The organism is Nocardia carnea NBRC 14403 (genome assembly GCF_000308515.1).
GTDB classification, from domain to species: Bacteria; Actinomycetota; Actinomycetes; order Mycobacteriales; family Mycobacteriaceae; genus Nocardia; species Nocardia carnea.
In genome coordinates this window covers 57,672-115,342 of the sequence record NZ_BAFV01000022.1, presented here as the reverse complement: position 1 = coordinate 115,342, position 57,671 = coordinate 57,672, and the positions used below count along the sequence as shown (strand labels likewise).

General features: G+C 67.7%; 51 protein-coding genes and 1 tRNA gene (2 of these 52 cut by a window edge). 22 read left to right on the top strand and 30 right to left on the bottom strand.

All coding sequences use genetic code 11. From position 1 onward, the window contains the following. The 7 genes from ON22_RS37850 to aceE form a co-directional block, all read right to left on the bottom strand. Positions 1 to 1,552 carry the 5' portion of an Eco57I restriction-modification methylase domain-containing protein gene (locus tag ON22_RS37850; protein WP_051157295.1) on the bottom strand. 443 nt of this gene lie to the left of the window's left edge, so only the first 1,552 of its 1,995 coding nucleotides appear in the window; it begins with the start codon at positions 1,550 to 1,552; its stop codon lies off the left edge, out of view. A gap of 69 nt (positions 1,553 to 1,621) precedes the next feature. Beyond that, complete coding sequence (locus tag ON22_RS08055; protein WP_033244935.1) at positions 1,622 to 3,055, bottom strand: acyl-CoA carboxylase subunit beta; 1,434 nt, start codon at positions 3,053 to 3,055, stop codon at positions 1,622 to 1,624. 129 nt (positions 3,056 to 3,184) lie between these two features. Then, a complete protein-coding gene (locus ON22_RS08050) occupies positions 3,185 to 4,435 on the bottom strand; it encodes a KasA/KasB family beta-ketoacyl-ACP synthase (protein WP_033244934.1) in 1,251 nt (416 codons plus the stop codon). Between the two features lie 10 nt (positions 4,436 to 4,445). Beyond that, positions 4,446 to 4,748, bottom strand: coding sequence for a meromycolate extension acyl carrier protein AcpM (gene acpM / locus ON22_RS08045; protein ID WP_033244933.1), 303 nt, complete (start codon positions 4,746 to 4,748; stop codon positions 4,446 to 4,448). Between the two features lie 128 nt (positions 4,749 to 4,876). Further along, positions 4,877 to 5,791, bottom strand: a complete 915-nt coding sequence (locus ON22_RS08040) for an ACP S-malonyltransferase (protein WP_033244932.1) — start codon at positions 5,789 to 5,791, stop codon at positions 4,877 to 4,879. A gap of 128 nt (positions 5,792 to 5,919) precedes the next feature. Further along, complete coding sequence (locus tag ON22_RS08035) at positions 5,920 to 7,254, bottom strand: PucR family transcriptional regulator (RefSeq protein WP_051157333.1); 1,335 nt, start codon at positions 7,252 to 7,254, stop codon at positions 5,920 to 5,922. Between the two features lie 10 nt (positions 7,255 to 7,264). Then, the gene (gene aceE / locus ON22_RS08030) at positions 7,265 to 10,036 is read right to left on the bottom strand and encodes a pyruvate dehydrogenase (acetyl-transferring), homodimeric type (protein WP_231508660.1); all 2,772 of its coding nucleotides are present in this window, start codon (positions 10,034 to 10,036) and stop codon (positions 7,265 to 7,267) included. A 283-nt stretch (positions 10,037 to 10,319) separates the two neighbouring features. On the opposite strand from aceE, the gene ON22_RS08025 reads away from it, so the two are divergent. From ON22_RS08025 to ON22_RS08000, 7 genes are all read left to right on the top strand, one after another. After that, positions 10,320 to 10,874: an Rv2240c family protein gene (locus ON22_RS08025; protein WP_033244930.1), complete on the top strand. Its 555-nt coding sequence runs from the start codon at positions 10,320 to 10,322 to the stop codon at positions 10,872 to 10,874. Positions 10,875 to 11,004: 130 nt separating this feature from the next. Beyond that, positions 11,005 to 11,427: a DUF3052 domain-containing protein gene (locus ON22_RS08020; protein WP_033244929.1), complete on the top strand. Its 423-nt coding sequence runs from the start codon at positions 11,005 to 11,007 to the stop codon at positions 11,425 to 11,427. Positions 11,428 to 11,491: 64 nt separating this feature from the next. Continuing rightward, positions 11,492 to 11,956, top strand: a complete 465-nt coding sequence (locus tag ON22_RS08015; protein WP_033244928.1) for a peroxiredoxin — start codon at positions 11,492 to 11,494, stop codon at positions 11,954 to 11,956. Between the two features lie 31 nt (positions 11,957 to 11,987). Further along, positions 11,988 to 12,059, top strand: a tRNA-Val gene (locus tag ON22_RS08010). A 405-nt stretch (positions 12,060 to 12,464) separates the two neighbouring features. Then, positions 12,465 to 13,235, top strand: a complete 771-nt coding sequence (locus ON22_RS08005; protein WP_218000687.1) for a zinc-binding dehydrogenase — start codon at positions 12,465 to 12,467, stop codon at positions 13,233 to 13,235. Continuing rightward, on the top strand, positions 13,232 to 13,456 hold the full coding sequence (locus ON22_RS37510; protein ID WP_218000686.1) for a zinc-binding dehydrogenase: 225 nt from the start codon (positions 13,232 to 13,234) through the stop codon (positions 13,454 to 13,456). The genes ON22_RS08005 and ON22_RS37510 overlap by 4 nt, the downstream gene beginning before the upstream one ends. A gap of 333 nt (positions 13,457 to 13,789) precedes the next feature. Then, entirely contained in the window at positions 13,790 to 15,259 is a 1,470-nt protein-coding gene (locus tag ON22_RS08000; RefSeq protein WP_033244926.1) for a glyceraldehyde-3-phosphate dehydrogenase, read from the top strand. Between the two features lie 112 nt (positions 15,260 to 15,371). Here the strand turns inward: ON22_RS08000 and ON22_RS07995 are convergent, their stop codons facing one another. From ON22_RS07995 to ON22_RS07985, 3 genes are read right to left on the bottom strand one after another with little or no spacing between them, the layout of a single operon-like run. Beyond that, positions 15,372 to 15,719, bottom strand: a complete 348-nt coding sequence (locus ON22_RS07995) for a Dabb family protein (RefSeq protein ID WP_033244925.1) — start codon at positions 15,717 to 15,719, stop codon at positions 15,372 to 15,374. Next, positions 15,716 to 16,588, bottom strand: coding sequence for an SDR family oxidoreductase (locus ON22_RS07990; protein ID WP_033244924.1), 873 nt, complete (start codon positions 16,586 to 16,588; stop codon positions 15,716 to 15,718). The genes ON22_RS07995 and ON22_RS07990 overlap by 4 nt, the downstream gene beginning before the upstream one ends. Before the next feature lie 23 nt (positions 16,589 to 16,611). Then, positions 16,612 to 18,027, bottom strand: a complete 1,416-nt coding sequence (locus tag ON22_RS07985; protein ID WP_033244923.1) for an MFS transporter — start codon at positions 18,025 to 18,027, stop codon at positions 16,612 to 16,614. Positions 18,028 to 18,130: 103 nt separating this feature from the next. Here ON22_RS07985 and ON22_RS07980 point away from each other — a divergent pair, with 103 nt between their 5' ends. After that, positions 18,131 to 20,818, top strand: a complete 2,688-nt coding sequence (locus ON22_RS07980) for an AAA family ATPase (protein ID WP_033244922.1) — start codon at positions 18,131 to 18,133, stop codon at positions 20,816 to 20,818. Between the two features lie 37 nt (positions 20,819 to 20,855). Here ON22_RS07980 and ON22_RS34480 read toward each other — a convergent pair whose 3' ends face one another. The 3 genes from ON22_RS34480 to ON22_RS07965 form a co-directional block, all read right to left on the bottom strand. Continuing rightward, positions 20,856 to 21,959: a GGDEF domain-containing protein gene (locus tag ON22_RS34480; protein ID WP_157170404.1), complete on the bottom strand. Its 1,104-nt coding sequence runs from the start codon at positions 21,957 to 21,959 to the stop codon at positions 20,856 to 20,858. 516 nt (positions 21,960 to 22,475) lie between these two features. Then, entirely contained in the window at positions 22,476 to 23,726 is a 1,251-nt protein-coding gene (locus ON22_RS07970) for an MFS transporter (protein ID WP_197039679.1), read from the bottom strand. A 317-nt stretch (positions 23,727 to 24,043) separates the two neighbouring features. Continuing rightward, positions 24,044 to 24,661 carry a TetR/AcrR family transcriptional regulator gene (locus tag ON22_RS07965; RefSeq protein WP_033244921.1) on the bottom strand — a complete coding sequence of 206 codons (618 nt, stop codon included), beginning with the start codon at positions 24,659 to 24,661 and terminating at the stop codon, positions 24,044 to 24,046. Between the two features lie 98 nt (positions 24,662 to 24,759). Between ON22_RS07965 and ON22_RS07960 the strand changes: the two genes are divergently transcribed. Further along, positions 24,760 to 25,227, top strand: a complete 468-nt coding sequence (locus ON22_RS07960) for an Rv1443c family protein (RefSeq protein WP_033244920.1) — start codon at positions 24,760 to 24,762, stop codon at positions 25,225 to 25,227. Positions 25,228 to 25,236: 9 nt separating this feature from the next. Here ON22_RS07960 and ON22_RS07955 read toward each other — a convergent pair whose 3' ends face one another. From ON22_RS07955 to ON22_RS07940, 4 genes are all read right to left on the bottom strand, one after another. After that, positions 25,237 to 25,770, bottom strand: coding sequence for a DUF3145 domain-containing protein (locus ON22_RS07955; protein ID WP_033245352.1), 534 nt, complete (start codon positions 25,768 to 25,770; stop codon positions 25,237 to 25,239). Positions 25,771 to 25,865: 95 nt separating this feature from the next. Continuing rightward, positions 25,866 to 26,696 (bottom strand): serine hydrolase domain-containing protein, encoded by an 831-nt coding sequence (locus ON22_RS07950; RefSeq protein WP_033244919.1) that lies wholly within the window; start codon positions 26,694 to 26,696, stop codon positions 25,866 to 25,868. Positions 26,697 to 27,146: 450 nt separating this feature from the next. Beyond that, the gene (locus ON22_RS07945; RefSeq protein WP_033244918.1) at positions 27,147 to 28,277 is read right to left on the bottom strand and encodes an NDMA-dependent alcohol dehydrogenase; all 1,131 of its coding nucleotides are present in this window, start codon (positions 28,275 to 28,277) and stop codon (positions 27,147 to 27,149) included. Positions 28,278 to 28,566: 289 nt separating this feature from the next. Next, the gene (locus ON22_RS07940) at positions 28,567 to 29,631 is read right to left on the bottom strand and encodes a phosphotransferase family protein (RefSeq protein ID WP_033244917.1); all 1,065 of its coding nucleotides are present in this window, start codon (positions 29,629 to 29,631) and stop codon (positions 28,567 to 28,569) included. A gap of 78 nt (positions 29,632 to 29,709) precedes the next feature. Here ON22_RS07940 and pabB point away from each other — a divergent pair, with 78 nt between their 5' ends. Both pabB and ON22_RS07930 read left to right on the top strand, forming a co-directional pair. Then, positions 29,710 to 31,215 (top strand): aminodeoxychorismate synthase component I, encoded by a 1,506-nt coding sequence (gene pabB, locus ON22_RS07935; protein WP_081595410.1) that lies wholly within the window; start codon positions 29,710 to 29,712, stop codon positions 31,213 to 31,215. Between the two features lie 68 nt (positions 31,216 to 31,283). After that, positions 31,284 to 31,667 carry a hypothetical protein gene (locus tag ON22_RS07930; protein WP_033244916.1) on the top strand — a complete coding sequence of 128 codons (384 nt, stop codon included), beginning with the start codon at positions 31,284 to 31,286 and terminating at the stop codon, positions 31,665 to 31,667. Positions 31,668 to 31,701: 34 nt separating this feature from the next. On the opposite strand, the gene ON22_RS07925 is transcribed toward ON22_RS07930, so the two are convergent. Then, a complete protein-coding gene (locus tag ON22_RS07925) occupies positions 31,702 to 32,202 on the bottom strand; it encodes a hypothetical protein (protein WP_051157293.1) in 501 nt (166 codons plus the stop codon). A gap of 88 nt (positions 32,203 to 32,290) precedes the next feature. Between ON22_RS07925 and ON22_RS07920 the strand changes: the two genes are divergently transcribed. Together ON22_RS07920 and ON22_RS34475 are read left to right on the top strand one after the other, a co-directional pair. Then, positions 32,291 to 34,321 (top strand): TerD family protein, encoded by a 2,031-nt coding sequence (locus ON22_RS07920; RefSeq protein WP_033244915.1) that lies wholly within the window; start codon positions 32,291 to 32,293, stop codon positions 34,319 to 34,321. Between the two features lie 59 nt (positions 34,322 to 34,380). Further along, on the top strand, positions 34,381 to 36,408 hold the full coding sequence (locus ON22_RS34475; protein ID WP_051157292.1) for a protein kinase domain-containing protein: 2,028 nt from the start codon (positions 34,381 to 34,383) through the stop codon (positions 36,406 to 36,408). Between the two features lie 16 nt (positions 36,409 to 36,424). Here the strand turns inward: ON22_RS34475 and ON22_RS07910 are convergent, their stop codons facing one another. Further along, positions 36,425 to 37,873: a DUF1254 domain-containing protein gene (locus ON22_RS07910; RefSeq protein ID WP_081595409.1), complete on the bottom strand. Its 1,449-nt coding sequence runs from the start codon at positions 37,871 to 37,873 to the stop codon at positions 36,425 to 36,427. A 97-nt stretch (positions 37,874 to 37,970) separates the two neighbouring features. Then, entirely contained in the window at positions 37,971 to 38,264 is a 294-nt protein-coding gene (locus ON22_RS07905; RefSeq protein WP_033244914.1) for a hypothetical protein, read from the bottom strand. Positions 38,265 to 38,485: 221 nt separating this feature from the next. Between ON22_RS07905 and ON22_RS07900 the strand changes: the two genes are divergently transcribed. Continuing rightward, the gene (locus tag ON22_RS07900; RefSeq protein ID WP_033244913.1) at positions 38,486 to 38,764 is read left to right on the top strand and encodes a hypothetical protein; all 279 of its coding nucleotides are present in this window, start codon (positions 38,486 to 38,488) and stop codon (positions 38,762 to 38,764) included. Between the two features lie 107 nt (positions 38,765 to 38,871). Further along, the gene (locus ON22_RS07895; protein ID WP_033244912.1) at positions 38,872 to 39,111 is read left to right on the top strand and encodes a DUF6374 family protein; all 240 of its coding nucleotides are present in this window, start codon (positions 38,872 to 38,874) and stop codon (positions 39,109 to 39,111) included. Between the two features lie 52 nt (positions 39,112 to 39,163). Here ON22_RS07895 and ON22_RS07890 read toward each other — a convergent pair whose 3' ends face one another. Continuing rightward, positions 39,164 to 40,894 carry a BCCT family transporter gene (locus tag ON22_RS07890; protein ID WP_081595408.1) on the bottom strand — a complete coding sequence of 577 codons (1,731 nt, stop codon included), beginning with the start codon at positions 40,892 to 40,894 and terminating at the stop codon, positions 39,164 to 39,166. 355 nt (positions 40,895 to 41,249) lie between these two features. On the opposite strand from ON22_RS07890, the gene ON22_RS07885 reads away from it, so the two are divergent. Both ON22_RS07885 and ON22_RS07880 read left to right on the top strand, forming a co-directional pair. Further along, positions 41,250 to 42,266, top strand: coding sequence for an NAD-dependent epimerase/dehydratase family protein (locus ON22_RS07885; RefSeq protein WP_033244910.1), 1,017 nt, complete (start codon positions 41,250 to 41,252; stop codon positions 42,264 to 42,266). A gap of 147 nt (positions 42,267 to 42,413) precedes the next feature. Beyond that, the gene (locus tag ON22_RS07880; protein ID WP_033244909.1) at positions 42,414 to 42,881 is read left to right on the top strand and encodes a MarR family winged helix-turn-helix transcriptional regulator; all 468 of its coding nucleotides are present in this window, start codon (positions 42,414 to 42,416) and stop codon (positions 42,879 to 42,881) included. A 5-nt stretch (positions 42,882 to 42,886) separates the two neighbouring features. On the opposite strand, the gene ON22_RS07875 is transcribed toward ON22_RS07880, so the two are convergent. Then, positions 42,887 to 43,699 (bottom strand): acyl-CoA thioesterase domain-containing protein, encoded by an 813-nt coding sequence (locus ON22_RS07875; RefSeq protein WP_231508627.1) that lies wholly within the window; start codon positions 43,697 to 43,699, stop codon positions 42,887 to 42,889. 146 nt (positions 43,700 to 43,845) lie between these two features. Beyond that, positions 43,846 to 44,511 (bottom strand): TetR/AcrR family transcriptional regulator, encoded by a 666-nt coding sequence (locus ON22_RS07870; protein ID WP_033244907.1) that lies wholly within the window; start codon positions 44,509 to 44,511, stop codon positions 43,846 to 43,848. 347 nt (positions 44,512 to 44,858) lie between these two features. Here ON22_RS07870 and ON22_RS07865 point away from each other — a divergent pair, with 347 nt between their 5' ends. From ON22_RS07865 to ON22_RS07850, 4 genes are read left to right on the top strand one after another with little or no spacing between them, the layout of a single operon-like run. After that, positions 44,859 to 46,364, top strand: a complete 1,506-nt coding sequence (locus ON22_RS07865) for a high affinity choline transporter 1 (protein WP_033244906.1) — start codon at positions 44,859 to 44,861, stop codon at positions 46,362 to 46,364. A 35-nt stretch (positions 46,365 to 46,399) separates the two neighbouring features. Further along, on the top strand, positions 46,400 to 47,167 hold the full coding sequence (locus tag ON22_RS07860) for a DUF1989 domain-containing protein (protein ID WP_033244905.1): 768 nt from the start codon (positions 46,400 to 46,402) through the stop codon (positions 47,165 to 47,167). Next, positions 47,164 to 47,781 carry an urea amidolyase associated protein UAAP2 gene (locus ON22_RS07855; protein WP_033245346.1) on the top strand — a complete coding sequence of 206 codons (618 nt, stop codon included), beginning with the start codon at positions 47,164 to 47,166 and terminating at the stop codon, positions 47,779 to 47,781. Before ON22_RS07860 ends, ON22_RS07855 begins: the two co-directional genes overlap by 4 nt. Then, a complete protein-coding gene (locus ON22_RS07850) occupies positions 47,778 to 49,781 on the top strand; it encodes a 5-oxoprolinase/urea amidolyase family protein (protein WP_051157291.1) in 2,004 nt (667 codons plus the stop codon). Before ON22_RS07855 ends, ON22_RS07850 begins: the two co-directional genes overlap by 4 nt. A 44-nt stretch (positions 49,782 to 49,825) precedes the next feature. On the opposite strand, the gene ON22_RS07845 is transcribed toward ON22_RS07850, so the two are convergent. The 3 genes from ON22_RS07845 to ON22_RS07835 form a co-directional block, all read right to left on the bottom strand. Further along, positions 49,826 to 50,479, bottom strand: coding sequence for an isochorismatase family protein (locus ON22_RS07845; RefSeq protein ID WP_033244904.1), 654 nt, complete (start codon positions 50,477 to 50,479; stop codon positions 49,826 to 49,828). A gap of 85 nt (positions 50,480 to 50,564) precedes the next feature. Beyond that, positions 50,565 to 51,713: an isochorismate synthase gene (locus ON22_RS07840; RefSeq protein ID WP_033244903.1), complete on the bottom strand. Its 1,149-nt coding sequence runs from the start codon at positions 51,711 to 51,713 to the stop codon at positions 50,565 to 50,567. Between the two features lie 9 nt (positions 51,714 to 51,722). Beyond that, a complete protein-coding gene (locus ON22_RS07835) occupies positions 51,723 to 52,529 on the bottom strand; it encodes an SDR family oxidoreductase (protein WP_033244902.1) in 807 nt (268 codons plus the stop codon). An 86-nt stretch (positions 52,530 to 52,615) separates the two neighbouring features. Here ON22_RS07835 and ON22_RS07830 point away from each other — a divergent pair, with 86 nt between their 5' ends. After that, positions 52,616 to 54,268 (top strand): (2,3-dihydroxybenzoyl)adenylate synthase, encoded by a 1,653-nt coding sequence (locus tag ON22_RS07830; protein WP_033244901.1) that lies wholly within the window; start codon positions 52,616 to 52,618, stop codon positions 54,266 to 54,268. A gap of 47 nt (positions 54,269 to 54,315) precedes the next feature. Here ON22_RS07830 and ON22_RS07825 read toward each other — a convergent pair whose 3' ends face one another. The 4 genes in view from ON22_RS07825 to ON22_RS07810 are tightly spaced (at most 11 nt apart) and all read right to left on the bottom strand, a layout consistent with a single transcriptional unit that may run on beyond the window. Beyond that, on the bottom strand, positions 54,316 to 54,558 hold the full coding sequence (locus tag ON22_RS07825; protein ID WP_033244900.1) for a phosphopantetheine-binding protein: 243 nt from the start codon (positions 54,556 to 54,558) through the stop codon (positions 54,316 to 54,318). Between the two features lie 11 nt (positions 54,559 to 54,569). Then, positions 54,570 to 55,406, bottom strand: coding sequence for a siderophore-interacting protein (locus ON22_RS07820; RefSeq protein WP_033244899.1), 837 nt, complete (start codon positions 55,404 to 55,406; stop codon positions 54,570 to 54,572). Next, the gene (gene entS, locus ON22_RS07815) at positions 55,406 to 56,710 is read right to left on the bottom strand and encodes an enterobactin transporter EntS (RefSeq protein WP_063820551.1); all 1,305 of its coding nucleotides are present in this window, start codon (positions 56,708 to 56,710) and stop codon (positions 55,406 to 55,408) included. The genes ON22_RS07820 and entS overlap by 1 nt, the downstream gene beginning before the upstream one ends. Then, a protein-coding gene (locus ON22_RS07810) for an ABC transporter substrate-binding protein (RefSeq protein ID WP_033244898.1) crosses the window boundary here: on the bottom strand, positions 56,707 to 57,671 show its 3' portion. 34 nt of this gene lie beyond the right edge of the window; only the last 965 of its 999 coding nucleotides appear in the window; its start codon lies beyond the right edge, outside the window — the gene reads right to left on this strand; its stop codon occupies positions 56,707 to 56,709. Before ON22_RS07810 ends, entS begins: the two co-directional genes overlap by 4 nt.

Genomic DNA, 57,671 nt, shown 5'->3' with positions numbered 1-57,671 from the left:
CGTCGGTGAGATAACTCCGTGCGCTCAGTACTTCCCGATGCTGTTCGAGGTAGGCGGCGGTACGCGGATACCGCGCCAAATCCACTGGTATCCGGCGCGGATGATCCAGGTCGTACGGGTACAGCACCCGGGCCCGGCGACTGCCCTCCACCCGCCACGGACGCAGGTCGTGGTGGGTGATGAGATCGCACAGCAGCTCCGGTTCGGTATCCGGCTCTCCCCAGTGCTCGGCGATGAAGACGCGATCAGCATTGGTTTTGATCCCCACCCGGATACGCGCGAGATCACCGAATGTCCGCCACATCCGCGCCGATATTGCGTCCAGCCAGTCGTCGTGCCCCACCCGCGCCATCCGCCACCCCACCGCGGCAGAACCGGCCGGAATCGCCAACTCCCCGACCGTCACCGCGAACCGCCGGCCCTGCCACCGGATGGTCGCGTCGGTACCGGCACCGAGCACGTCGAACAAGTCCGCCTCCGCCACGAACGGCCCGCAATCCCCCGCGGGCCCGCCATGGTCACGGCCCACGTCAGCCGACGACTCCCGCCCCTCGCATTCGGTGTGCCCACCAGGAAGATACGGCACAGACTCGTCCGGTGCCGGAGTCGCCGGCAGCGGCCACTCCGCACCCACGCCGCGCGCCGGGTCGCCGATAGCACCGCCCGGCAGCGCACCGCCCGGCCTCCGGGGCGCCGAAGCCCGGCCGGCAATATCCGCTGGGCTCGTCGGGGCAGGCACCGGCGTGGCGCCTGCGTCCTCCACGCGGCGTTCCACGTTCGCGTGCGCTGCCCGGTCGGCCGGACTCTCCTGGTAGACCGAGACATACCGGCACCGCTCATCCCCTCGGCCCCGCACAGCTATGGTCACCGCGGGGAGCACCGCTGCCTCGAACAATCGCGTATCACCCAGGTCGTACAGCTCCACGGGCGCCAGTTCCCCCAGCAGCACCGCACGCAGATTCGCGCCCGCCTTCGTGGTCAGGAACCGGTTGGCGCACAACAGACCGAACACCCCGTCCGGCACCAGCAGGCGCGGTACCGCGGCGACGAACGGATGGGTGAGGTCGAACCGGCCGTGCAGCCCGAACTGCCCGCGCAACGCCTGCGCCGCCTCGCCACCCAACTGCTGAGTGCGCACGTAGGGCGGATTCGCGATCACCACATGAAAGGATTGCGCCGGTAGCGCGGCATATTCGGCCAGGAAATCGGCCTGCCGCCAATCGACCACGACACCCGCACGCGCAGCCCGCTCACGCGCCACTGTCAGACCCTCGGGGTCCACGTCATAGCCGACCAGTTCGACAGGTGCCTCAGGCAGTCGCTCGGCGAGGGCGGCGCGGATCGCGAACAGCAATTCCCCGCCCCCGCACGCAGGATCCAGCACCCGCAGTCCCGATCCCGGCGCCACCACCCGCGCCGCCACCCGTCCGGCAAGGAACTCCGCCAACGCGGTAGGTGTGTAGTGCCGACCGTGCCTCTTACGCTCGCGAGCCCCCGCTCCATCGCGTCCCATGCGCGCATTCTTGTCCACACAGGCCGCGAACCAGGTCATTTCCGGAATATGCGCGAGGGCCCCGGAGCAAATCGCTCCGGGGCCCTCCACAAGCCAGCGCCTACCGCATCACAGCGGGATGTTCTTGTGGTGGCTGGGCCGCGAGGGAGCCGAGGCCAGGGCCGCGGCGATCACACTGCGGGTCTCGGCCGGATCGATCACCTTGTCCACGACACCGATGGACAGCGCCCGTTCCACGCCACCGGCGATGGCCTCGTGCTCGGCGGTGAGCCGTTCGTGCAACGCTTCGCGCTCTTCCTCCGGCGCGGCGGCCAGGGCCTTCTTGTGCAGGATGCCGACGGCGGCCTTGGCGCCCATCACCGCGACCTCCGACCCCGGCCAGGCATAGACCGCGGTCGCACCGAGCGAGCGGGCGTTCATCGCGATATAGGCGCCGCCGTAGATCTTGCGAGTGACCAGCGTGACCCGCGGCACCCGGGCTTCGGCGAAGGCATGCAGCAGTTTCGCGCCGCGGCGCACCACGCCGTCCCATTCCTGGCCCACACCGGGCAGGTAGCCGGGGACGTCGGTGATCACGACCAGCGGGATTCCGAACGCATCGCACAGCCGGACGAACCGGGCCGCTTTCTCCGCGCTCTTGGAATCGAGGCAGCCACCGAGCCGCAGCGGGTTGTTCGCCAGCACACCGACGGTGCGCCCGGCGAGCCGGCCGAGGCCGGTGACCATGGAGCGGGCGTAACCGCCCTGAAGTTCTTCGAAGCTGGATTCGCCGTCGACGTTGTCGAGTAGTTCGTGTACGAGCGGCTTCACGTCGTAGGCACGTTTGGCCGATTCCGGCAGCAGCGCCTTCAGATCGACATTGCCGTGTTCGGCGGCGACCTGGTCGAATTCGCCCTGTTCGGCGAACATCGAGACCAGGCGGCGCGCCCGGTGCACGGCGTCGGCTTCGTCGTCGGCGACGATATGGGTGACGCCGGACTTCTTGCCGTGGGTTTCGGGACCACCGAGGGTGGCCATATCGACCTGTTCACCGGTAACACTGCGCACCACATCGGGGCCGGTGACGAAAACACGGCCCTCGGGCGCCATGATCACGATATCGGTGAGGGCGGGGCCGTAGGCGGCGCCGCCGGCGGCGAAACCGAGCACCACAGAGATCTGCGGTACCAGGCCGGATGCCCGGACCATGGCCTCGAAAACCAGGCCGACAGCGTGCAGGGCCTCGACGCCCTCGGCAAGGCGGGCCCCGCCGGAATGCCAGAGGCCGACCACCGGAACACCGGAGTCGATGGCGGTATCGATGGCGCCGACGATGTGCTTGCAGCCCTCGACTCCCATGGCGCCGCCCATAACGGTGGCATCCGAGCAGTAGGCGACGGTCCGTACACCGTCCACCTCACCGATCGCGGCGAGCACACCCGACTTGTCGCGGGGATGCAGAGGTAGCACCGTGCCGGGATCGAAGAAGCGTTGCAGCCGGCCGAGTGGATCGCGCGGATCTGTCGCGGTTTCCTGGTGGCGGGCCGGAGCCATGATTGTCATCGCGTTCTCTCCTCGATGATGTGTGGCCGAGGCACGGGCCACAGGTGCCGAAGCACGAAGCGGGGCCGCCGGTATCGCCGGCGGCCCCGCTTCGGGTCGTCGAACTATTCGATCAGATCCGGAAGGCCGTCAGGCCCGACCGAAGGCGAGCGCGACATTGTGCCCACCGAAACCGAACGAATTGTTGATCGCGTACTCGATCTCCTGGCGGCGGGCTTCTCCGTGCACCACGTCGAGGTCGATCTCCGGATCCTGGTTCTCCAGGTTCAGGGTGGGCGGCACGATACCGTCCCGGATGGCCATCACGGTGAGCACCGATTCCAGCGCACCGACGGCGCCGATCGAATGCCCCAGCGCCGATTTGGGCGCGTAGACCGAGGCGTGGTTGCCGACGGCCTTGTTGATCGCATTGGCCTCGGCGGTATCGCCGATCGGGGTGGCGGTGGCGTGCGCGTTGATATGGGTGATGTCCTGCTTGGACAGACCCGCGGTCTGCATGGCCCGCGTCATGGCGCGGGCGGCACCGGTGCCCTCGGGGTCGGGGGCGACCAGGTGGAAACCGTCGGAGGTGATCCCGGCACCGAGCAGACGGGCGTGGATGGTCGCTCCGCGTGCCTTGGCGTGCTCCTCGGTCTCGATGACCATGAGCGCGCCGGCCTCGCCGAAGACGAACCCGTCGCGATCCTTGTCGAACGGACGCGAGGCCGCCTTCGGATCGTCGTTGCGGGTGCTCATGGCGCGCATCATGGTGAACGCCGCGATCGGCACCGCGTCGATGAAACCCTCGACGCCGCCGGTGACGACCATATCGGCGTCACCCATGACGATCATCCGCCACGCGTTCGCGATGCCCTCCGAACCGGACGAGCATGCCGAGACCGGAGTGACCACTCCTGCCCGGGCCTGCAGCTCGAGACCGACAACGGCGGACGGCCCGTTCGGCATGACCATCTGAACAGCGAGCGGCGAGATCTTGCGATAGCCGCCGTTCTTCAGCTTGTCGACCGAATCGATGAGCGCGTCACCGCCACCTAGTCCAGTGCCGATGGCCACACCCAGCCGGTCCGGATCGACCTCCGGGCTGCCCGCATTGCGCCAGACCTCGCGGCCCAGCACGGTGGCGAGCCGCTCGACGTAGGCCATCCGCCGGATCTCGACCCGGCTCAGCAGGCTGTCCGGCGACACCTTCAGGTGGCCGCCGATACGAACCGGAAGGTCGTATTCCTCGACGAAGGAGTCCTCGAGAACATCGATGCCGCTCTCGCCGTTGAGGAGGCCCTTCCACGTCGCATCGACATCTCCCGCGATGGACGTGGACGCCGCCAGGCTGGTGACGACGACGTTGGGGAAGTTCCCGTTCAGGGTGGAAGGAGTGGTCACGGTGTCGGCCCTACTCGGCGTTGTCGAATTTGGCCTTGAGCTCGGCGGCCATCTCGGAGTTCTCGGCCTCGAGCTTCTGGACGTAGGCGACGGAATCGCCGACGGTCTTCAGGCTGGCGAGATCCTCGTCGGGGATCTTGACGCCGTACTTGTCCTCCATCTGCACCGCGATCTCGACCATCGACAGCGAATCGATGTCCAGGTCATCGACGAAGGACTTCTCCATCGTTACCTCGGAGGGCTCGATACCGGTCACCTCTTCGATGATCTTGCCGAGTTCCTCGACGATTTGTTCCTGGGTCAGAGCGGCCACTTCGTGGCTCCCTTCTAATTTTTCCGTGTAGGGCTTTACTTGGTACTTCGGGCCGGAACGGCGATCGGTTACGCCGCCCGGGTGCCGGGTTCCCGCCGGGAATCGGTGGAAACTCGGCCGCAGGCACGCTATCCGGAGCTCGCGAGCCCGGCCAGCGCGGGGATGTCCTCGGGCGTCTTCAGCGCCAGATTGGGGGTGCCCTTGAGCTCCCGTTTGGCAATGCCGACGAGGGTTCCCGCCGGTGGCAGCTCCGCCACCGCCGAAACGCCGGCCTGCCGGACGGTTTCGGTGCACAGGTCCCACCGGACGGGCCGGGTGACCTGCGCGGCGAGCTTAGCCACCGCGTCGGCGCCGGATTCGACCGGCTTCCCGTCGGCGTTGGACAACAGTGTCCGGGTGGGTTCATGCGGGGTGATCTCGGCGATCGCCGCCGCTACCGCCTGCTGGGCCGGTGCCATGAACTCGGTGTGGAACGCGCCCGCCACCGGCAGTGCCCGCACGCGGGCCTTCTCCGGCGGGTTCGCCGCCAGTTCGGCCAGGGCATCGAGCCGGCCGGCCGCGACGATCTGGCCGGTGGCATTGCGGTTGGCGGGGACCAGCTCCAATTCCTCGAGCCGGGCCAGCACGGCGGCCTCGTCGCCACCGAGCACCGCGGACATACCGGTGGGTTCCAGCGCGCACGCCTTCGCCATTTCGGCACCGCGGATGGCTGCCAGGGTAACCGCTTGGTCGGCGGAGATCACTCCGGCGACCGCGGCGGCGGCGAGTTCACCGACCGAATGGCCGGCCACGATGGTGTCGGCCGGTACCCGGCTCTCGCCGATTTCGGCGAAGGCGAGCAGCGCGGCGGCGACAACCAGCGGCTGGGTCACCGCGGTATCGGTGATCTCTTCGGCGGTCGCTTCGGTTCCGAGCCGGACCAGATCCAGACCCGATTCCTTCGACCACAGTGCGAGGCGGTCATGCGCGCCCGGCAGGTCGAGCCAAGGCGCGAGCATGCCGGGTGTCTGGGAGCCCTGTCCAGGGGCGAACAACGCGATCACGTACCTAAGAAAACACTGTGAAGGCGCTTCCGCGAGATGTCGACGTGAATAGAGCTTGCGGACGGCTTTTGTATGGTCCCCACAAAAGCCCGCGTGGGGTGTCCGGATCGGCGGAAGGATCCCAGCCGTTACAGCCCATCTTTGTCCATTGGGACAAAAGATTCCTCTGAGGCAGGTGTCGACGATCCGTTATGAGTTCGTGTCAACCGACCTACTGTGGCGGCGATTCGCAGCACGTAGGAGTCCCGCGGGTTGAGCGGATCCCGGCCGGTGACCTCACTGATGCGCTTCAGGCGATAGCGCACAGTATTTGGATGAACGTACAGTTGCCGAGCACACATCTCGACCGCACCGCCGCATTCCAGATAGGCGTCCAGGGTGTCCGCCAGAGCGGAACCGGCCGAAGCCAACGGAAGCACAAGGTACTCGACAAGTGCGTCCACCGCAGCACGATCGCCGAGCAGGGCACGTTCGGGCAATAGTTCCATCGCGTGCACGGGTCGTGGTGCGTCCCGCCACCCGATGACGGCCTCCATACCGGCCAGCGCCTCGAGCGCGCTGCTGTGCGCCGTGCCCAGGGTACGGGTGGTCGGCCCGATCACCACGGGACCGTCGGAGAACGCCTCGGTGAGCAGATCGTCCATGAACGGTGAGGAGTGCGGAGCGTCACCGAGATGCCCGCTCACCACCATCACCAGGCGCGATCCCTGCACCACCGCGAGCGCGGCGCGGCCGTGCCGGGCCGCGATGGTGTGCACCGCACCGACCACCGAGATGCCCTGATCCAGCGGCGGTGTGCCCACCAGCACCGTGGCGGGCGCAGTGGCGTCCCAGTTCAACGTGGCGGCCCGGGAAAGCATGTCCGGGCCCGTGTCCCCGCGCACCACCGCGTCGACCACCAGCGCCTCCAGCCGGGTATCCCAGGCCCCCCGGGATTCGGCGGCACTGGCGTACACCGAGGCGGCCGCGAAACCGAGCTCACGCCCGTACCGCAGTACCGCCTCGGTGAGCGCCACCAGCTGGCGATCGTTACGCGCCAGCGCGGGTAGCCACTGTTCGAAGAACTCCATGGCCACCCGCACCATATCCACGGTCTGGCGCAGCGTCAGCCGCCGCGCCAGATCCTGTGGGATCACCTGGAAGGCGTCCAGGCTGAACCGGATATCGCTGTCCGGGTCCTGGAGCCATTCCAGGAAGTTGACCACCGCGGTCTGCACCAGCATCTGCACACCCGCGCGCTGCGCGGCGTCCAGATCGGCGAAGAACGGCAACCGGTCCTGCATCGACCCCACGGCTTCGGTGGACAGCCGTCCGGAGAACTGCTTCACGCGTCGCAGCAGTGTGTCCGGTAAGGGGTCGCGGGTCTGCCGGTTCGGCGACAGGGCGCCGGTCGGCAGATACACCTCGTGCTCGGAGGAGCCTTCGGAGACCCGGCGGGGTCGCGGTGGCCTGCGTTCGATCATCGAGTTGTCGTCACTCCGCATCTCCTGCCCCACCGGCGGTGAACTTCTCCGCGGCGGATACATCGTCGATCCGATACCGGGCCGCGGCCTCGGCGGCCTTGGCCGAATCGAGTTTGCCCATCCGCGCCAGTCCCGCCAGTGCGGCGACGGTGATGGATTCGGCATCCACGTTGAACACCCGGCGCGCGGCCGGACGGGTATCGGAGAACCCGAACCCGTCGGTACCGAGGGTGGTGAAATCGCCCGGCACCCATTTGCGGATCTGGTCCGGTACCGCCCGCATCCAGTCCGAGGCCGCCACGAAGGGCCCCTCGGCGCCGGCCAGCGCACGGGCGATATAGGGCTGTCCCGGATCCTCACCCGGATGGTGCAGTGCCTCGATCTCGAGTTCGAGAGCCTCGCGCCGCAGCTGACCGTAGGAGGTCACCGACCAGACATCGGCGGCCACACCCCAGTGGTCGGCCAGCAGCTGCTGCGCCCGCAGACCGTCGGGCACGGTGACACCGGAGACCAGGATCTGCGCGCGCACATCCCCTGCACCGCCCTTGCGGTACAGGTAGATGCCCTTGAGCAGACCGTCGACGTCCAGGTCCTCGGGCTCGGCCGGCTGCTGGTAGGGCTCGTTGTACAGGGTGAGGTAGTAGAAGATGTTCTCCCCACCGAACCCGTCCACCCCCGGAGTGCCGCCGTACATCCGGCGCAGGCCGTCGCGCACGATATGGGCGATCTCGAAGGAGAACGCCGGATCGTAGGAGACCACGGCGGGATTGCTCGCCGCCAGCAGCAGCGAATGCCCGTCGTTGTGCTGCAGGCCCTCACCGGTGAGCGTGGTCCGCCCGGCGGTCGCGCCGAGCACGAACCCGCGGGCCAGCTGATCGGCCGCGGCCCACAGCCCGTCGCCGGTGCGCTGGAACCCGAACATCGAATAGAAGATGTAGAGCGGGATCATCGGCTCGCCGTGGGTGGCATACGAGGTGCCGACCGCGGTGAACGAGGCGGTGGACCCGGCCTCGTTGATGCCCTCGTGCAGGATCTGCCCGACGGTGCTCTCCTTGTAGGCGAGCATCAGTTCCGCGTCGACCGAGGTGTAGAGCTGGCCGTTACGGTTGTAGATCTTCAGCGAGGGGAACCACGAGTCCATCCCGAAGGTGCGGGCCTCGTCCGGGATGATCGGCACGATCCGCTTGCCGATCTCCTTATCGCGCAGCAGTTCCTTCATCAACCGCACCAGGGCCATGGTGGTGGCCACATTCTGCTTCCCGGACCCCTTGCGCACCGACTTGTACGCCTCGTCGCCCGGCAGTTTCAGCGGTGCCACATTCGTGCGCCGCTCCGGCAGATAACCACCGAGCGACTTGCGGCGATCCAGCATGTACTGGATCTCCTTGGTTTCCGCGCCCGGATGGTAGTACGGGGGCAGATACGGATCCTTCTCCAGCTCGGCATCGCTGATCGGGATCCGCTGCAGATCGCGGAAATCCTTCAGATCCTGCAGCGTCAGCTTCTTCATCTGATGCGTGGCGTTACGGCCCTCGAAATGCTTACCGAGGGTGTAGCCCTTGATCGTCTTCGCCAGGATCACCGTGGGCTGGCCCTTGTGCGCCAGCGCCGCCGCATACGCCGCATACACCTTGCGGTAGTCGTGACCGCCGCGCTTGAGGTTCCAGATCTCCTGATCCGACAGATCCTGCACCAGCGCCTTGGTGCGCGGGTCGCGGCCGAAGAAATGGTCGCGGACATAGGCGCCGTCGTTGGCCTTGTAGGTCTGGTAGTCGCCGTCGGGTGTGGTGTTCATCAGGTTCACCAGCGCGCCGTCGCGGTCCGCGCCGAGCAGCGCATCCCATTCGCGACCCCAGATCACCTTGATCACATTCCAGCCGGCGCCGCGGAAGAACGACTCCAGTTCCTGGATGATCTTGCCGTTACCGCGGACCGGGCCGTCGAGGCGCTGCAGGTTGCAGTTCACCACGAAGGTCAGATTGTCCAGACCCTCCATGGCCGCCACATGGGCCAGGCCACGCGATTCGGGTTCGTCCATCTCGCCGTCGCCCAGGAACGCCCACACATGCTGATCAGAGGTGTCCTTGATGCCGCGATCATGCAGGTAGTGGTTGAACCGCGCCTGGTAGATGGCGTTCATCGGGCCCAAGCCCATCGACACCGTCGGGAATTCCCAGAAATCGCTCAGCAACCGCGGATGCGGATAGGACGGTAGCCCCTTACCGAGACCGCCGTGGCTGTATTCCTGGCGGAAACCGTCGAGCTGATCGGTGGACAACCGGCCCTCGAGGAAGGCTCGGGCATAGATACCGGGCGAGGCATGACCCTGGATGAAGATCGAATCGCCGCCGCCGGGATGGTCCTTACCGCGGAAGAAATGGTTGAACCCGACCTCGTACAGCGCCGCCGACGACGCATAGGTCGAGATATGGCCGCCCACGCCGATACCGGGGCGTTGCGCCCGGTGCACCATGATGGCCGCGTTCCAGCGGATCCAGGCCCGAAAGCGCCGCTCGGTCTCCTCGTCACCGGGGAACCAGGGCTCGTTCTCGGTCGGAATGGTGTTGACGTAATCGGTGGACGTCAGCGAAGGAATCGATACCCGGCGCTCTCCGGCGCGTTCGAGCATCCGGAGCATCAGGTAGCGGGCGCGGCCGGGGCCTTCACGCTCCAGCATCTGATCGAAGGATTCGAGCCATTCGCTGGTCTCCTCCGGGTCGATATCCGGTAGGTAAGAGGCCACTCCTTCACGAATCACACGGACTCGGCCACCGGGCGGCACGCCGTTGGCGTTGCCGGGAGTGGGCGCGGAACCCGGCTCAGCGGATTCCGCCGGGACGCCAGAGTGGATCAGATCGGTCAAAACTGCTCCTCGTACAGGGGGTGGTCGAGCTGATGGCTGCGGTGACCCCGAGTGGCCCGCTGGTGTGCAGGTCACCCGTGACGACTAGTTCCGGGCGCGCCCGCGTCCTTGCGTGGCGCGTCCCACATCATCATGTCAGCCGCCCATCCAGTACCGTTCGACAGGCAGGGCTACGCAGTGGTAACCGAGGAGTCGGAGGACGATGCAAGGGCTGGACCCGCGCCGATTCGGGCTTGTTTGCGCCGCGGCGGCACTGGTCACCGGCGCGACCCTGGCGGGTTGCGCCAACCAGATCGAAGGCGTGGCGACACCCAACGCCGCCGAAGCCACCGCCTACCGCAGTTTCGCCTCCTCCTCGTCCGCGGCCGCCACGTCGTCGCAGATCGCGGCCGCCCGCGACAAGGCCATCGCCGACAACTGCGGCCTGTTCCCCGGCACCACCGGCACCGGCGTCACCAAATACAACGAGTTCGTCGACGCGCACGACAGCAACGCGCCCGACTACGACGCCAAACGTGACGCCGCGGTCACCACGCTCGACGACGCCGCGAATCGAGTCGAAGGCGGAGTGAACGCCGCCGGCACGAACCTGCCCGACGATCTGAAGGCGAAATTCACCGACTACGTCAACGCGGCCCGCGCTCTGTCCCAAGCGACCCGGGAGATGACCTACACGTCCCCTGTCGGACCGCTCAACGATGCGAGCAAGCGCGTGAACGACGCGCGCAACGCGGTACGCGATGCCTGCCCCGGATGATCTCGAACGCCCGTCACCAGGCTTTTGTCGCGACATCAGAAATTCGATCTACCCGATCGGCTTGCGTTAGGGCCGATAACCATGTTCGCTTGCAGATATCTTGTAGTCGGGAGTTGAGGAGGACGCCACCGTGGTCGCCGCGGCGGACGATCAGAATTTCGCTCAGAAGCTTGGCATCACCCACGGAATGGTTGTCCAGGAGCTGGGCTGGGACGAGGACACCAACGACGACCTCCGGGCCGACGTCGAGGAGACCGCCGGCAGTGAACTGCTGGACGAGGATTCCGACGAGGTCATCGATGTCGTCCTGCTGTGGTGGCGGGACGGCGACGGCGACCTGGTCGACGAATTGATGGAGGCGATCGGCCCACTGGCCGACGACGGCTTCATCTGGGTGCTGACCCCGAAAACCGGTAATGACGGGCACGTCGATCCCAGTGAGATCGCCGAATCCGCCCCGACGGCGGGGCTCACCCAGACCTCGGCGATCAAACTCGGTGAATGGTCGGCCAGCCGGCTGGTGCAGCCCAAGGCACCGACCAAACAGCGCTGAGCCGCCCACAGCTGTGCCGCGCATCCGGAACCCGGGTGCGCGGCGGGAGATTCGGAGGATACCCATGCCCCTCGAGGTAGGCGCCCAGGCGCCGGAGTTCACCCTCAAGGACCAGAACAATCAGGAAGTCTCGCTGTCGGATTACCGCGGCAAGAAGAACGTCCTGATCGTGTTCTACCCGCTCGCCTTCACCGGCATCTGCCAGGGCGAGCTGTGCAAGGTCCGCGACGAACTGCCGCGCTTCCAGAACGACAACGCCGAGATCATCGCGATCTCGGTGGGCCCCCCGCCGACCCACAAGATCTGGGCGGCCGAGCAGGGCTACACCTTCCCGCTGCTGTCGGACTTCTGGCCGCACGGAAAGATCGCACAGGACTACGGCGTCTTCAACGACACCACCGGCTTCGCCAACCGCGGCACCTTCGTCGTGGACCGCGAAGGAATCATCCGTTTCGCGGAGATGAACGGCCCCGGAGAGCCCCGTGACCAGGCGGCTTGGGAGAAAGCGCTCGCCGCGCTAGATTCATAGTCCGTTCCCCCGGATACGTTCCGGGGGATCCGGGCGTATAGCTCAGCGGTAGAGCTCTGGTTTTACACACCAGCGGTCGGCGGTTCGAACCCGTCTGCGCCCACTTAGATTACCCGGGTCAGGGCCTGGATTTTTATCCGGACATCTTGCGGGTCACCGGCGAAAAACCGCCGTGGTGTCGAGAGTGTGTCAAGGCGCGGGAACTACGTCCCGGTCGCTACAGACGACGCCCCCGAGTCCAGCAAGATCGTGACCATGGTGTGCCGGGCGTCATGCAACCGGATCACGGGCACGCCGGCCGCCGCCCTCCTACGCTGCGCCGGATTGCGCACGGGAGGCAAATCCCGATTTCGCCGAACTGCTGCTCGGGTTCTTCGCTGATGCGGACTGGATGCGTGCGGCCGCGGCGGTGGTCCTGGCAGGTGTCAGGCGAACTACGTGCAGACCATGGTGAGAGGGGACAGCAAGCCCTCCAAGGAACCGGGGGACCTCAGTTTAGGGTTGTCGCATGTCTACCTCGATGCGGGTGATGGAGCTCGTCCACTTCGGTGGTGCGGACGAGGCGTTCGTGTACCGGGAGCTGCCGCGGCCTGTCCCGGGGCCCGGCCAGGTACTGGTGCGGGTGATGGCCACGTCGGTGAACCCTCTCGATCTGCAAACTCGGCGTGGTGACTACCGTGACGAGGTCGCGTTGCCTGCGGTGATCGGTAACGACGTGTCCGGCGTGGTGGTCGAGACCGGCCCTGGGGCGGATGAGTTCCAGGCGGGTGACGAGATCTGGTATCTGGCGCCGGTGTTCGCCGGGCAGGGGACCTATGCCGAGTTCCATGTGGTCGACCAGGCGCTGGTCGACCGCAAGCCCGCGGGGCTGTCGCATGTCGAGGCCGCCGGTCTCGCGCTCGTGGGCGTGACCGTGTGGGAGGCGCTGGTCGAGCGTGCGGGGCTGCGGGTCGGGGAGCGGGTCCTGGTGCACGGTGGAGCCGGCGGGGTCGGATCGGTCGCCATCCAGCTCGCCAGGGCGCTGGGAGCCGAGGTGGTCACCACCGCGCGGGCCAGGGATCACGAGTTCGTCGCCGAATTGGGTGCCGACACCGCGATCGACTTCTCGACCGGTGACTACGTGCCGCAGGTGCGGGAGATGGGCGGGGTGGACGTCGTCCTGGACACCGTGGGCGGGGACACCCTCTCCCGCAGTCCGGAGGTCCTCGCCGACCGAGGCCGTGTGGTGTCCATCGTGGACACCCCCGAACCCAGAACCTGCTCGCCGCGTGGGGCGTGAACGCGGCCTACCACTTCGTCTTCGTCAGTCCCGGCCGGGCGAAGCTCGAAATCCTAGGCCGACTGGTCGACCAGGGCAAGATCCGGCCGGTGATCGGCGCTGTGCTGACGCTGGCCGATGTCGCGCAGGCGCACACACTGCTGGAAGGCGGCACTACCAGCGATGGTCGCAGGCGTCCTCGCGGCAAGATCGCCATCGCTGTGCATCCTCTGCACCAGTAGCCTGACGGAACAAGGCCCTGACCTGGATTCTAGCGATCCCGGCGAACTGAGTGGATACGGATACGCGGCTCTACACACCAGCGGTCGGCGGTTCGAGCCCGTCTGCGCCCACCAAGTAGAGACAGGCAGTGTCCATACATGCTCAGACCTCACCGTGGCCTACCGGCACCGCCCTGTTGGATGACCCCGGCCCCGACGATTCGGCCCCCTGGCCGGACTGTGCGCGCCGGTGGCGGACCTCTCAACCGGGTGGCGGGGCATTGTGAACTCTTCGACCCCGTTAGCCTGACGAACGATCACGTCCGGAAGTGCGCGGAGTAGGAAGCCGAACCAGTGACTACTGACCACCTCGACCGTTGGAACGCTCACGAGGCTTCCGCGGAGGCAATGATTCCGATCATCGGACGGCTCTACCGGGACAAGGGGGTGACCATCCTCCTGCACAGCCGATCGCTGGTGAACAAATCCGTGATCAGCATCCTGCGCACCCACCGGTTCGCGCGGCAGATCGACGGCGAAGAGCTGTCGATCGAGCAGACCCTGCCGTTCCTCGAAGCGCTCAGCGCGCTGGATCTGGGGCCGTGCAAGATCGACCTCGGCCGGCTGGTCATGACCTACCGCACCGACGCCCGCGGACTGTCGATCCCCGAGTTCACCGCGGCGACGCTCCTCGATATCACCGATGGCAACAAAGCCGAATCGCAGGGCCCCCGTGACGTCGTCCTGTACGGTTTCGGCCGGATCGGCCGACTGGTCGCCCGGCTGCTGATCGAGAAGGCCGGTTCCGGGAACGGATTGAACCTGCGGGCTGTAGTGGTGCGTAAGGGCGGCGAGGGCGACCTGGCCAAGCGTGCATCGCTGCTGCGGCGGGATTCGGTGCACGGCCAGTTCGACGGAACGATCAAGGTCGACACCGGCAACAACACGATCACCGCCAACGGCAGCGTGATCGAGTTCATCTACAGCGACGATCCGGCGACGATCGACTACACCGAGTTCGGGATCGACGAGGCGATCCTGATCGACAACACCGGCCGCTGGCGGGACCGCGCGGGCCTGGCGCAACATCTGCGTCCCGGTATCGCCAAGGTACTGCTCACCGCGCCCGGCAAGGGCGATGTGCCGAATATCGTGCACGGCGTCAACCATCGCGACCTGGACTCCTCGGAGCGGATCGTCTCGTGCGCGTCGTGTACGACCAATGCGATCGTTCCACCGCTCAAGGCGATGGACGACGAATTCGGCATCGTCCGCGGTCACGTGGAAACGGTGCATTCGTTCACCAACGATCAGAACCTGCTGGACAATTTCCACAAGGCCGACCGCCGCGGTCGTTCCGCGCCGTTCAACCTCGTGATCACCGAAACCGGTGCCGCGTCGGCGGTCGCGAAGGCGATGCCGGACTTCAAAGCCAAGATCACCGGAAACTCGATCCGCGTTCCCACCCCCGACGTCTCCATCGCGATCCTGAACCTGCAACTCGAACGCGAGACCACGCGTGCGGAAGTGCTCGAGTACCTGCGCCAGGCCTCGCTCTCCGGACCGTTGAGCCGCAATCTGGACTACACCGCGGCCACCGATGTGGTGTCGAGCGATTTCATCGGCTCCCGTGCGGCATCCATCGTCGACGCCAACGCCACCATCGTCGACGGCGACACCGCAATCCTGTACCTCTGGTACGACAACGAATTCGGCTACTCGTGCCAGGTGGTGCGGACAGTGCAGTACATCTCGGGCATCGAATACCCGACCTACCCACAGATCGGCCATCCCGCCGAAGCCACGCTCACCGCAACCCCGTAGCCGTCGGACTCGTGCCCTGGCGCCGAATACCGATCAGCCGGGGCCCGGGTCGGCTTGCGCTTCGATTGCGTCATCGGCCCCAGGCGTTCCAGCAGTTGCGCGAGCTCGCGGATCAGCTCGGCCTGGACGACTGACCGCGCGCCGGCAGGTTTCCGTGCTTGCCGGGTGCGGCGCTGCCGGTGTACTCGGCGAGACCGGAGACCAGCTCGGCGATATCGGGTGTGCCGTCGAATCGGCGCCGGTGGATCTCGGCGATCTTTTCGCCGACCGCCGGGTCCGGATCGTCGGTGATATCGAACGACACGAACTTGTCGACCAGCGGTAGCCCGATTCGGTCCATTTCGAGGTGCGCCGGATGGTTCATGTACTCCTCGTAGGCCTGGAGGTTCTCGAGGCCGGCCGCTTTGTCTTCCGCCGAGACACCGGGTTTCAGGGTGAAACGAATGCAGTGGTAGATCATCGGGCATCCGCTGTGGTTTCTGCCGGGGCGAACGCGGCGGCGTAATCGCGGGCGAAGTCGGTGATATCGCGGGCGGGGTGGCCGGTGAGGTCGGCGACGGACGTGTGCACGGCGGCGGCTTCGCCGCGGGCGTAGTGGGCGTAGTCCTCGACGAGGCCGTCGCGCTGCCAGGACGGGAACCCGGTGAGGGCGGCGACGAATTGGTCGGCGGATGCGTCGTGGAAGGTGATGCTGCGGCCGGTGGATGTGCTGATCGCGTCGGCGATTTCGGCGTGAGTCACCGCGCGGGGACCGGTCAGCGTATAGGTGCGGCCGGTGTGGCCGGTGGTTGTCAGTACGGCTGCGGCGGTTTCGGCGATATCCCTGATGTCGATGGCGCTGACAGCGGCGTCGCCGATGGGAGCGGCGAACCAGCCTCGGGCGATGGTGCCGGCGAATGCGAGCAACGCTTGCAGGTAGAGATTGGGGCGGAGCACGGTGTGGTCGAGCCCGAGCTGTTGCACATATGCTTCGACTTCGGCGTGCCAGCGCAGGAATCGCACCGGCGAGTCGGTGCGGGCCGCGTACTGGGAGAGCAGTACCAGCCGGTTCACACCCGCGGCGCGGGCGAGGTCGGCGAACCGGATCTGGAGCGCGGCGGCGTCGGGGGCCGAAGGGCTGTTGAGGAATACCGCATCGATGCCTTCCAGTGCCGCGGTCACAGATGCCGGGTCCCGCAGGTCGGCGACGACGGTTTCGGCGCCGGGGATTACCCGGCCGGGGTCGCGGGTCATGGCGCGGACGGTGGCGCCGCGAGCCTGCAGGGCCGGGAGCAGTGCGGAGCCGACGGTTCCGGTCGCGCCCGTGACGAGGATGGTGGGGGTATTCATGGTTGTGCGTCCCTTCGAGGAGGTCAGTGGGTGCCGGCAACCGCAAGGCCGGTCTGCCGGGTCCTGGCAATGGAGATCAGCGACACCGCGAGCGCGATCAGGATGAGTGCGGCCTGACCGAAGAACGCGGTCGTGAACGAGATACCTCCGGCTGTTCCGGCTGCGCCGATGGCGATTCCGGCGAGTGCGGCGACGCCGACCGCGCCGCCCAGCTGCTGCGCGGCGTTGACGAGTCCGCTGAGCAGTCCTGTTTCACTGTCGGCGCTGTTGCGCACCGCCATCGCGATCGCGTTGACGGTGCCGAGCCCGAGACCGGTGCCGATCAGCAGAAATGCGCCCAGTAGGTGAATGGAGAAGCCGCTGGTCGCCGGAGCCGTCGCCAGCCACAGCAGGCCGGCGAGCAGCACGCCGAGGGCGACCGGCAGCGCACCGGCCACCCCGACGCGTTTGGCCAGCAGTGGGGCGGCCACGCTGCCGAGGATGATCATGACGGCGACGGGGATCTGCGCGATCCCGGCTTCGAACGGGCTCATCCCGAGCACATCCTGCTGGTACTGGGGCAGGAAGAAGAACAGGCTCGTCAGTGTGCCGCCGATCAGCAACATCACCAGGTTCGCCGTCACCACCGGCCTCCTGCGGAACACACCGAGCGGGATCAGGGGACGGGCGGAACGCCGCTCGACGATCACGAACGCCACCAGGGAGACGACTCCGACTGCGAGGCCGATGGCCGTGGCGGGCGCGGTCCATCCGGCGTCGGAGGCGGAGACCATGCCCAGCGCGAGGCCGGAGATTCCGGCAGTGACCGTGACGGCGCCGAGTAGGTCGAACTGCCCCGGGCTACCCGGAACCGGCGGCACCGAACGCCATACGATGATCGCCCCGATGATGCCGAAGGGAACCGGAGTCACGAACACTGCCTGCCAGCCCAGCAGCTGTGTCAGCGTTCCGCCGAGGAAGACTCCGACGAGAGAGCCGGCTCCCGCGACGGCGCCCCAGATACCCATCGCCCGAGTGCGTTCCGTGGGAGACGGGTAGAGGGCGAGCACGAGCGAGAGCGCGGCCGGCATCACGACCGCGGCTCCGATCCCCTGCCCGATCCGCCCGGCGATCAACATCTCGCCGCTGGTCGCGAGCCCGCAGAAGGCCGAGGCCGCGAGGTAGACGGCCATGCCGGTCGAGAACATGGCCCGGGCCCCGAGCACGTCGGCCAGGCGTCCGCCGAGTAGCAGCAGACCGGCGAAGGTCACCAGATAGCTGTCCACGACGACTGTGAGTTCAGCGGCCGTGAGCTCGAGCCCTTCGCGGATGGTGGACCCGGCGAGGTTCACCATCGCGGCGTCGAGAATGACCAGGAACACGGCGGTTGCCAGGCCGGTCATCGCCACCCCGCGCGGTAACCGTGAGTGGGCGGGCACTGTGGTTGGTGCGGATGTCATCACGCCTCGATGGTTGCGTGGGCGCGCTCCCACTCGCGTCGGCAAGAAATGCCTATCCGCCCCTTCGAGCCGCCGATATGCCGTAGGTGACAGCATCGGCCCTATGGTTCGGAACACCGCGGCGCCCTACCGCTCGCTCGTCGGCCGGGACAGCGAAAGCGAAGTCCTCCTTTCTCTCGTCCACCGAGCAGAACAGGGCGAGGGCGGTGTCCTCGTCCTACGCGGCGAGGCGGGTATCGGCAAGAGCTCGCTGCTACACCACGTCGAACATGGGGCGCAGCAGCGGTTCCGGATCATTCGTGCGTCCGGATCGGAGTTCGAGGACGAGATGCCGTTCGCAGCATTGCACCAGCTGTGCGTTCCGGTGCTCGCGTATCTCGACACGCTGTCGGCGCCCTACCGGAACTCCCTGCAGGTTGCGTTCGGGTTGGCCGACGGGCCCGCGGACCCGTTCCGGGTGGGTCTTGCGACCCTCGAACTGCTGGCCGCCGCCGCGGCAGAGGGTCCCATACTGTGCGTTATCGACGACGCACACTGGTTGGACGCCGCCTCGGCGAGCGCCTTCACGTTCCTGGCGAGGCGGATCGCGGCGGAGCCGATCGCGATGGTGTTCGCGGCGCGCGATGAGGATCTCACCGGTGGATTGGCGGAGCTGCCGGTATTGCCGGTCGACGGCCTGAGCGACGCTCATGCGCGCGAACTACTGGCAGCGGAGAAAACCGTGACCCTCGATGAGCGGGTACGGGATCGCCTTCTCGCCGAGGCGCGCGGAAACCCGCTGGCCTTGATCGAGCTGCCGAAAGCGGGTGGTTTCGCACTGCCCGCGCCGTCGCCGGTCGCCGGCCGGATCGAGCGCAGTTTCCAGGCCAGGATGGCGGAACTACCTCGGCAAGCACGGCTGCTGCTGATCCTCGCGAGCGCGGACCCCACCGGTGCCCCGGGTCTGCTGTGGGCAGCCGCGCGGCAGCTGGACATCGATGTGCCCACCGCCAGTGCCGCCGTCACGGCGTCGGGGCTGATGGCGTTCGATACGCGTGCACGTTTCTGCCACCCGTTGGCGCGCTCGGCCGCCTACCGTGCTGCCGAACCGGACCAGCGCGGTGCGGCGCACCGGGCACTCGCCGAGGCCACCGATCCGGACACGGCTCCCGACCGGCAGGCCTGGCATCGTGCCCAGGCCACCACCGCGCCGGACGAGCGAACCGCGGCGCAGCTGGAGTCGTCGGCGTCGCGGGCGCAGGCACGAGGCGGTGTGGCGGCGGCCGCCGCGTTTCTCGAACGCGCGGCGGCGCTGTCATTCGACCCCGGCAAGCAGACCGAACGCACGCTCGCGGCCGCGCGGGCGATGTTCGAAGCCGGCCGGGCGAGTGCAGCGGCCGACCTGCTGGCCAGTATCGATACCGAGCGGCTGGACGATCTCCAGCACGCGTCTGTCGACCTGCTGCGTGGCCGGATCGCGTTCGTCCACGGCGCGGAAGGGGTCGCCGAGGGGCCGGAACTCATCCTGCGGGCCGGGCAGCGGCTCGCGGCCATCGATCCCGAACGGTCACGAGAGTGCTTCGTCGCGGCACTGGAAATGGGGCTCGTCGTGGGGCGGGCCGCGGGAGTAATGGACCGGGTGCTCGACGCGGCGCGCTCGGCACCGCCGGCAGTACGACCGCCCGATCTCCTGGACGCACTGGTGCTGTTGAACACCGACGGACACCGCGCCGGAGTGCCGGCGTTGCGCCGGGTACTCACCGGCGACGATGCCGGCTGGACCCGGGTGCCGGCGTTGGCGACTGTACTGGCGGGTGAACTGTGGGATACCGAGTTGCACGCGACGGTCACCGAGTGGCTCAGGCGGTCCGGGCGGGATACGGGGTCGCCGATGACGATCCGGCTCGGCCTCTCCCAAGCGGCATTGTCGGCGGTACTGGCCGGCGACTTCGGGCAGGCGATGGCCGCTATCGCCGAAGAGGAAGCGATCGCCGACGCCGTGGGCGATCTGCCGCAGCTGTACCCGAGAGTGCATCTGGCGGCGATGCGCGGCCGCCGCCGGGAGGTGCACGACCTGTTCGCCGAGGTGATGAACCGTGGCAACGGCCAGCTGACCGCGAACGCCCACTTCGCACAGGCCGTCCTGTACAACGGCTCGGCCGACTACCCGAACGCACTGGACGCGGCCGGGCGTGCCGTGGCGGGCGGCGATCTGTTCCTCACCGGCATAGCGCTGCCCGAGCTGGTGGAGGCCGCGGTCCGGTGCGGTGCGGACGCCGTCGCGCGGTCGGCGCTGGAATCCCTGCTCGAACGCACGCAACCCGCGGGAACCAGCTTCGCCCTGGGCGTAGCGGCAGGGGCGCGGGCACTGGTCAGCGATGTGGAAGACGATCACCTGGAGGCACTCGGGCATCTCACGGGTAGCCCGCTGGTAACGCACCTCGCGCGGGCCCACCTGCGGTACGGGGAGTGGTTACGCCGGGCAAACCGGCGTCGCGACGCACGCGAACAGCTGCGTATCGCGCACGAACAGCTGTCGGACATAGGACTGGAGGCATTCGCTCAGCGTGCCGCGGACGAGCTGAGCGCGACCGGAGAAGTGGTCCGCCGCCGCTCCGGGCACACCTACGACCATCTGACCATGCAGGAGATACATATCGCGCGCGAGGTGGCGGCGGGAGCGACGTCGAAGGAGGTGGCCACGCGCCTGTACCTCAGCAAGCGCACCGTAGACGCCCACCTGCGAAGTATTTTCCGCAAACTCGACATCACGTCACGCAGGCAGCTGCGGAATATGCCCGATCTCGGGTGATGCGAGAGGCAGCGCAGCGGCGGATCCGCCCCATGCGCTATCCCGGAACAGGGTGCATATGGTCCCGCGGCGGGGTGAGTTCATCGACCACCACCAGATTCCCGCCGGACTGTTTGGCCCGGTACATGGCGGCGTCGGCAGAATGCAGCAGACGATCGGGGGTGGGGCGCGGGCATTGCGGGCACACCGTCGCATCGAAGTTCGCGACACCCACGCTCGCGGTGACCTCCACCGCGGTCGCCGGCGGTTCGGCGACCGCGAGGCGCAGGCGTTCGGCTTCGGCGTGGGCGTCGGCGGCGGGGATGGGGGCGGCGACCACGAACTCCTCCCCGCCCGTGCGTGCCACTACCGCATGCTCCCCCGCGGCGTCTCTCAGCCGCCCGGCGGTCCGCACCAGGACAGTATCGCCGACCCGGTGACCCCAGGTGTCGTTGATGTTCTTGAACCGGTCGAGGTCGAAGGTCATCACGCAGATCGCGGGATACCGCTCCACGAGCCGCGGTAGCCGGATCTCCAGGCCGCGGCGGTTGAGCAGTTCGGTGAGCGGATCCGACAGCGATTCGTTGCGCAGCAGCCAGTAGAGAATCTGCAATGCGGGGACCGCACTGACCACCGAGACGAACAGCAGCAGCGCGACCGCGATGGCCAGGCGGATATCCCCGCCACCGGTGACTATGCGTACCGAGAACACGATCACCGCAAGGAATGCCCACACCGAATGGGCCGCGAGGACGCGCGCACTGTGGAAACCGCCCAGATAGCTGCCGCTGACCACGAGCAGCACCGTGCCCATCGCCCCGAACAGCCGGTCCGGCACCTGGAGGAACACCACGATGAACAGCACGTCGGCGAAGGCCATCAGAGCCAGGGACTCGTTCTTACCCGGCCAGGGCAGCAGCCACCAGCGCAACGCCCACAAGATCCCGGACAGCACCCCGAACGTCGCCAAGACCCCGGGATCGCCGGGCGGCCCCACCGGCGTTCCCGCGACCACGGCGCCCATCACGGCGATCAGCGCGCCCGCGACACCGATCAGGATCTTCAGCGGCAGCAGAGCCGACCGGGCCTTCAGGGTGGCCACCAGCCAGCGGTAGTCGACCGGGTCGTTCCACCAGGCCCGCAACGTCTTGACGTTGTTCATCGACTCACCTTTGGTCCCGGCCGCGTTGCCCACCACCGCTCGTACCGAATGCGAGTTCCGGGAAATCTCACCGGCTCGTGCCGAGCAGTCTAGACCGAACGCATTCATAACCGAACGGCGAGTATGTGTTGTACCCCACGACCGACCGTCCGCGTTGATGACACAGTCCGATGAACAGCGGATACATTCCCAGCCCCTATATGTGATATCGGCGACACGTCACCCCGTGGGCGCATGCCGTCCGCCCGCTGCAGAGATCTTCGCCTGACACCCACCGCGCCGGGATATCCCGGAAACTCGCGGGCACATGCGGGCGTGCCCAGTGCGCTCGTCCGCGGCGTAGGCCGCACGTATGCGGAATCGAGTAGTTCCCGAGCGTCTCGGCCAGGGAATTCTGCCGGTCGGTGATGGAGAGCCTGTTACACGTCGGATTCGCTCAGCACGGAACACCGGCCGGCCCGGTTCCACTCGCGGAATCCCGAGCCGATGGCGCGAGATCGGCACGGCCGATTCGGCTCAGCCGATATACGCGGGCTGTTCGTCTCGAAGGTTCCTCCCGGGGCCGGCCGCAATACCGCTGCGCAATCGCCGATCTCGCAGTGCCGGGACTATCGCGGCAATCGCCAGTACGGCGAGGACCACGCCGAGGACGATCGGGGCGCGCAAGCCGTAGTCCGCGAGGAGGCGGGAGCCGAGTGCGGAACCGAGGACTACGCCGAAGGTGATGAACGAGGTGTGGACGGTGTTCACGAGGACGCCGGTGCCGCCGGCGCGTTGGACGCGGACGGCCATCGCGGGGTTCATCGTCACGCCGACGAGACCGATACCGAGCATGAACAGGATCGCCAGCGGCTGGGAGCCGGTGCCGAGAGCGAAACCGAGAAGGAAAACGGTATTGAGCAGCGTGCCGGCGAGAAGTGTGGGCACGGTGTGGCGGTCGGCGAGCCTGCCGACGACGTAATTGCCCACGAGAGTTGCGGCGCCATAGGCGAGCAGGAGCAGCGGTACCGAGCCTTCGGTGAAGCCGCTGACCTGGGTGAGGATCGGGGCGAGGAAGCTGAAGACGGAGAAGGTCGCGCCGATGATCAGGGTGCTGGTGACCAGCGCCAGGAGAAGGCGCGGGCTGCGGAAGGACCGCAGTTGCTCGGTGAATGTTTCGGTTTCGGACCTGGACTCTTCCGGATTACCCGGGTTGCGGACCAGTGCCAGAGTGAGCGCGGCCGCCACTACGGTGAGGACGCCGACTGCCCAGAAAGCGGCCTGCCAGCCGAGCCGGCCGCCGATGAAGGTGGCCAGCGGCAGGCCGAGGAGGGTGCCCAGCATCAGGCCGCTCATGGCGACACTCACCGCGCGGCCGCGGACGCTCGCGTCGACGATACGCATGCACAGCGAGACCGCCAGGCCGAAGAATGCTTGCGCGGCAATACCGGTCACGATCCGGGCGACCACCATCACGGAGTACGAGGAAGCCAGTGCGGCGAGCAGGTTACCGGCGAAGAAGATCGCGAAGACCACCATGATCGCGGTCTTCGGCGGTAGACGCAGAAGGCCCAGGATGAGCAGTGGTCCGCCGAAGGCCATGGCGAGGGCGAATATCGTGACCAGATAACCGATCTGTGCAATATCGGTGTCCAGGCTCTCGGCCAGCTGCGGCATGAGGCCGGCTACGGCGAATTCGCTCGTGACCATGGCGAATACGCCTGCGGCGAGGACGTACACAGCGGCGGGTATCGCGGGTGCGCGGCTGCCGGACGGGGTCGGTGTCAACAGAACTCTCCTGGCTAATTATGTAATGAACGTTCTAAAACTGGAACAATCGAGGGCATGAAGATCTCGCTGCGGCGAGGCCACACCGCCGATCCCGGTGCCGCCCCTCGATTACAGAGCACACAAGGTGGAGAACCGGCCGCAAGACCGCCGAGATGCCGGGACACCGACCGCCTGGACAACACAGGCGGAGCCCGCGCCATGACCATTACCCCCACGGTCGGCACGTCACAACTACAACGGCTTCGCGAGCCAAAATTCTGTAACAGTTTGACCAAAACGAGCAGACGCAACCGGACCTGGCCACCCATATCAGCTCAGCCGTCCAACTGCTGCGGCCGCAGGCTCCGCAGCGTCGCCACGATGATCTCGTCCGACCACGCCGCCGCTACCCTGCCCTGCGAAGCCACCCGCAACCCCGCGACCGCCGAGTTCACGAAGGCGGCGAGCCCCTCGGCGGAAATACTCGCCGTCACCTCCCCCGCCGCCTGACCTGCCCGCAACACGGCAGTGAGCAACTCCAGACGGGCTGTGGTGTCGCGGCCGATACGGTCGACACAGGCCTCGTAGGCCGGATCGTCGGCGAGCTCGGTCACCGTATTCACCGCCAGGCAGCCCCGCGGCGCACCCGAACCGGCACGTTCGACCTCTTCGGCCGCAACCCTGCGGAGCAGCGTCTCGATCCGGTCGACCGTCCCCTGCCCGGTATCGCCGATGACTTCCTCGGCACGCGCCAGCGTCCGGTCCAGATAAGCGTCGAGACATTGCACGAACAGTTCATCCTTGCTGCCGAACGCGTTGTACAGACTGCTGCGCCCGAGACCTGTTGCGCGACAGAGGTCTTCCGCGCTGGTGGCATGCAGGCCGGATTGCCGGAACTGACGCGTAGCGGCCTCGATGACCTGTTCGCGGTCGAAGCTCCGTGGTCGTGCCATACCCGCACCCTAACCCATTTTGTAACGCATTGTCCATAACTGCGGCCCTGATCCGGCCGGGCATTGCCCGGGCCGCCGGCTTTCGCGATGATGAGTAGATGAGCATGGTCCGGCTCTCGACCGAACTGCCCATCCCCGCACGTGACGCCTGCCTGCTGGCGCAGCGTCCGGAACTGTTCGAATACGTTGTCGCACCCCTGCTCCGTACCCCGGATCTCGATTTCCCGGACCCGATCGCGCCGGGCGTCTCGGGCTCGGCGCGACTGTGGTGGTTCGGCGTACTACCGAGCTGGACCCACCGGCTGACGCTGATACACCTCGGCCCCACCGAGATCTACACCAACGAGAGCGGCGGGCCGGTCCGCGTCTGGAATCATCGCCTCACCTTCACCCCGCTCGACGCGACCAGCTGCCGCTACACCGACGAAATCGAGGTCGAGGACGGCTGGCGCGGTATCGGCGTCCGGTTCTTCGCCGAGCTGATATTCCGCCACCGACAGCGCCGCTGGCGCGAACTGGCACGCGTGCTCGCCGCCAGTGGCTGGGTGCGCGGCGAACGCTTGTGAGCGCGCCGATCAGCCCACGTCGCGACGCAACCAGGTGATCTCGGCGCCTTCACTACCGGTGCGGTAGACCTCGAGGTCTTCGTCCCACGCGGTGCCGAGCGCGCGGTCTATCTCGGCGGAGAGGTCGTAGGCCGAATACCGGCCGAGCTCGCGGGCGGCCTGCAGCATGACCCGCAATCGCATCTCGCTCACCATCACATCCCCGTTGGCGCTTGTCGCCCCGTGCCACAGACCCAGGTTCGGGACGAAGCTGTAGCGTTCGCCGTCGACTCCCTCGCTGGGATCCTCGGTGACCTCGAAACGCAACACCGGCCACGAGCGCAGGGATTGCGCGATCCGAGCCGCGGTACCGGCCGGTCCGACCCATTCGGTGGTGGCGCGGAGTTGCCCCGGCGCCGCCGGCTGCGCGGTCCAGCGCAGTCCCGCGGGGCTACCGAGTGCGGCCGCGAGCGCCCATTCGATATGCGGGCACAGCGCGGTGGGCGACGAGTGGATGTAGACCACACCCGCCGTTGCCTCCGCGTATCGGGTCGATGCGCGCACCACGTACACCTCCGGTTTCGACGATGCTCGTCTTCCCCAACGGTCCGTCGAAAAGGCGTTGCCCGAGTGTACTCGAGTGCCCGGTGTTACAAGTGTTACTGCGCAGCTGTGTTGCGGGCGAGTGTGGCCTCACCGATCACCGAATCACTGAACAGAGGCCATACTTCACGCGACCAATCCCCGAAATTCTCGTCGCTCAACGCCACACAGGCGAGGTCGAGCTGCGGATCGACCCAGATGAACGTGCCCGACTGCCCGAAATGACCGTATGTCCGTGGCGAGTTCGCGGTACCGGTCCAATGCGGTGATTTGCCGTCGCGTATTTCGAAACCCAGCCCCCAGTCGTTGGGTCGCTGCGAACCGAACCCGGGCAGCACCCCGTTGCTGCCGGGAAACTGGACGGTGGTCGCGTCGGCGTGGGTCTGCGCCGAAATCAGCCGCGGCTCGAGGAGTTCGGCGGCGAACCGCATGAGGTCGGCGAGCGCGGAATGTGCACCGTGCCCGGCCGAACCCGTCAAATCGGAGGCCGCCATCCCCAGCGGCTCGAACACGGCTTCGCGCAGGTACTGCGGGAACGGGATACCGGTGTGCTCGGCGACGAAATCGGCCAGCAATTCGAAACCGGCGCTCGAATAGATGCGTTTGGCGCCGGGCCGGGCGAGGATATCGGTGGTGTCGAACGCGACCCCGGACGTGTGCGCGAGCAGATGGCGGACGGTCGAACCGGGCGGGCCGGCGGGCTGGTCGAGTTCGATCGCACCTTCTTCCACCGCGACCAGCGCCGCATAGGCCACCAGCGGTTTGGTTACCGAGGCAAGGCGGAAGACCCGGTCGGCGTCACCGGCCGACCACTGGCCGGCCCGCGTGACCACACCGGCCGCCGCATGCCGGACCGGCCATTGCTTGATCTGCTCGAGTGCGCGCACATCCCCGAGGTTACGAGACGGTGCCGCCGACGTGGAACTCACCCGAGCCCTCGTCGGAACGAGCACCCCTGCACAGCACGCGGCCGGTTCCGATACCGGAAAGGCCCCGACCACGCAAGGACTCCCGTGGGCCGATACCAACCGGCTCATTCGGTCACCACAGTCGGCGCCCCGACCGAACGTGGCCGTACGGGGCAGCCCGCGCCGAGATCGTCGGCCGGCCGCCCGAGGCCACGCCGCGAGACGTTCGCGGCCACTTGCCCGCCGGCCGAACGCGGAGTCGACCCGGCCGAGCCGATGAGCGCCGAGACAGCTGGTCGCATTCGCACACGACGCACTCATACGACGCCCGAACCGAAGCCGGGGCTACCGGGCTGGTACTCGACCGGCCCGGCAGCCCCGGAAAACGCGATATCCGTGAAAGATCCGGCCGGTTACGCCGGCGCGGGATCAGCGATCGGCGTCGGTGTACTTGATGATGCCGCGAATGTTCTTGCCGTCCAGCATGTCCTTGTAGCCCTGGTTGATGTCCTCCAGCGCGTAGCTGCGGGTGACCATATCGTCCAGGTTCAGCTGGCCCGACTTGTACAGCGAGAGCAGCTTCGGAACATCCTGGCGGGCGTTGCCGCCGCCGAAGATGCAGCCCTTGACCGTCTTCTGCAGCATGCAGAGCAGGAAGTTGTTCATCTTCACGTCGAAGGCATCCATCCGACCCATGGACGTGACCACCAGGGTGCCGGCCTTCGCGGTGAGGATGAGGCCCTCTTCGATGTAGGAGCCTTCCATCTCACCCATGGTGAGGATGACCTTGTCCGCCATCCGGCCCTCGGTGACCTCCATCAGCGGGGCGATGGCCTCGGCCATGCTCGCGTAGGCGTGGGTGGCGCCGAACTTGATGGCCTGTTCCCGTTTCCACGGGTTCGGGTCGATGGCGACGACCTTCCGCGCCCCGGAGAGCACCGCGCCCTGCAGCGCGCTCATCCCGACACCGCCGACGCCGACGATGGCCGCGGTCTCCCCCGGCATGACGTTGGCGACGTGGGTGGAGGAACCGAAACCCGTGGGCACACCGCAGCCGACGAGGCAGGCGACCTCGAACGGGATCTCGGGGTCGATCTTGACCACCGAGGTGTGATGCACCGTCATGTACGGGGAGAACGTCCCGAGCAGGCACATCGGGATGACGTCCTTGCCGCGGGCCTGGATGCGGTAGCTACCGTCGCTGACCGACTGCCCGGAGAGCAGACCCATACCCAGATCGCACAGGGCCATATTCCCGGATACGCAGGCCGGACAGCGGCCACAGGCCGGGATGAACGACAGCACCACGTGATCGCCGACGGCGAGATCGGGTGGCGTGTTGGGGCCCAGTTTGGTGATGACGCCCGCGCCTTCGTGGCCGCCCATCGCCGGGAACGACGGCATCGGGGTGGCACCGGTGACCATATGGTGGTCCGAATGGCACATACCGGCGGTTTCCATCCGGATCTGCACCTCGCCGCCACGGGGGTCGCCGAGTTCGATTTCCTCGACGGACCACGGCTCGTCGATCCCCCACAGGATCGCGCCCTTCGTCTTCATTCGTGTCCGACCTCTCGCATGCGCGGGCTTTCATGTGACAGCCTCCACACTACGATACGAACTGGAACACGTTCTAGTGGGTTGGCAAAGAATTTCCGCGGACAACTGGTCGATCGACCACATTGCCCCGCCGAGGCGGCATACGCGGCGGAGAATACACTCGAATCGTCCGCTTCCACCGTCGATACCGCAAGATCCGCCGTCCGCACGCCACCGCGGCCGGAAACACGACGGCGACCCCCGAGCACAACCGGGAGCCGCCATCGGCACCTAAGAGTGAAACTTGTTCCTACTCCAGGAGACCGCGCGCCTGCGCGAACAGCTCCAGAGTGTTCGCATGCAGGAAATCGCCCACCTTCTTGGGCGCCTTACCGGCGAAGGCCCGCGCGTAGGTCCCCTCCAGCACGATGCCGAGCTTGAAACAGGCCAGCACGGTGTACCAGGTGACCGCGCTCAGGTCGCGATCGGAGAATTTCCCGTAGTGCGCGATCATCTCCGCACTCGACGGCAGCCCGCCGGCCTCCCCCAGTTTGCCGATGAGCGCGGCGCCGGAAGTGCCCGGTTCCGGCCGGGTGGCGATCTGCCAGCCGAGATCCAGCAGCGGATCGCCGATGGTCGACATCTCCCAGTCCACCAGCGCCGCCACCTCGGGGCGTTCATAGGAGAACATGATGTTGGCGAGATGGCAGTCGCCGTGCAGGATGCCGGGCGTCCAGGTGGCGGGACGGTTGCGCTCCAGCCAATCGGCTACCTCGTTCAGGCCCGGGATCTGCGGGCCCGGGTAGCCCTCGTTGGCCGAATACGAGTCGAGTTCGTGCATCCACCGGCCGACCTGCCGCTCCAGAAAGCCCTCCGGTTTGCCGTAATCGGACAACCCGAGCGCCTGGTAGTCGAGCGCGCCCAAGCGGGCGATGGCCTCCACCGCGGACAATCCCATGGCGTGCCGGGCGGCAGGGTCGCCGGCGAATTCGGCCGGTAGTTCGGTCTGCGGGTTGTATCCCTCGATCGGTTCCATCAGGTAGAACACCGCGCCCAGAACCGATTCGTCCAGTTCGGCGGCGATCACCCGGGGCGCCCGCACATCGGTACCGGACAGCGCGCCCAGCAATCGCGCCTCCCGCCGGATGACCTCGTTGCTCTTGGGGCGCAGATGGGCCGGCCCGCGGCGGAGCACATAGTCGCGATCGCCGCGGGTGAACCGCAGCATGATGTTCTGGGTGCCCCCACCCAGGGCCTTCACCTCCCGGAACTCTCCACCGGTGAGCCCGCGCTCATCCATCCAGTTCCCGACCACGGTGAAGTCGACGTGTTCCCGATCCACGCCTACCGGCTGCGCAACAGACATGCGTGACATTGTGCCCCACCTCGCCCGCACAACTGCAGGCAACCGACAACAGTTTGGGACACCCGCTCGGCGTAGATTCGGACCACCATGTCCGATCCCGTGACCGTCCAGCACCGGATGCTCGAACGCGCCGTCGACACCGAGGCGGCGTTCCTGCACCTCTACGGCACCTCGGCCACCGCGTTCTGGCTGGACAGCGAACATGTGGAACCGGGACTGGACCGGTTCTCGTTCCTCGGCGACGCCACCGGACCACTGGCCGAAGTGGTGCGGTACCGGGTCGGCAGCGGGTTCGTCACCGTCACCGGCCCCGGAGGCCGGGTCCGGCGCCAACCGGGCTCCGTCCTGGACTACCTGGCCAACATGCTGCGCCGCCGGTTCCTACCGCTGCCCGCACAACTGCCGTTCGATTTCGCCGGGGGCTACGTCGGCTACCTGGGCTACGAGGTGAAGGCCGATTGCGGCGGTACGGCCGCACACCGCGCGACCACTCCCGATGCCCAGTGGATCTTCGCGGATCGGCTGGTGGTCGTCGATCATCTCGCGGGCCGGACTCATCTGGTGGCACTCACGGGCCCCGGAGAAACGGCGCGGCAAGATTCCGAGAGCTGGCTGGGAAGTACGGCCGCGGCGCTGCAGCAGTTACCCACCTGGACGAATCCCGAACCCCTCGACCCCGACCCCGCCCACTCCGCGGCGGGCTCCGATCCCGTCGGATCCACGGCCGAAGCTCTCCTCGTCCGCGGCCACGGACAGTACCTGCGCGATATCGCGGCCTGTCAAGCCGCGCTGCGAGCCGGGGAATCGTACGAGATCACCCTCACCGACCAGCTCACCCTGCCCGCCGCCGCCGGCGGCCTCGACACCTATCGGGTCCTGCGCCGCGCCAATCCCGCACCGTATTCGGCCTACCTGCGATTCGACGATCTGGAAATCGCCTGCTCCTCCCCCGAACGTTTCCTGAAGGTCGACCGCACCCGCACGGTCGAAACGAAACCGATCAAGGGCACCGCCCGCCGCGACCCCGACCCGGCCGTGGACGAAAGGCTGCGCCGCGCCCTCACCGAGGATCCGAAAACCCGGGCGGAGAACGTGATGATCGTCGATCTACTGCGCAACGATCTGGGCCGAGTCTGTGAGATCGGCAGTGTCAGGGTGCGGGATCTACTGGTCACCGAAACCTATTCGACTCTGCACCAACTCGTTTCGACCGTGCGCGGGAAGCTGCGCACCGATACCGATGTCATCGATTGCCTGCGCGCGTGTTTCCCCGGAGGTTCGATGACCGGCGCGCCGAAGATCCGCACCATGGAGATCATCGACGGTCTGGAAACCCGTGCGCGCGGGGTCTATTCGGGCACCATCGGGTTCCTGGGGCTGAGCGGGACCGCCGATCTCAATATCGTGATCCGTACCGCCGTCCGCCACAGCGGCCGCTGGCAGATCGGTACGGGCGGCGCGATCGTACTGGATTCCGTGGCCGCCGACGAATACGACGAAATGCTGCTCAAAGCCCGGGCCGTGTACCGGGCCGTATCCGCGGTCGAAGCCGGGCGGCGCCGGCCGTCGCGCGATATCCCGGCGGGTATCTGAGCCGTTCCGTGCGGCCGGGTCCGGAAGAACACCCGGCTCGATCGCACGAACAGCGCAACAATGGAGCGATGGCACAGCTCTGGGTGAAAACGCATGGTGGGGACTGGCTTCGGGCCGACCAGATCATCGAAATCGGTATCGAAACGGTGCGCGCACCGAACGACGGTCCGGGCGCGACGGAAGTCATCGCCCGGCTCGCGGTGGCCACCGGCAGCGGGAACTGGGATTACGACCGGGGCAACGGCACCGTCGGGCCGAGCGCCCGGGTGCTGGGCCGCTATCCGGACGGAGAGGCCGCGCAGCGGGTCGCGGACCGGCTGGTGCTGACCCTGCTCAGCGCCGAACGCAACGCCCAGATCACCTTCGAAGACGACGATGTGCTGGTCCGGCCGGTACACGACCGCACCACGTTCGACACCCCCTACAACGGCCGGGCCCTCGACCGCCACTGAACGTATCGACTGCCACCGACGTACCGGCCGCCGATCAGGACTTCCGCCGCGGCCGCTTCCGAGGTGGTTCGGGTTCGGGCTCGGGTTCCGGCGACGCACCGAGACCGGCCATCCGGCCGATACGACCGACCCCCGGTAACCGTGACAGTGCGCCGAACAGATCCTCGCCCAGCGCGATCAACGCCTCCAGCCGGGGCAGCAACCGGTCGTAGGCCGCGAAGGCGGGGTCGGCGAGGGCCAGCGTGCGGTCGAGCCGGTCGACCGTGGCATTGAGGCGGTCTATGGCGCTGGACAGGTTGTCCAGCAGATCGGGTAGCTGGGCGGCCAGTTGCGCCGAGGCCGGCGGTAACCGCACCGCCGTATCGAACGCCTGACCGGCGGTGAGCTGCGCGGCCTCCAAGGCCTGCCCCGCCGCGGACTGCGCCGCATCGACCGCCGACTGCGCCGCGGCCAGCACATCGGCGGGTGAGGGCACCCGGCGCGCTCCCGGCCGGTTCGCCGCCTTCCCGCTCCCCGGCTGTCCCGGATCGGCCATGGGACAACTCTGCCGCATCCACCCCGGACAATGCCATGACCTGCGCGCCTGCGGGCGTGTCGGGCGCACATGGCATAGTGCGACGACGATGGAACTCAGCAAGGGCGCCAATACGCCGATACCGACATCTCTTCTGGCCGTGGTGATTTCCTGGCGGTCCGAACATGTGGTGGACGCGCACGCCCTGCTACTGGACAGCGACGGGGCGGTCCGCGACGACAAGGACCTGGTCTTCTACAACGCGCCCCGGCATATGTCCCAGGCGGTCACGCTCGACCAGGATCCCGCACCCGGGACCGCGCGGCTCAGTGTGTCGCTGCCGCGTACCGAAGCCGATGTGGACCGCATCGTGGTGTCGGGGTCGCTGGAGGACACCGAGTTCACCCGCATCGAGGATCTGCGCGTCACGGTGTATGCGGTGGACGGGCCTGTCGCCGAATTCGCCGTCACCGATTCGGAACCGGTGACGGCCATGATGTTCGGGGAGTTCTACCGCCGCGACGGAGGGTGGCGGTTCCGCGCGGTCGGCCAGGGCTGGGCCACGGGAATGGAGGGCCTGGTGACCGAATTCGGTATCCAGGTCGACAAGCCCGCCGTACCGGACCCGAGCAGTACACCGCCCGCGTCCCGGCCCGGCCCGGCGGCCGGGGCCGCACCGGCAGGCAGTGCCAACGGCCGCACGCCCGGTACCGAGCCTGCGAACGACCCGGCTGGGGATTCGAGCACTGCCGTACTCACCAGAACACAGAGCTCCCCGGACGACACACCGCGCCGCCACGGCGACCACATACCGTCCGGCCGGCACGGCGCGACCGCGGAGTCCGCACGCGAAGCGCCGAGTAGCCGGCGCCCGGCGTCCGGTGCCGGGTCCCGCGCGGTCGCCGAGGCTCATCCGGGTAATGCGCACTATCGGCTGGACGAGCGGCCGGGTTCCGGTACCGCGGCCACCGCGCCGTGGGACCGCTTCGATACCGCGCAGTCCGCCCGCCGGTCGCCGGGAACCGTCACCCTGCGCCGGCTCACCGTGGCGGAACCCACCCCCGTCGAGCCGCCGCCCGGTTCGGGTCGCGCCGACTGGTACCGCGACCCCACCGAGCCGACCGTGCTGCGCTGGTGGGACGGCGAGCAGTGGACCGCCGACACCCGGCCGACGGCCCGGCCCCATCCGCACGACTGCGCGCGCTGCGGCGCCCGGCGCCGCCGCCGGGTCTTCGGCGGGCATCACCCGTGTGCCGCGTGCGCGGCGGAGACCGAAGAGTTCCTGATCCACTGGCATACCCGGGCCACGCGGGTACTCGCGGCCGCGGGCCCGCGCGGTGCGGAATGGGAGGCGCTGTGGGCGTCGCTGCGCTATCAACGGATCGACGAATCAGCTGCTCGGGCCGCACTGGAACCGGCGGCATTGCAGTATGTGGAACGGCGGGTCGCGTTCGCCTTCGCCGACGGCCAGATCTCGGCCGATGAATACGACGATGTCGAACATGCCATCACCGAACTGTCGCTGGCGGGGCGGCTGATCGACGATCTGCGTGCCCGGATGGGTCGCGGGCGGGCGCTGTCCCGGCTGCGTGAGGGCGATCTACCGTCCGTCCGCACCCCGGACCTGCATCTGGACGCCGAAGAACTGGTCTACCTGGATATCGGCGCGACCCATATCCGGGAACTGGCCCGCGGGCCGAAACACACCGACGGCCGGTTGATCCTGAGCACCAAGAAGCTACGGTTCGTCGGGCCCGGGACCGGTGTGGAGATCCCGTGGTCGCGGATCGTTTCGGTAGCGGCCGAACTCGATACGGTCGTCGTCGCGGCCACCTCGGCCCGGGGCGGGGCGAGTTTCGTTGTAGCCGATCCGGAGTACCTCGCCGCCGCGCTGGAAGGCGCGCTGCGCATCGCCAAACGGCTCGTACTGGCACCGGGACAGCGTGATTCTCGCAGTATCCCGCAGGAGGTCAAGGCCGAGGTGTGGCAGCGCGACGGCGGAAAGTGTGTGGAATGCGGCGAAAGCCACTACCTCGAATTCGACCACATCATCCCGCTCAGCCGCGGCGGCGCCACCAGCGCCTCGAATCTCCAGATCCTGTGCCGCGGCTGCAATCGCGAGAAGGGGGCGAATATCTGACCGCCCCGCCGCACTCCTCCGGCCCACGGCGCCCACAGGTTCCGCGATAGTCTCGGGCAATGCTGCAACCCGGGGCGAGATTCGCCGGCTACCGGATCGTGCGCCGGATCGGCGCCGGCGGGATGGGCATCGTCTATCTCGCCGAACATCCCCGGCTGCCCCGGCAGGATGTGCTGAAACTGCTACCGGCCGACCATCTGGCCGACGCCGGGTTCCGTGGCCGGTTCGATCGGGAGGCCGAGCTCGCGGCCCGGTTGCGGCATCCGAATATCGTCACCGTCCACGATCGCGGTGTCACCGGCGGGCAACCCTGGATCGCCATGGAATATGTTCCGGGCATCGATGCCGCCGCGCTGGCCGGTTCGCCGCAGCTCGGGCCGCGCCGGGCGGCGCATATCATCGACGATGCCGCCCGCGGACTGGATCACGCCCACCGCAACGGGATGCTGCACCGGGATGTGAAACCGGCGAATATCCTGGTCACCGCGGACCCGGACCGCGAGTTCGGCGAACGGGCCCTGCTCACCGATTTCGGGATCGCCCGCCTCGCCCGCGAAGGTACGGACCTGACCCGGACCGGCGATGTGATCGCGACCGTGTCCTACGCGGCACCCGAACAGTTCACCGCCGCCCCGGTCGATCACCGTGCCGATGTGTATGCCTTGGGCTGCACGCTCTTCGTCCTGCTCACCGGCGAGAAGCCGTTCCCTGTGAGCAGTACCGCGGCGATCGTCAACGCCCACCTGAACACTCCACCGCCGGCCGCCTCCCGGCGCGCTCCCGGGCTGCCGCCGGCCATCGACGCGGTGCTGTACCGGGCCCTGGCGAAGAACCCCGCGGACCGCTACGACTCGTGTCGCGCATTCAGCGAAGAGGCGTTGCGCGCACTCGATTCACCGCATCCGGCCGAGGGGTCCGGTACGGGCAGCCCGGAACCGGTTGTCCCGCCGACCCCGTCGTCCCCGGCCGTTACGACAACCGAGACCAGGGTCTCCGCTCCCGGCCCGCGACCTCCGTACCACGACTCCTCCACGCGACAGGCCGGGCACCCCGGTTCCTCCACAGCCGGCATGCCCCTCGGGCAGCCCGGCCCCCCACCGAGCTCCGCCGCCGGCCCACCCGCGCACACGGGCGCGCGCCCAGAACATTCCGGTGGCCCTGCATCGCGATCACGCCACGACCCGCTGCCACCGGGTCTGCCTACGGCCACACGGTCGCTCACCTCCGCGGGCTCGGTCACGGCCGCGTCCGCAAACACCGGTCGACGACGGGTACGAAAGCGACCCGTTCTCGTCGGCGCCGTCGCCGTACTATTCGCCGCGGCGTTGGCGACCACCGCGGTGGTCGCCGGCGATAACACCGGATCGGAGGTACCGGGCACGGCGGACCCCACGGCGCCGGGCAGCGACACCGGTACTTCCGTGTCCTCCGCACCCGGCACGTCCACGCCGGTCTCCGCCACGGGCACCGTGCCCGCCGGCGGCTACACAGAGACGTCGGCCGAGGTTCGGGGCGATAACGGCGATGTCAGCTGGAATGTCCGGATACCGCAGGTGAGTGGCGGTACGGCAGCCGTGGTGGATCGGTTCAACAATTCGGTACGCGCCGCGCTGCAGGATCAGATCGACAACGCCCCCGTCTCGTCCGAGCTGACCAACGGGCCGCCCAACACACTGCATATCGGGCCCAGGGTGCTGAGCGCTGTGCTGACGACGGTCCGCAAGAGCGATCCCCCGTCCGGCGAACCGAAGAAACTGCTCGCCACCATCACGATCGATGCCGGCACCGCCGAACCGATCACGCTGCGTGACCTCTTCCCGGACCTGGATGCCGGTCTGGCCCGCTTGTCCGGCGAGGCGGAACGACGCCTGCCCGAGACAGCGGCGGGCCCGGATTTCGACCGCCGGGAAATCCAGCCGCGGACCAAGAACTTCCATCATTGGGTGGCCACCGATCAAGGCATGGCCATCCATTTCGAGGAAGACAGTGTGGCCCCACCGGACAAGGGTTTGATCAGTATCACCGTGCCGTGGCGCGCGCTCGCCGATGTGCTCGATCCGGCCCTGGCCGAGGCTCTAGGCGGCTGAACCCGCGACCGGTGTGTCAGGGCACCAGCGGGGGCGGGAACCACTCGCCGTCCAGCACCCGTCGATCCGGTTCGTACAGCCGCATGACCAGGGAGAATTGACCACGCTCCGGGATCGGCAACCAGTTCGATCGCGGCACATCCGGGCCGGGATCGGCGGCCTGGACGGTGAAATCGAGGGAGCCGTCGGGCGCGAACACCGGCGGGACCGGATGGCCCACCGTGTGCAGATCCGCCTCGTTCGGCACCAGGAAGCCGTCGCTACCGTAGGCGGTGAGCGACCAGAATGCGGCCACCGGCGGTGCCTCGCCGGGCTCGAACCGCAAGCTGAACTCGATCGGAGTGCCGTCGTCGTCGGCCTGGTCGAACATCGCCGGATACACCACCACCGCAGCGAGGTTCGCACCGACGCCCCTGCTGGCCGTCGCCGCTCGCAGCAGGTAGTTGGTGCCGTAGCGGCCGACGTTGAGGTCCAGCACCCAGCCGTTGCGGAGGATGCTGCCCGGGTCCACATACGCGGTGATCTTGCGTTTGGCGGCGTCGACCCCGGCGGACAGTTCCCCCGTGCTCACGCCTTCGGGCGAACCACCGGGCCGGATCCCGATGGTGGCGAAGCGCGCCATCGCGGGTTCGTCCTCGGCGGCGGGCGGATTCTTCTCCATGAGCTCACACATGCGGTCGAAGAAATCGCGGACCGGCATCTCGTCGATGCTGTCCAGCCCGGCCGATTCCGACCAGTCCTGGTTTTCCGGAATCGAATCGGCTTCGGCGGCTGCGGGTGTGGTCCAGGCGCTCAGCGGAGCGAGCCGCAGTCGGGACTGGATATCGCGGACCGCGGCAACATCGCCGGGGCCGCGCACCTCTATCCGCCCGTACAGCCAGGCATCCGCGGTGGGCACAGGTAACTGGACCGCGCCCGGCGGAAGTGTTCCCGACCAGCCGGGTCCGGTGACGGCGTAGACGAACGGTGCCGAGGCGCCGGGTTCGGCATGGGGTTGCACGCTGGTCGGGGTGAAGGCGGTGTTGGACCAGGCGTCGAGGATTTGCATCACCCAGTAGCGGTCCTCGATCTGCGGTACTTCGAACAGCACCGGTTCCTCGCGCAGGTCCAGCCAGGCCACCGAGTACAGGTTGTCCAGGTCGATCCGGACCACGGTGCGCTGGCTCGACGCGGGCAGTGCGGAGGTGTGCTGGAACCGGTTGACCGCCGTGTATTCCAGGGCCCGGCGGCGGATCGTATCGATCAGCACCAGCGGATAACCGAAAACATAGGCGTCGGTGGCCACCTCACGCCGCTCGGCGGGCGTACCCGACGGCTCGACCGCGGAGTCGTCGTCCTCGCCGCCGCAGGCCGCCAGTCCGGTGACCGCGAACAGCCCCAGCAGTGAACGCCTGGACAACCGGAACCGATCGGTCGCCGGCGGGCGCCGCGAGTTACCGGGTACCGCTGCCGGGCTGTCGCCCATGGGCATTCTCCCTGCTCATCGCTATCGGATGGACTGCTACGCAGGATACGCCCAGGAATAGCCGAACGGTTGCCGCCACGGTCGGCGCGGCCGGTTCTCAGATGGTGAGCACCGTATTCATAATGGTGCCGGCACTGGTGGCGACCACCCCGCCGATCATGGCTCCGGCCACCATCTTCGGAGATTGCAGCGATCCGCCCGACCATTTCTCCCAGGCGAATTTACCGCCGGCGAAGACGATGCTCACCGTGCCGGACAGGATGGCCAGCCACGTCGCGTACTGCACGAACTGCATGATCTTGTCCGCCAGCGGTGGCGCCTCCGGAGTGGGGTCGCTGACCTGTGCGTATACCGATACTGCGTCGACAATCGACGCCGCGATGATGCTCACCGTCTGCTCCCTCGCCTAGAGTTCGGGGCACTGCGGCCCCGCCTCCATCATCCAGATGATGCCGGGCCCGGCGCAACTTCTTGCCGCTCAGCGTCTTTCGCGCTATAACCGCTGGTACCCCCGAATCCCTACCGGGAGCCGGGATTACTGCGATCACCCCCGGCGAGCGGTTACGATGCGTGTGCGTTCCCGCCCACCCCGAACACAGAGTGAGCTGCGAGATGATACTGGCCGCCGTCACCGATACGCTGCTGGCGCAAATCGGAAACCCCACACCCGAAGCACCCCCGCTGGCCGACAAGATCACGCAAATGGTCCAGTACCTGACCTGGTTCGTCTTGCTGGCCGGGATCACCGCGATCATCTACGCGGGCGGCAAGTTCGCCTGGGAGAAGTGGTCGGGCGGATCGATGGAATCACCGAAGATGGTGGCCGGAGCCATGATCGGCGGGGTGGTCGCCACCAGCGCGGGCACCATCATGAACGCCGTCATCGGCTGAGCGGCGACCCCCGTGGCGTCACCCGGGCCGGGGTACTCACCTCTGTGGGGGCAACACTACGAAACCGGCTATCGAAAGTATGTTCGAACTCGGGTACGGTAGCCGGCATGCCCGAACTCGCCCCCATCCCGTTCGCCCGGCTCAACCTCGAACAGGTACGGGAACGACTCCTCGCCGCGGCCGCCTTCGGCGAGTCCCTTTCGCCCGATCAGCTCGAGGCCCTGGCCGGCAAGCTCAGCACCGGTCTCAGCATCTACATCGAGGCCACCCAGAACAGCTCGCCACGACTGCCGCACCCGATCCCCACCGGGCGAGCCTGCCTGGACTTCCGGGGGCATCGACGCTGAACCCCGGCCCGCGGCGGACGCGGACCGGGGCTCGGCGGAGCAGCCCGCAGCGCTAGTCGCGGGTGGTCTGTTCGTCGTCGGCCGTTTCGATCGGCGAGGTGACCAGCTCGAATTCGCCTTCGTGCTTGACCACCCCCTGCGCGACCGCGCCCTCCACGAGTTCCACACCCAGGTTCGCCCGCACGATGATCGGATCGGTGCGCACATCGCGATACAGCGAGATACACATCATCACCATCACGAGCATGAACGGCAGGGCGACCACGGTCGTGATGGCCTGCAACCCGGTCAGCGCGCCACCTAAATCGTCCGAATCGGCGATCACCAGCATGATCGCGGCCACCGCGCCGGTGGCCGTACCCCAGAAGATGACCGTCAGCCGTGAGGGTTCGATACTGCCGCGTTCGGACAGCGTGCCCATCACGATCGATGCCGCATCCGCACCGGAGACGAAGAAGATGCCCACCAGGATCATCACCAGCACCGTGGTGATCGCGGTGATCGGATACTCGTCGAGCAGATGGAAGAGGGCGAAATCGGGATTCACACTGCCGTCCGCCTCGTCCAGGTTGCCGGTATCGGTCTGCTGCCGGATCGCGGCGCCACCGAAGACGGCGAACCACACCAGGCTCACCAGGCTGGGCACCAGCAGCACCCCGGCCACGAACTGGCGGATGGTGCGACCGCGGCTGATCCGGGCGATGAACATACCGACGAAGGGCGTCCAGGAGACCCACCACGCCCAGTAGAAGATGGTCCAGCTGGACAGCCACGCCTCCATCTCCTCACCACCGGCGATACCGGTCCGCGAGGCCATGGTCGGCAGATCGGCGATGTAGTCGCCGATGGCGGTGGGCAGGAAGTTCAGCATGAACAGCGTGGGCCCGGCGATGAAGACGAACACCGCCAGCACCAACGCCAGCACCATGTTGATATTCGACAGCCACTGGATACCGCGCGCGATACCGGAGACCGCGGACAGGATGAAGGCCGCGGTGAGCCCGGTGATCACCAGCACCAGACCCAATTTCGAAATGGCGTCGACATAGCCGTTGAATTCGAGTCCCGCGCCGATCTGCAGAGCACCGAGCCCGAGCGAGGCGGCCGAACCGAACAGGGTCGCGAAAATCGCCATCATGTCGATGGCCTTACCGCCCAGGCCGTCCGAGTGCCGGCCGAGCAGCGGCCGGAACACTGCGGAGATCAGCTGCGAACGGCCCCGGCGGAAGGTGGCGTAGGCAATGGCGAGCCCGGCGACCGCATAGATCGCCCACGGGTGCAAGGTCCAATGGAACAGGGTGGTCGCCAAGGCGACCTCGCTCGCCTGCGGGCTGCCCGGTTCCGCGGTGCCCGGCGGCGGGGAGGTGAAATGGGTCAGCGGTTCGGCGACGCCCCAGAACATCAGGCCGATACCCATACCGGCGCTGAACATCATCGCGATCCAGGAAACCGTCCGGAATTCGGGTGTTTCATCGTCGGCGCCGAGCGGAATCTTGCCGTAGCGGCTGAGAGCGAGCCAGATCACGTAGACGACGAACGAGGTGGCGACGAGAACGAAGAGCCACCCCGTGTTGGTAATCACCCAGGACTGCGCGTTGGAAGCCACCCGCGCGAGACTGTTCTGGTCGAAGATCCCCCACAGTACGAAGGCCATCGCGCCGACGGACGTGATGCCGAAGATAAGCCAGTCCACCCCGCGCCGCCGCAAAGCGGGTCTTTTTTCCGGGGAGCCCGGCAATCCGCCCTCGGGCGTCGCGGGGTCCTTTCCGGTGTCGATCACCATGGACCAGTCCTTTCAGATCGCACTGTGCGCTCCGCATTGCGGCCGCACGCACGACGGGGACCAGCCGTTTTTCGGTCCCCGCCGGCGCCCGCAACCGCGCCGCCGAACGGATGTACCGGGAAAAACCGTACCGCCCCGGTGCACGTACGGCGCACCGAACACGTTCTGGGACCGATTCGTGCCGTCCGCCGGCACGCGCCCGGCAGACGACGAGCGAACCTCTCGCACACTGTACGGACAAGTGTCCGAATAAGTTTCCGTTCCGATCTCCGGTTCCGTACACGGCGAACCACCGGCCTTGCGAGACTCTGAACACAGCGGTGGATACATACGAGAGCAGAGGAGGCCTGCCAGGATGACGGAACCCGTGAAACTGGTCATCGGCGCGAGCGGATTCCTCGGTTCGGAGGTAACCCGCCAACTGGCCGCGACCGGCGCCCCGGTCCGCGTTCTGGTCCGGCCCACCAGCGACCTCCGGCCGATCGCCGGCCTGCCCCTCGATATCCACTACGGCGATCTGTTCGACGACGATGCCCTCCGGACCGCGATGCACGGCTGCAATGTGGTCTACCACTGCGCGGTGGACACCCGGGCCTGGTTACGCGATCCCGAACCGCTGTTCCGCACCAATATCGCCGGGTTGCGCCACGTCCTCGACGCGGCCCTCGGCGCCGGCCTGCGCCGTTTCGTGTTCACCAGTTCGGCCGCCACCATCGGCCGGCGCCCGGGCGCGGTCGTCGACGAGACCGTGCCGTTCAACTGGGCCCACCTGGGCGGGCCCTACGTTCGCTCACGGGTCGAGGCCGAGGGTCTGGTGTTGCGCTATGCGACCGAGCGTGGCCTGCCGGCGGTCGCGATGTGTGTGGCCAACACCTACGGGCCGGGCGATTGGCAGCCCACTCCGCACGGTTCCTTCGTGGCCGCCGCCGCGCTCGGCAAACTACCGTTCCGGTTCGCCGGGACCGGTTCGGAGTCGGTGGGGGTGGCCGATGCCGCCCGTGCCCTGCGGCTCGCGAGCGAATACGGCAGAACCGGCGAACGATATATCGTTTCCGATCGCTTTCTCACCAGCGCAGAACTACTCACCGGCGCCGCACGTGCGGTGGGCCGGCAGCCGCCGCGCCTGGCGATTCCGCTGCCGGCCCTGTATGTGGCCGCGGGTATCGCCGATGCGGCGGCCCGGGTGCGCAGGCGCGACAGCCGCCTCACGGTGACCTCGGTGCACCTGATGCATGTGATGTCGCGGATGGACCACGGTAAGGCCGGACGCGAGCTCGGCTGGAAACCGGAGCCGGTACTGGATGCCGTCGCCGAGGCTGCCCGGTTCTTCGTGGAACGGCGAGCCCGCCGGCGCGCCACAACGGCCGGGTGACCGCGTGGTGAGGCCGGGTCGGCAGGTGCGCGTATGCATAATGCAACGAGTGTGTAGGATACAAACCAACCCCGGCGGCGTGGTATGACGATCGACGGGGCGCCCGCCGGGCCACCACGGCATGAGCACACGAGCAGGACACCCGCCATGGACAAGCCGACCCGCCTGATCGAATTCGAAACCATGCTGCTGGGGCGGCACAGCCTCAACGCGCACCTACGCCGTCCCGACCATCTGGAACGCAGCGCCTACCTGGTGCTGAGCCGGCTGTGGATCGAGGGCCCGATGTCCATCGGGGAACTGAGCGAGGCATTCGGCCTGGACACCTCCACCGTGCACCGGCAGACGGCGGCCATCATGAAGGCCGGTCTGGCCGAGCGAATTCCCGACCCGGCCGGCGGGGTTGCCCGTAAGTTCCGGATCACCGACGAAGGCGAACGCCGCCTCCGGGCCGACCGCGACTACAACGTCAATGCCCTGGACCGGGTGTTACGTGGCTGGAGCGAAGAAGACCTGCAGACCTTCGCCGCCTACCTCGAGCGATTCAATACCGATCTCGAAGTGCAGGAAGCCCGGCCCTGGCCCCGTCCCTCGTATACCGAGCCGCGCGGTTAGCCGCGTCAGAACTGCGTCATATCGACCTGCCGCCGCGCATTGGATACCGCGGTGACCACCGCCGTGCCCAACGGGCCGCTGCGATCGTAGAGGCTCACCGTACCCACCGATATGCCCGCGGCGGCCACGTGATCCTGCGCCAGCACCCCGATCCCGGGCCCGATGGGCAGCCGGGCCAGCGTCAGGGTCACATCGGAATTGATGTATCCGATACCGGCGCTGCCCCAGTTGCTCATGAAACTCGCCGCGTCACCGGCCATCGCCACTCGCTGAAACGGGGTCACCGGATCACCGGCGACCACCGGCAGCATGTTCTGCCAGATCGCCTTGCGGTCGGCGTTCTGGTTGGCGCCGAAATTGCGCGTCCATTCCTGCTCGCCACTCTTCAGCAGCGGATGCGCGCCCGCCTCGGATTCGTCCGGGACGCCGGGCACCGGCAGCTCGCGGCCGGGTTGCCACAGTTCGCCGGCCGGTACCTCGCCCGTCCGCAGGTAGACCACGGTGGCGCGGGAGCGCACCTCGTCACGCTGGACCAGTTCGGCATCGGCCACACAGATACGTTTGCCCTCCCGGACCACCGTGCTGCGCACGGTCGTGGGCTCGTCGGATACCGCACTGAACAGGTCGACGGTGAGCCGGGCCGGGACGAACTCCGCGCCCGGCGCGCGTGTTTCCAGTTCCCGGGCGAGCAGCCCGCAGATGGCCGGCCCGCTGACCTGGGTCGGGCTCCAGCTGGATATGGCTACCCGGGTGGGCAGGTAATGCTCACCCTCTCGGTTGAAGAACGCCAGCACGGTATCGACTCCTCTCGTGGGCAACCCACACGAGAATTACAACACGTTCTAGTTCACCCCTGATGAGAGGTGCCCGGCAGCGTGGTATCGGCCCGGCTCCGGGACAGCAGTAACCGCCTCGTCGTCAGCGCACTCGAAACCCGGCTCGCGCGCCCGCACTGACCGGCCGGTCACACATGCGCAGCGTCCAGGAGGGCGTCGGCCGCCGCTCCGACCGCGGCGGGATCGCCGGTCCAGCCGAGGACTCTGAGCGCGGCGCCGGCGATCGCCCGCTGGGCGCCGTCCGGAAGCACACCTCGGTCGGAGCGGATATTGATCACGGTCTCCACCAACCGGAACGGTATGGCCGTCGCCTCGGCGATCGCGCCCGCCCCGGTTTCGGCGACGACCCGCTCCGCCAGCATTTCGTAACTCTCCCGCAGACGATCGCGACGCGCCCGGAACTGCGCGAACCTCTCCGCCCGCAGTTCGGGCAGGAGGTACAACGCCCCGATATTCCAGCGGGCGGCGCACAACTGGCCGATATCGAAGCGGGCCAGGGCGTACAGCCGGACTGCCGCGGGCTCGGCGCTGCCGCCCAGTCGTTCCGCGAGTTCGGCCGGCGCGGCGATGGTCTCGCCGAGGAGGGCGTCGAGGATATCGTCCTTGGCCGCGAAATGGTGATAGAGGGAAGCCTGCCGGATACCCACCGCTTCGGCGATCGCCCGGGTGGAGGTGTTGCCGTAGCCGTGGGTGGTGAACAGTTCGGCCGCGGCGTCGAGGATTTCGGCACGCGGCGTATGCCCCTGGCGGCGGCGGGGTTCGAGACGCGGCCGGCCCGGCCCGGGTTGGGTCATGGACCCATTGTCGGCTCACCGGTACGGCACATCGGGGCCACCCCCGTGTGCGTGACCACGCCACGACTATCACCCGTCCCGACATCCGGTGCAACCGCTCGGGCATCGCGATCGGGGCCGCTCCCTTCGGGCCTCGACGGCCCGCAGTTGTCCCGATCGCCGAATTCCGGCGCCCGTTCACCGGCGCGGTTTCCTTGATGCCGAATTTCTGTCATTCGACAGAAATATCGGCAACGCAGACGTTACGAACGCAACCGATACGGATACATCGCCGTCACCACGCCGTCTCGCCGCGCGGGAAAACTTTCGGGCGATAGATATTCGTGTCGGATGAAGGGCCACCGGCCATGATCATTCTCGGAATCGCGGTCAGCGTGCTCGCGGTAATCGGCATCGGCCTGCTGGTTTCCCGCAAGGTGGACGGCGACAGCGTCAACTTCCTCGTGGCCGGGCGATCCCTGGGGCTACCGCTGGTGGCGGCGGGCCTGATGGGGCAGGCAGTGGATTCCAATGCCACGCTGGGAAATACCGATCTCGCCGGGTCGGTGGGTTTCTGGGCGGGCGCCTCGCTCCCGCTCGGACTCGGCCTGTGCCTGCTGCTCACCGGAATCTTCTTCGCGAAGCCGATGAACCGGATGAAGCTGCTCACGCTGCCCGATTTCTACAGGATCGAGTACGGCCGCGGGGTCGAGCTGGCCGCCTCGATCCTGATGATCTTCAGTTTCTGCATTCTGCTGGCCGGCAATCTGGTGGCGGGCGGCTACCTGTTCGAACGCTTCCTGGGCGTCCCCTACACCGCAGGCGTGCTGCTCATCGTGGCCATCGTGCTCACCTACACCGTCACCGGTGGAATGTTCAGCGACGCCTACACGGCGCTGGCCCAGATGGTGATCACGGTGATCGGCTCGCTGGCGCTGCTGATCTGGGTCGGCTCCACCTACGGAATCGATATCCCCGACGGGATGGGCCCGTTCGATCTGGGGCAGTTGAGCAACACGTCCGAGGGCGCGGCCATCAATTGGGCCACGCTGATAGCGCTCGGAATCGGCGATATCGTCGCCATCGATTTCATGCAGCGCATCTTCTCGGCGCGCTCCCCCGAGATCGCGCGCCGCGCGTGCTTCGCCGGTGCCGCAGGTACCGCCGTGGTGGGTATTCCGTACGCGCTGGTCGCGCTGGCCACCACCGATATCGTCGACGCGGACGGCGGCCCGCGCCTGCTGGCCCTGTTGGACGAACACGCACCGGCCGGACTGGCGATCCTGGTGCTCTCGGCCGTCGTCGCCGCCTCGTGTTCCACTGCCAACGGCGCCATCCTCGGCACCGCGGCCGTGGCGACCCGCAATATCGCCGGACGCACCGAACGTACCGATACCGGCGGCCGCGACACCCTGCTGCGCGATGTCCGCATCACCATGATTCCGGTTGCGGCGGTGGCGATCTTCTTCGCGGTCCAGATCCCGCAGACCGGCATCCTGCTCACCCTCGCCTTCGATCTGATGCTGGCCGGGCTGATCGTCCCGTTCGTGGCCGCCCACCTGACCCGGCGGGTCACGACCGCGGCGGCGGTCGCCGCGATGGTCGCCGGGCTCGGTGTGCGCCTGCTGCTGTTCGTTCTCACTCCCACGATGTACGGGGTGCCCAATACGGTGTTGTATCTGGAGAATTCGCTGATCGGCCCGGGTTTCGACGGGTGGCCGACGTTCCTCGGATTCCTGGCGTCACTCGTCGCGTTCCTGGCGACCCTCGCCGCCGGACGACTACGCGCCCGCACTGCGACCGGCACAGCGCCTGCCTCGGTCCTACCACCGGCCCCAGTGTCCACACCGGAACCCGTCAACCAGCCCGGCTGACAGACCACGCCCGCTCACACGAGCAAGGAGAGACGATGACACCTCCCCCGCAGGCACCTACCACCGCCTCGACCACCGGCGCCCGCGCGCATGCCCGGGCCCAGGGCTCGGCCACCCTGCCCACCCCCGGCCTACCCGCCGGAATCCGCCCGGCCGACACCACCTGGACCGCCCGGCTGCCACCCGGCGGGTACACCGGTGCGGTGCTCGGGCGCGGCACCAGGCTGCGGCTGTCCGATCCGCACGGTTCGGCGTGCGCGCACCTGTTCCTGCTGCGCGCGGAAGCTCCCTGGGAACGACTCAATATCGCCGACACCGTAAAGGTTCCGTGGCAGGCCTATCTCGGCGCCGGTCACCCCTTGCTGTCGGACCAGGGCCGGGTGCTGGCCACCGTCGTCACCGATACCTCCGGTCACCACGACGCACTGTGCGGCACCACGCGTACGGGCCGGCTGCTGCTGGAACGCGCCGGGGCCAAATACGGTCTCGAACCCCGCGATATCGGCCCGACGCTGTCGCTGTTCCGTGGTGTGCGGGTCGGCGGCGAAGGGGGCCTCGTCGCGAACGGAACCGCCGGGCCGGGTGCCCATGTCGAAATGCTGATCCACCTGCCGGTGACCGTGCTCGTGGTCGATACCCCGCACCCGCTCGACGACACCCCGGTCACCGAACTCGATCTGGTGGCCTGGCCCGGCGGCTCCCTCGACACCGCCACCGTCAACAACGACCCGGAATATCTGCGGGCCGTACAGAACACCGAAACGGCCTGGTCGGCCGCCCGGACCCGACAGGAGTGGATATGAGCAACACCACCTCGACCGTTGTCCTCGACGAAACCGTACCGGCGTGCGCGCCGTGGTCGGCGATCGTACGGGCGGGTGACCGCCTCGATATCGTCGACCTGCACGGTAACCAGGCCGTGGACTGCCTGCTGTACTCCGCGGCCGATCACACCGACCGATACAGCGCGCAGGCCACGGTCACCGCCCAGCGCAATATCTTCCTCACCACGGGCAGTGTGCTGCGCACCGATGCGGGAACCGCGTTGATGACGGTGATCGCCGACGAGGTCGGCAATCACGACACCATAGCCGGGGCCTGTTCCCAGGAATCGAATACGTTGCGCTACGGCCACCACACCCGCCACCAGCACGCCTGCGTGGAGAACTTCCTCGCCGAGGCCGCGAAATGGGGTATGGGCAAACGAGATCTGGTGTCGAATATCAACTGGTTCATGAACGTACCGGTGGAATCCGATGGAACCCTCGGCATCGTCGACGGTCTGTCCGCGCCCGGTAAAACGGTCTCGTTGCGGGCCGAGACGGACACCCTGGTACTGGTGTCGAACTGCCCGCAGATCAACAATCCGTGCAACGGCTTCGATCCGACGCCGGTGCGAATGGTGGTGTCGCGATGACCGCGGCGGCGGCACTCGCACCGGCCACAGACCCGGTGCGGATATTGCAGGTGGTGGTGGAACGACCGGGAATGCTCACCACCGTGCAGGACTGGCCCGGCCGGACCGGCTACTGGCATGTGGGTGTTCCGCCGTCGGGGCCGATGGACGATCTGTCGTTCCGGCTGGGCAATCGCGCGCTGGACAACGAGGAGGGCACAGCGGGGCTGGAATGCACGATGGCCGGGCCGGCGCTGCGTTTCGCTGCACCGGCATGGGTCTGTGTGACCGGGGCACCGGTCGAGGTGACCGTGGCGGGTCGCCGGGTGCCGCTGTGGCGGCCGGTGCTGGTCCCGGCGGGCGGAGTTCTCGATATCGGGATGACGCAGGGGCCCGGGATGCGCTGCTACGTCCTCGTTTCCGGGGGTGTGGCGGTACCGGAGTATCTGGGTAGCGCGGCCACCTTCACCCTCGGCGGGTTCGGCGGGGTGGCCGGTCGCGCCCTCGCGGCCGGAGATGTCCTGGCGCTCGGCCCGGCCGTGCACGCCCCGGCGGGCCCGGTGCCGGACGGTGAGCAACCGGCGCTGACCCGGAACTGGCAGCTGGCTGTCACCGAGGGGCCGCACGGCGCGCCGGAATTCTTCACCCGCGCCGATATCGACACCCTGTACGACACCGCCTACGAAGTGCATTTCAACTCCGACCGCACCGGCGTCCGGCTCGTCGGGCCCAAACCCCGCTGGGCCCGGCCCGACGGCGGCGAGGCCGGGCTGCATCCGTCGAATATCCACGACACCGCCTACAGCGTCGGCGCCCTCGATTTCACCGGCGATACCCCGATCCTGCTGGGTCCGGACGGGCCGAGTCTCGGCGGATTCGTCTGCCCGGTCACCGTGACCGCCGCCGACCGGTGGAAACTCGGGCAGTTGTGCCCCGGCGATTCGGTACGTTTCGTACCCGTCCGGGCCGACCGGGCCGCCTCTCCGCGCATCCTCGGCCCGGGCCGCCGGGCGGCCTGGTCGGCCGTATTGTCCGCCGGAGGCGACGGCGACGACGGTGTCCTGCGGTATGCCGAAACAACCGACGGCATCCCCGTCACCTATCGCCGCGCCGGTGACGACGGCATTCTCGTCGAATACGGCACGATGACCCTGGATCTCGCGCTGCGCGCCCGGGTGCACGCGCTGCACGAACGGCTGCGTCCGGATGCCGGACGGGGAATCACCGAACTGACGCCCGGTGTGCGATCGCTGCAGATCCGTCTCGACCCCACCGCCGTATCCACCGCGGCCGCGCTGGACATGCTGGCCGAAGTGGAGACAGAACTACCGGCCGCCGACGATCTGGTGGTGCCGAGTCGCACCGTGGAACTGCCGCTGTCCTGGGACGATCCGGCCACGCGCGAAGCCATCACCCGGTATATGCACGGCGTGCGCGCCGACGCCCCGTGGTGCCCGTGGAATATAGAGTTCATTCGCCGCATGAACGGGCTGGAGACCGTAGCCGAAGTATTCGACACCGTTTTCGCGGCCGAATACCTCGTCCTCGGCCTCGGCGATGTCTACCTCGGCGCCCCGCTGGCCACCCCGACCGATCCGCGACACCGCCTGATCACCACCAAATACAACCCCGCCCGCACCTGGACTCCGGAGAACGCGGTGGGGATCGGCGGCGCGTACCTGTGCATCTACGGTATGGAAGGCCCGGGTGGCTATCAGTTCGTCGGCCGCACCACCCAGGTGTGGAGCCGCCACACGAACCGTGAAAACCCCTGGCTGCTCCGGTTTTTCGACCGTATCCGCTGGTACCCGGTCAGTGCGGAAGAGCTACTGGACCTACGCGCGGACTTCGCGGCCGGCCGCGGCGAACTACGCGCCCGCGACGGCGAGTTCCGGCTGGCCGATCACCGCCGGTTCCTGACCGAGAACGCCGGATCCATCGATGCTTTCCGAGCACGCCAGGCCACGGCTTTCGCGGCCGAACGCGATTCCTGGCGCAGGTCGGGTGAACTGACCGAATGAAGTGACGGCCGGCTCGTCATTCGAGCACGAGCCGGGCCGGCCGCTCAGGCTCCGGCGGGCACCGGAGCCCCGAGCTGCGCCAGCACACCGTCGGTGTTCAGCACCATGCCGCAGCGCCGCGCGGTGTATCGCAGCGCGATCCTGTGCTCGTCGCGGCTGAAGTCCGCGACGGCGTCGTGCACCATGAACGCGCGGATATCGTTCATGAACGCCTCCGCGGCACTGAGCATGCAACCCATATGCGCGTACACACCGGTGACGATCAGCTGATCGCGATTGCGGTAGCCCAGCAGCTGGCGCAGGTCGGTGCGCTGGAATGCCGAATAGCGCCATTTGGTGACCTGGATATCGTTCTCATCGGGTTTCAGCTCCGCGATGACCTCGGTATCGGGACCGTCCGACATCCCGGTCCCCCAGAAATCGGCGAGCAGTCCGCGCCGGTCGGGGTGCTGGTCACCGGGCTGCATACTGTAGATGACCGGAATGCCCAGCTCATGACATCTATCGCGTAAGCGGGAAATATTGTCGATCATGGTCCGGGCGGGGTCCCGATCGAGCTGATACGCGGTGAGGAAGTAGTTCTGCATATCGTGGATCAGCAGGGCGCATCTGTCGGGTTCGATCCCCCAGGACACCTGGTTCGCGATCTCCTCGTCCAACGGCGGCATCGCATAGGGTGCGATCGGCTGCATGGGCATGGCCAGAACTCCTCATCATTTCTTGTGGCCCGCAACCTTCTGGTGGGCTGCGGAGCCGGGCGCAGTAGCAGTGAGCGTTTTCGGGTCAGGACACGGCGGCAGCCTTCCCGCCGACCCCGAGCGGTCCGAGGACGCGCTGGAGTTTCCCGGTGGTTTCGGCCAGTTCGTCCTCGGGATCGGATTCGGCGACGATTCCCCCGCCCGCGTAGGCCAGTAGGGTCCGGTTGTCCGCGGCCAGTTCCGCGCAGCGGATGCTCACCATCCATTCCCCGTTGCCGTCGGCATCGCACCAGCCCACCGCGCCGGCGTAGAAACCGCGGTCCCCCTCGAGCTCGGCGATCAACCGCGCCGCGGCGGCAGTCGGTGTACCGCAGATCGCAGGGGTGGGATGCAGGGCATCGGCCAGCTCCAGCGCGGTCGGCCCGGTGGCCGGCACCGTCGCGCCGATCGTGGTGCCCAGATGCCACATGGCCGGGGTTTCGGCGAGGTCGGGGGTCGCGGGAGTTCGTACATCGGTGCACCGGTCGCGCAGGATACCGGCGACGTGGTCGACCACATAGCCGTGTTCATGGCGGTCCTTGGCGGAGCCGAGCAGGGATTCGGCCGCGATCCGATCGGCCACCGGATCCTCCGGTATCCGGCGTGCGGACCCTGCCAGTGGATGACTGGTGACCTCGGGTCCGAGCCGGCGCACCAGGATCTCCGGGCTGGAGCCCACCAGGTGCCGGCCGGTGTAGACGCCGCCGGCGGCGGACAGGTCGACCAGGTAGCCGTTACCGGCGGGGTCGGTGGAGACCAGCAGGTCGAGCAGGTCGGCGGCACGCACCGCACGATCGGCGCGGGCGCGGAGCTTTCTGGCCAGCACCACTTTCCGCAGCGCATGCGCGGGATCGGCCAGCAGCCGGACGGCAGCACCCACCCGGCGGACGTGTTCCTCGGGTTCGGGCAGGTTGTCGGTGATCGCGATATCGGGTGCGGTGACCGCCCGCGGGTTACGGGGACCGTCGGTCACCGCGATCGTTTCCGGCGCCCACAACGCGGCCGGGGCGCCGGGGGTGAACGGCAGCGCGCCGACGATATGGCTCACGCGCCGGGCCCGCAACTGAGCGGCGGCCTCGGCGGCGCTGTGGAAGATACGACCCCCGGCCGACGCGGTCACCGTACGTTGCGGCCGGGACAGGACAAAAGCAGGATCCGCGGAAAAAGCGGAGTTCTCGGCGTTGATGATGATCATCCTCTCGTGTCACATATCCAGCGTTGCGCCGCCGTCGACCCGCAGGTCGTGCATGGTGATATGGCGCGCGGCGTCGGAAACCAGGAAGTGGACGGCGGCGGCGATATCGGCCGGTTCGGCAATCCGCCGCAACGGGATTCCCAGCCGGTAGTTCTCCGGGTCGCCGTCGAGCAGGCTGGTGCGCGCCGCATCGCCGAGTCCGTGTTCGCCGGAATCGGCATACATTCCGCGGAGCAGAGGAGTATCGGTGGAACCCGGCGACACCAGATTCACCCGGACCCCGTGCGGTGCGACCTGCAGCGCCAGCGACCGGGTGAACGCCGTGGTCGCGGCCTTGGCGGCGCCGTAGGCGGCGAGGCCGACCCGGGGTGTCGTCGCAGAATTCGAGGAGACCACCACGATGGAACCGCGCTGCAGGGCGACCATTTCGCGGGCGGCGCGCTGTGCCACATACACGGCGGCGTTGGTGTTGACCGCGAGGCAGCGCTGCCAGTCGCCGGCGCCGGTATCCAGGGCGGAGCCGCCGATCATCGCGCCGGCGGTGTGCACGACGATGCGCGGTGCGCCGTTCTCGGCGACCACGCGATCGAATGCGGCGGAGACGGCGGCCGCATCGGTGAGATCGATTTCGGTACCCCGCGCGGCAATTCCCTCGTACTGCCGCCCGAGCCGTTCGGCCACCTCGTGTACCCGGGGATCGGTATCCCACAATTCGATGAGCGGAGTAGCGCCTGCGAGTGCGGTGGCGACGGCCGCCCCGATGCCCCCGGCGGCTCCGGTGACGATGACCCCTTCGCCCCATTGCTTCGTGACCATTAGGTTAGCCTAACCTGAAGTTACACCGTAAGGCTAGCATTCCGGTGTGACATCGAACAAGATCGCCGATCGGAAAGAGGTGCGCCATGCCATCGTCCGTCCTGCCCGGTTTCACACCCTGGCCATCGGAACTCGCGAATCGGTATCGCGATGAAAAGTGCTGGACCGGTGAGACGTTCGCGCAACTGCTGAGCACCCGCGCCGCACAGACCCCCGAGGCGATCGCCGTCGTCGACGCGACCCACCGCTGGACCTACGCCGAACTCGACCGCCGCGCCCGGTCGCTGGCCACCGGCCTGATGCGGCTCGGTATCGGCCACCACGACCGCGTCCTGGTACAGCTGCCCAACCGGGCGGAATTCGTGGAAGTCATCTTCGCTCTGTTCGAAATCGGTGCGCTGCCGGTGTTCTGCCTGCCCGCACACCGCGAATCCGAACTGGTGCCCATCGGCAACGCGAGCAAAGCGGTCGCCATGATCACCTGCGCCACCCACCAGCGTTTCGACCATGCGGCACTGGCCGATACCGTGCGCCGCCGGGTCGACTCCCTGCGCCACGTCCTGCTGGTCACCGACGATCCGGAGACCGAGTTCGCCGAGGGCGCCGCCGATCTCGCCGGGTACCGCGACGAACCGGGAGAAATGCCCGAACTCGACGCCGGCGATGTAGCGTTCCTGCAGCTCTCCGGGGGGAGCACCGGGATTCCCAAACTCATCCCCCGCACCCACGACGACTACCTCTACAGCGTGCGGCGCAGCGCCGAAATCACCGAACTGGGCCCGGACTCGGTCTATCTGGCCACACTGCCCGTGGCGCACAATTTTCCGATGAGCTCGCCGGGAATCCTGGGCGCGCTGTACGCGGGCGGAACGGTCGCGATGACACCGGATCCGACGCCCTCCACCGCGTTCGCGGCGATCGAACGGTTCGGGGTCACCATCACCGGGCTGGTTCCGCCGCTGGCGCGGCTGTGGGTCGAGCGGGCCGAAAAAGGCGGCGAACTGCCGGATCTGTCCAGCCTGCAGGTGGTTCAGGTGGGCGGCGCCCGCTGCCCGGACGAATTGGCCCGCCGGGTCGGACCCGCGCTGGGCGTGACCCTGCAGCAGGTCTTCGGCATGGCCGAGGGCCTGGTGTGTTACACCCGGCTCGACGATCCGATCGATGCCGTCGTCGCCACCCAGGGCCGGCCGATGTCGGAACTCGACCGGATGAAGATCGTCGACGACGAGGGTGCCGAAGTCGCGCCGGGCGCCGACGGAAATCTGAAGACCCAGGGGCCCTACACGATTCGCGGCTACTACGACAATCCCGAGGCCAATGCCCGCAGTTTCGACGCCGACGGCTGGTACAGCACCGGCGATATCGTCGCGCTGCGCCCGGACGGCAACCTCGTCGTGAAGGGCCGGGCGGGCGACTGGGTCAACCGCGGCGGCGAGAAGGTATCGGCCGAGGAACTCGAAGCCCATCTGCTCGAACACCCCGCTATCCGGGACGCGGTCATCGTCGGCACCCCGGACCCGGTCCTCGGGCAACGTATCTGCGCCTTCGTCCAACCCGCCGATCCCGCAACACCCCCGACGCTGACCACGGTCCGCAGCTTCGTCCGCGGACGCGGTATCGCCGCGTGGAAGATGCCCGACGCCGTGGTGACCATCGAGGAATTCCCGGAGACCGGGGTCGGGAAGACCAGCCGCCGCGATCTGCGCCGGCTGCTGGCCGAGGGGCACCGCGCACAGTGACCCCCGGTGCCGCGAACCACGCATCCGGCGCGGTTCGCGGCGCCCGGTCACGGGCACAGAACCTCCAGCCAGGACTCCAATACGGGGTCCCCGGCCAGCATCATCGGATCGACGGTCTCATGCCCCTCCGACCGCCATTTCTCCACCAACTGCATGATGCGCACCGAATCGAGCCCGGCATCGAGCAGATTGGTATCGGTGGACAGTTCCCCGGCCGGGACGCCCATCACTTCGGCGACATCCTGGATGAAGCGGTCGCGCTCGGTCACGGCCGCTGCGTCGTTCGTCATGCTCTCTCCTTCTATTCTTCGCCGTCGAAATTCGCGATCCCGTGTTTCCAATAGCCGGCGATCAGGCAGTCCTTCGATCCGACACCGAGTTCGCTGCGGATCCATTTGCGGATCGGGCGCAGCTGCCCGGCCTCACCGGCCACCCACGCGTACACGTTCTGCCCGGCGGGCACGGTGACCGTGCGGATCGCCTTCTCCAGCAGATCCCCGGTCCCCGGCGCGGCATCGCCGCGGTGCAGCCACTGGATCTCGAACCCGGCCGGCGCGTCGATCTCGATCTCCTGGCTCGCGTCGGTCACCTCGACGAACACCCAGCCCTTGGCCGCCCGCGGCAGCCGTTCCAGCCAGCGGGCCATCGCGGGCAGCGCGGTGATATCCCCGGCGAACAGGTAGTTGTCGTAGCTTTCCGGCACCACCACACCGCCCGGCGGGCCGGCGATATGGATACGGTCCCCCGGTGCGGCGGCCAGCGCCCAGTCCGAGGCGAGCCCGCCGGGATGCAGCGCGAATTCGATATCGAGTTCGCCCGCATCGGCGTCGTAGCGGCGCACCGTGTACTCCCGCGAGATCGGCCGCGGTGCGGGCCATTCCAGCGAGAGCCCGTCTTTCACCGGCAGGCGCAGGGTTCCGTCGGTGTCGGGGAAGACCACACGGACGTGTTCGTCGGGGACATAGCTGTGGAATCCGGCGAGCTCCCGACCACCGAAGGTGACCCGGAGCAGCCCCGAACCCACCTGCTGGGTGCGGATCACCTCGAGTTCCCGCAATTCGATCGGATAGCCGACCTTGGCCCCGTGGGATCCGGCCATGACCTCGGCGATCCGCTCACGGTAGGCACCGCGATCCATCACACACCGTCCTTTCCTTTGTCCGCGATTCCGGTGGGCTCCACCGGCGGTTTCACCGGCGGCCCGGCAGGTTTGCCGGGAGCGGTGAGCCGGGCCAGCGGCGCCAGGAACACCATGGTGGGTACGAGCAGCACGAGCACCGCACCGCCGTAGACCACCAGGGCGGCACCCGGTTCCACGAGACCGCCGATCACACCGGCCGCCATCGACCCGAGCGCCGTTCCGGTAACCGATTGCACCAGTTGCAGACTCGACAACCGGCCGCGCATCTCCTCCGGCGAATGCTGCTGCAGTACCGCATACCGCAGGATGTTGTTCACGGCCCGGGCGATACCGAACGCGGCCAGCCCCAGGAAACTCCATGCCACCTGCGGCCAGACACCGGCCATGATCAGGCCCAGCGGCATGAGAGCCAGCGAAACCAGCAGCGCGAGACCGTTCCGGCGGGAGCGGCCGATCCAACCGCTGGTCAGCGATCCGAGTACGGCACCCGCACCGGGCGCGGCGTAGAGCAGGCCCAGCGTCGCCGGACCGGCATTCAGTGCCTGATCCGAGAACGCCGGCAGCAACACCAGCGGCCCGCTCACGAGCATGGCGAGCAGACCGCTCACCAATACCGCGCGGATAACGCGGTGGCGTATCGCGAATCCGATCCCCTGCCCCATTTCCACCAGCGGATTGCGCAGCTCGCGCGCCGGTGGCGGGGCGGCGCCGATGGCCCGGATCAGGCCCACGGTGGCCGCGGTCGCTGCCGCGGCGGCGAAAAACGCAAAAGGCACGCCGATCTGGGCGATCAGCACACCGGCGATGGCCGGGGTGATCATGGTGCCGAGATCCGAGGTCAGGGTGATCAGTGCACCCGCCGCCGGCATCTTCGCGCGCTCGACCAGCATCGGCACCAGCGCCATCATGGCCGACCCGCTGATCCCGCCCGCCAGGCCGTCGACGACGGCGGCGGCGTAGATCACCGCCAGAGTGGGACTGGCCAGTATCGCGTTGAAGCCCAGGGCCAGAAACGCCAGCCCCGCGGCGGTCCGCGACCACTGCATCACCGTGCGCCGGTCGAACCGGTCGGCGATCACCCCACCCCCCAGGCTTCCGACGAACAGGGCGATCGCCATGGTCGTCGATACTCCGGCCACGTGCAGGCTCGACCCAGTGAGGTCGTAGACCTGTACCGGCAGGGCCACCATCAGCAGCCCGATGCCGAGTACGGAGATCAGCCGCGCGCCGAAGGCACAGCGGAACCGCCGGCTCTCCCGCAACGGGGAGATATCGATGAGGAGGCCGGCGGTGGCTGTCACTTGAACTGCTCCTGGATCAGGTCGAGGGTGTTCATCACGCCGCGGTAGTCCGGCCGGTAGCTGGTGGCCGGCAGCTCATAGACCTTCTTGCTCTTGAACGCGGGCAGCTGCGCGAACATCGGGTCCTCGGCGAGCTCGGCCGCGCTCTTGGCACCGCTGAGCGGAACCACGATCACCACGGGCTGGTCCACGACCTTGGTCAGCAGTTCGGGGCTGAAGTTGAACCAGTCGGCGGAGGGGTTGATCTCCGGGTTACCGGCCTTGGCGACAACCTGATCGTCGGCCTTGAAACCCAGCTCGGCCAGCAGTGTCGGCAGCGCGGCGTTCGGCAGGACCATCTTCGGCTTACCGTCGGCGGCGGACTGGAAGTAGCCGATCTGCTGCTCGGGCGCCTTGACGGTTTCGGCGACCTGCTTGAGCTTGTCGTCGTAGGCGGTGATCAGCTCATCGACCTTGTCGCCCTTGTTGACCACATCGGCCAGCAACTTCAGCTGCCCCTGCCAGTCGGTGACATCACCGGGCACCAGCACTGTCGGCGCGATAGCACTGAGCTGGTCATAGGCATCCACCGACTGTTTGGCCGGGAAGCCCTGGCCGCCGCCGATGATCAGGTCGGGCTGCATCGAGGCCACGAACTCCACGTTCACGCTCTGCCCGATCGGCACCACCTGGGTGCCCTGTTCGGTCGCGTCATCCGCCCACGTCGGGGGAAACTTTCCGCTGCGGTCGGTCACACCGAGAACCCGGGTATCCGCCGCGGCCACCGGCACATCGAGGTCGTAGAGGTAGCCCGCGAGGGCGCCGTTGAGCACCACGACCCGCTGCGGGTCGGCCGGCACCTCGACGGCGCCCTTCTCGGTCTGGATCGGCCGGGTCCCGGCTTCGGCGGCAGGCTCGGCATCGGAGCTACAGCCCGCGACCGCGAGTACCGCGACGAACAGGCCGACTACAGCACGTAGCC

Excerpts from the sequence above, each read along its gene's own strand:
- ON22_RS08055 (WP_033244935.1), bottom strand. The coding sequence starts at position 3,055 with ATGACAATCATGGCTCCGGCCCGCCACCAGGAAACCGCGACAGATCCG.
- ON22_RS08035 (WP_051157333.1), bottom strand. The coding sequence starts at position 7,254 with ATGATCGAACGCAGGCCACCGCGACCCCGCCGGGTCTCCGAAGGCTCC.
- ON22_RS08025 (WP_033244930.1), top strand. The coding sequence starts at position 10,320 with ATGCAAGGGCTGGACCCGCGCCGATTCGGGCTTGTTTGCGCCGCGGCG.
- ON22_RS08015 (WP_033244928.1), top strand. The coding sequence starts at position 11,492 with ATGCCCCTCGAGGTAGGCGCCCAGGCGCCGGAGTTCACCCTCAAGGAC.
- ON22_RS08005 (WP_218000687.1), top strand. The coding sequence starts at position 12,465 with ATGTCTACCTCGATGCGGGTGATGGAGCTCGTCCACTTCGGTGGTGCG.
- ON22_RS07995 (WP_033244925.1), bottom strand. The coding sequence starts at position 15,719 with ATGATCTACCACTGCATTCGTTTCACCCTGAAACCCGGTGTCTCGGCG.
- ON22_RS07990 (WP_033244924.1), bottom strand. The coding sequence starts at position 16,588 with ATGAATACCCCCACCATCCTCGTCACGGGCGCGACCGGAACCGTCGGC.
- ON22_RS07985 (WP_033244923.1), bottom strand. The coding sequence starts at position 18,027 with ATGACATCCGCACCAACCACAGTGCCCGCCCACTCACGGTTACCGCGC.
- ON22_RS07980 (WP_033244922.1), top strand. The coding sequence starts at position 18,131 with ATGGTTCGGAACACCGCGGCGCCCTACCGCTCGCTCGTCGGCCGGGAC.
- ON22_RS34480 (WP_157170404.1), bottom strand. The coding sequence starts at position 21,959 with ATGAACAACGTCAAGACGTTGCGGGCCTGGTGGAACGACCCGGTCGAC.
- ON22_RS07965 (WP_033244921.1), bottom strand. The coding sequence starts at position 24,661 with ATGGCACGACCACGGAGCTTCGACCGCGAACAGGTCATCGAGGCCGCT.
- ON22_RS07960 (WP_033244920.1), top strand. The coding sequence starts at position 24,760 with ATGAGCATGGTCCGGCTCTCGACCGAACTGCCCATCCCCGCACGTGAC.
- ON22_RS07945 (WP_033244918.1), bottom strand. The coding sequence starts at position 28,277 with ATGAAGACGAAGGGCGCGATCCTGTGGGGGATCGACGAGCCGTGGTCC.
- ON22_RS07940 (WP_033244917.1), bottom strand. The coding sequence starts at position 29,631 with ATGTCACGCATGTCTGTTGCGCAGCCGGTAGGCGTGGATCGGGAACAC.
- pabB (WP_081595410.1), top strand. The coding sequence starts at position 29,710 with ATGTCCGATCCCGTGACCGTCCAGCACCGGATGCTCGAACGCGCCGTC.
- ON22_RS07930 (WP_033244916.1), top strand. The coding sequence starts at position 31,284 with ATGGCACAGCTCTGGGTGAAAACGCATGGTGGGGACTGGCTTCGGGCC.
- ON22_RS07925 (WP_051157293.1), bottom strand. The coding sequence starts at position 32,202 with ATGGCCGATCCGGGACAGCCGGGGAGCGGGAAGGCGGCGAACCGGCCG.
- ON22_RS07920 (WP_033244915.1), top strand. The coding sequence starts at position 32,291 with ATGGAACTCAGCAAGGGCGCCAATACGCCGATACCGACATCTCTTCTG.
- ON22_RS34475 (WP_051157292.1), top strand. The coding sequence starts at position 34,381 with ATGCTGCAACCCGGGGCGAGATTCGCCGGCTACCGGATCGTGCGCCGG.
- ON22_RS07910 (WP_081595409.1), bottom strand. The coding sequence starts at position 37,873 with ATGGGCGACAGCCCGGCAGCGGTACCCGGTAACTCGCGGCGCCCGCCG.
- ON22_RS07900 (WP_033244913.1), top strand. The coding sequence starts at position 38,486 with ATGATACTGGCCGCCGTCACCGATACGCTGCTGGCGCAAATCGGAAAC.
- ON22_RS07895 (WP_033244912.1), top strand. The coding sequence starts at position 38,872 with ATGCCCGAACTCGCCCCCATCCCGTTCGCCCGGCTCAACCTCGAACAG.
- ON22_RS07890 (WP_081595408.1), bottom strand. The coding sequence starts at position 40,894 with ATGGTGATCGACACCGGAAAGGACCCCGCGACGCCCGAGGGCGGATTG.
- ON22_RS07885 (WP_033244910.1), top strand. The coding sequence starts at position 41,250 with ATGACGGAACCCGTGAAACTGGTCATCGGCGCGAGCGGATTCCTCGGT.
- ON22_RS07880 (WP_033244909.1), top strand. The coding sequence starts at position 42,414 with ATGGACAAGCCGACCCGCCTGATCGAATTCGAAACCATGCTGCTGGGG.
- ON22_RS07870 (WP_033244907.1), bottom strand. The coding sequence starts at position 44,511 with ATGACCCAACCCGGGCCGGGCCGGCCGCGTCTCGAACCCCGCCGCCGC.
- ON22_RS07865 (WP_033244906.1), top strand. The coding sequence starts at position 44,859 with ATGATCATTCTCGGAATCGCGGTCAGCGTGCTCGCGGTAATCGGCATC.
- ON22_RS07860 (WP_033244905.1), top strand. The coding sequence starts at position 46,400 with ATGACACCTCCCCCGCAGGCACCTACCACCGCCTCGACCACCGGCGCC.
- ON22_RS07855 (WP_033245346.1), top strand. The coding sequence starts at position 47,164 with ATGAGCAACACCACCTCGACCGTTGTCCTCGACGAAACCGTACCGGCG.
- ON22_RS07850 (WP_051157291.1), top strand. The coding sequence starts at position 47,778 with ATGACCGCGGCGGCGGCACTCGCACCGGCCACAGACCCGGTGCGGATA.
- ON22_RS07845 (WP_033244904.1), bottom strand. The coding sequence starts at position 50,479 with ATGCCCATGCAGCCGATCGCACCCTATGCGATGCCGCCGTTGGACGAG.
- ON22_RS07840 (WP_033244903.1), bottom strand. The coding sequence starts at position 51,713 with ATGATCATCATCAACGCCGAGAACTCCGCTTTTTCCGCGGATCCTGCT.
- ON22_RS07835 (WP_033244902.1), bottom strand. The coding sequence starts at position 52,529 with ATGGTCACGAAGCAATGGGGCGAAGGGGTCATCGTCACCGGAGCCGCC.
- ON22_RS07830 (WP_033244901.1), top strand. The coding sequence starts at position 52,616 with ATGCCATCGTCCGTCCTGCCCGGTTTCACACCCTGGCCATCGGAACTC.
- ON22_RS07825 (WP_033244900.1), bottom strand. The coding sequence starts at position 54,558 with ATGACGAACGACGCAGCGGCCGTGACCGAGCGCGACCGCTTCATCCAG.
- ON22_RS07820 (WP_033244899.1), bottom strand. The coding sequence starts at position 55,406 with ATGGATCGCGGTGCCTACCGTGAGCGGATCGCCGAGGTCATGGCCGGA.